Genomic DNA, 55,937 nt, shown 5'->3' on the forward strand with positions numbered 1-55,937 from the left:
GCCCGCCTGCCTGCAGCGCCTACGCGAGCGCCTAAAGTCGCTGCCCAATGTGAAACGACCCGGTCGATGTGAAACGACCCGGTCGCTCATGCGACCGGGTCGTCAAGTCCCGCCCTTCACGCTATGCCGTTCGCTTCCTCAATAGGGACCTTAACTGAACGGCATTAACCCTTCGAGGTGCTTTTTTCGTTGCCGTGACGGCTCTGGCTGGCGTTCAGGCGAAGAACTTGCCCAGGCGCGCCATGGCCTCCTCGATGTTTTCCATCGAGGTTGCGTAGGAGATCCGTATGTAGTCGCTCGCCGTGTATGGGCCGAAGTCCTGGCCCGGCACCAGCACCACGCCGGCATCGTGCAGCATGGCCTGGGTCAGGGCGTCGGCATCTCCGGCGGACGGGTGGTTGACGCCACGGCAGTCCGCATACACATAGAAGGCGCCATCCGGCTTGACCGGCACCCGCAAGCCCAGCGACTCCAGCGCCGGCACGATGGCATCGCGGCGGCGGTGGAACTCCGCCTTGCGCGCGTCGTAGATCGCCAGCGCCTCGGGGGAGAAGCAGGCCAGCGCGGCGTGCTGGGCGACGGCTGACGCGCAGATGAACAGGTTCTGCGCCACTTTCTCGAAGGCGCCTACCAGTTCATCCGGGACCACCAGCCAGCCCAGGCGCCAGCCAGTCATATTGAAGTACTTGGAGAAGCTGTTGACGGTGATGACGTCGTCGTCCAGGCTCAGCGCCGATACCGGCGGTGCATCGTACGACAGCCCCTGATAGATCTCATCGACGATGGCAAAGCCCTGGCGGGCCCGCACGGCCTTCAGGATGCGCGCCAGTTCGTCCGGCAGGATCGAGGTGCCGGTGGGGTTGGAGGGCGACGCCAGCAGCACGCCGCGGGTGTGTTCGCCCCAATGTGTCTCCACCTGCTCAGCCGTGAGCTGGAAGCGCTGGGCGGGGCCGCTCGGGATCATCTTCGCCCGGCCGTCGAAGGCGGCAACAAAATGCCGGTTGCAGGGGTAGCTGGGGTCAGGCATCAGCACCTCCGCGCCAATCTCCACCAGCACCGCGCAGGCCAGCAGCAACGCAGCCGAGGCGCCGGCGGTCACCACCACGCGGCGCGCAGGGATGTCGATCCCGTACATGGTCTTGTAATAGCCGGCGATGGCCTCGCGCAGCGGCGCAATGCCCAGCGCGCCGGTGTACTGGGTGACGCCGCGGCGCATCGCGGCCTCGGCGGCCCGCACCACGGGCTCGGCGGCGGTGAAATCGGGCTCGCCGATCCCCATGTGGATGATGTGGCGCCCGGCACGCTCGAGTTCGGCGGCCTGTTTGGCCAGCTCCATCACGTGGAAGGCATCGATATTGGCAAGACGGGAGGCAGTGGCGAGGCGCTGCAGATCCATGGTGGGATAGGCTTGGTGGGCCTGATAGGCGGGTTGATCGGGGTTGGGCTGCAGTTAAGCCGCGGTTAAGCTGCAGTTAGGCGGGTGTTGGCCGCGGTAGAAGTAAAAACACCCGCCGGAGCGGGTGTCGGTACGGCAAGCATGGCACCGTGAACGGCGCCGGTTGCCGTTGTTCAGCGTCGGGCGGCCAGTTCCGGCGCGCGCACCTTGGCGGCCAGCTTGTCCAGCACGCCATTGACGTACTTGTAGCCTTCGACGCCGCCGAAGGTCTTGGTCAGTTCCACGGCTTCGTTGATGACAACCTTGTACGGGATGTCCACGCAGTGGATCAGCTCGTAGCTGCCGATCAGCAGGGCCGCGCGCTCGACCGGCGACAACTCGCTGACCGGGCGGTCCAGGAACGGCTCGAACGCGCCCGTCAGCCGGGTTTCTTCACGGATCGCGCCATTGAGCAGTGCATCGAAGTGCTCGCGGTCAGCCTTGTTGAAGCCTTGGGCGTCGTGCAGGTGGGCCTGGATCGCATCGGTATCGTTGCGGTTCAGCAGCCACTGGTACAGGCCCTGCAGCGCGAGTTCGCGCGAGCGGCGGCGCGCACTCTTGGGCGCTGCCTTAGGCTCGGCCTTGGCGACGGGCTTCGCGCCGGCGTCGTCCGCCGGCTTGCCGGCGGGGTTGCTGTTCTCGGGCGCATCACTCATCGTCGTCCTCGTCTTCATCCGCTTCCTGGCTGCGCAGCGAATCCAGCGCGGAAACCAGGTTGGCCATTTCCACCGCGGCGCGGGCGCAGTCGCGGCCCTTCTCACGGGTACGGGCATGGGCCTGGGCGTCGGTGTCGACGGTCAGGATGCCGTTGGCGATGGGCACATTGAAGTCCAGGCCGACGCGGCTGATGCCGGCGCCCGATTCATTCGACACCAGCTCGAAGTGATAGGTCTCGCCGCGCACGACCGCGCCCAGCGCGACCAGCGCATCGAACTGGCCGCTTTCAGCCATCTTTTGCAATGCCAGCGGCACTTCGAGCGCACCCGGCACGGTCACCACCAGGGTGTCCTCGCCTTCGATGCCCAGCTTTTCCAGTTCGGCAACGCAGGCTTCGAGCAGTTCGGCGCAAACCGGCTCGTTGAAGCGCGCTTGCACGATGCCGATGCGCAGGCCTTCACCTTCGAGGTTGCTGGGGTAGAAACCGTGATCCATCTTATCTTCTCCTGGGTTCGGGGTGGCGGCCCGCGATAGGCTCGCGGCCGCCGTGTATCCGGTAGTTCAGTTAGCCTGGCCGCCGCTCATGGGCTGGTAGCCAGTCACTTCAAGGTCATAGCCGGTCATGCTCGGCATTTTCAGCGGGGATGCCAGCACGCGCATCTTGCCCACGCCGAGATCCTTGAGGATCTGGGCGCCGGTGCCGTAGGTGCGCAGGTCCGGCTTCACGCGCGGGCGGTTTTGCGGCGCGTCGAGCGCCGAGAACTGCGTGAACAGCTGTTCGGCCGTGTCGCCGCAGTTCAGCAGCACCATCACGCCATGCTCGGACTGCGCAATCGCCTCGAGCGCGGCCGGCACGCTCCAGGAGTGCGTGGTACGCGACACTTCCAGCAGGTCCAGCGTGGAAAGCGGCTCGTGCACGCGCACCAGCGTTTCGCGATCAGCCTGGGGGTTGCCCTTGACCAGCGCCAGGTGGGCGCGGCCGCTCGGCTTGTCACGATAGATGATGCTGTGGAACGTGCCATATGGCGTTTGCATGGTGCGCTCGCCAGCGCGCTCGATGATGCTCTCGGTGCGGCTGCGGTAGTGGATCAGGTCGGCAATGGTGCCGATCTTGATGTGATGCTCTTGTGCGAACTCGATCAGGTCCGGCAGGCGCGCCATGGTGCCGTCGTCCTTCATGATCTCGCAGATCACCGCGGCCGGCGTCAGGCCGGCCAGCGCGCCCAGGTCGCACCCGGCTTCGGTATGGCCGGCGCGGATCAGCACGCCACCGGGCTGGGCCGTCAACGGGAAGATATGGCCGGGCTGGACCAGGTCGGCGGCACGGGCATCCTTGGCCACCGCGGCTTGCACGGTACGGGCACGGTCGGCCGCCGAGATGCCGGTCGTGACGCCTTCGGCTGCCTCGATCGACACCGTGAAATTGGTGCCATGCACCGTGCCATTGCGGCTCACCATGGGTTGCAGCTCGAGCTGGCGGCAGCGTTCGGCGGTCAACGTCAGGCAGATGAGGCCCCGGCCGTACTTGGCCATGAAGTTGATCGCCTCTGGTGTGACGAAATCGGCGGCCAGGACCAGGTCACCCTCGTTCTCGCGGTCTTCCTCGTCAACCAGGATGACCATGCGGCCGGCACGGATTTCGGCAATGATTTCTTCTGTACGGGCGATTGTCATAGCTTGCAGGCTGGGAAGCTGGCTGAGGTTTGGGCTGGAATTCTGGCTGAATTTCGGGCGGGATGGCTTGCTGGCCGGCTGGCGCTTCAGCGGTATACCGGCTGGCCGCGGCAGCGGTCTGGCCCAATATTGTACGTCAACCAGGCGCCGCAGGGCGCGCGGCACCAGCAGGGCCAATGCAGATGGCCCTCCGTGCGGTGGCGGGGGCGGAAAGACGGGTGGCCCTGGCAGGCCGCCCGGGTGCCAAAAAGCCGTGTGTCAGGCGGGCTTTGGCGCGCTCAACATGCGTTCCACGTACCGCGCGATCAGGTCGATCTCCAGGTTTACGCGCGCGCCGGGCTTCAGGTCCTGCAGCGTGGTGACCTCGATCGTGTGGGGGATCAGGTTGATCGAGAACGTGCAGCCGTCTTCGTCGTCGATGACCTTGTTGACCGTCAGCGACACACCGTTGACCACCACCGACCCCTTGTAGGCCAGGTAGCGCCCCAGTTCGCGCGGGGCGCGCACGCGCAGTTCATGCGACTCGCCCACCGGCGCGAAGTGGGTGACTTCGCCAAGCCCGTCGACATGGCCCGAGACCAGGTGGCCGCCGAGGCGGTCGGCCAGGGTCAGCGCCTTCTCCAGGTTGACCCGGCCGGGCTTGTCCAGGCCAGCGGTCTTGTCGAGCGATTCGCGGGAGACATCGACGTCGAAGGCGTCGCCGTCCAGCGCGATGACCGTCATGCAGGCACCCTGGATGGCGATGCTGTCGCCAAGGATGACATCTGACAGGTCCAGCCCGTTGGCACGGATGCGCAGGCGCACACCGGCATCGGCTGCGGCTTCGCCGCTGCCCAGCGGGGATACGGTTTCGATGCGGCCGACGGCCGCGACAATGCCAGTGAACATGATCGATGCTTGATGCAATGGGAAAACACGCATGCTAGCAGGTGCGCAGCGGATTCGTTTTGCGTGCGGCCTGCCGTCAGGCGATCAGACGTGATCGGCGCGGCGCGCGATCAGGCGCAGGTCTTCGCCGATCATGCGTACGTCGTGCCAGCGGAAGGTCGCGGCGTCCTGCAGCCGCGCCAGGGGCGGCAACTGGAACATGCCTTGCGCGTCGCCCAGCAGCTTGGGCGCGAGGTAGATCAGCAACTCGTCTGCGCAGTGCTCGCGGATCAGCGATCCGTTGAGCTTGAAGCCGGCTTCCACGTGCAGCTCGTTGATGCCGCGCCGGCCGAGTTCTTCCAGCATGTGGCGCAATTCCACCTTGCCGTGCGGATTGGGCAGCACGACCACTTCCGCGCCGCGGGCTTCCAGGGCGCGCCGGCGCGCTGTATCGTCAAAGGCGCAGAACACCAGCACGGGCTTGGCAAAGTCACCGGTGTCCGGCGTCAGCAGGCGCGCGTCCAGGGGAATCTCCAGCCGGGAGTCCACCACCACGCGCTGAGGCTGGCGCGGCGTGTCCACGGCACGCACATTGAGCTGCGGGTTGTCGTCGCGCACGGTGCCGATGCCGGTCAGGATAGCGCTGGCGCGCGCACGCCAGGCGTGGCCGTCGTCGCGTGCCGCCTGGCCGGTAATCCACTGGCTGCTGCCGTCGTGCAGCGCGGTGCCGCCGTCGAGCGAGGCGGCCACCTTGACACGCACCCAGGGCAGGCCGCGCGTCATCCGGTTGACAAAGCCGATGTTGAGTTCGCGAGCTTCTTTTTCGAGCAGGCCGCAGCGTACGTCCACGCCGGCTTCGCGCAGCCGCTGCAAGCCACGGCCCGAAACCGTCGGGTTCGGGTCCTCCATGGCGGCCACCACGCGCGCGATGCCGGCGCGTACCAGCGCGTCCGCGCAGGGCGGCGTCCGGCCAAAATGGCTGCAGGGCTCGAGCGTGACAAAGGCCGTGGCACCCTTGGGATCGTTCCCGCGCGCCGCGGCATCCTTGAGCGCCTGGATCTCGGCGTGATCCTGCCCGGCGGGTTGGGTGAAGCCCTGGCCGATGATCTTGCCGTCCTTGGACAAAACGCAGCCAACGCGCGGGTTGGGCGTGGTGGTGTACATGCCACGCTCGGCGAGCGCGAGAGCCTGTGCCATGGCTGCGTGGTCGGTATCGGAGAACATGTGGCCTGGTGCTTCCTGCCGCGCGGGCGGTGAGTTGGATAGGGTTACAGTCATCAGGTATCAGGGCGGCTCGGACTGTGCGAGGCCGTCGCAATCGGCATCCTGCCCCGGCGTGCACAAGCGGACGCGGCCGTGGGCACCGAGCCTTAGCTGCCGCTGTTCGCCCCGGCAGGTCACGGTGAAGGTGGCGGCGAGAAACCCGCCTTGCTCTGAGCGAGAGTATCCCACAGCTGTCATGCGCAGCGTATTGCTGCCTTGCGCGGTCGAGCGCAGGACGATGCGCAGGCAGGCGTCGCGCAGTTCGACGACAGCAAGCAAGCCGGCGTTGTCCTGGTCCGGCTCGTCCCCTGGCTCCAGTGCTAGCCGCCAGCCGTGGTCCAGCGACGAAGCACCCGGCAAGGGCGTCAGCACCACGTCGGATCGCCGGGCTATGGCGGCCGAGCGCGCCGCCGCCAGCGAGCCGGCCAGGCGGTCTGCCGCCAGCATCACCTGCTGGCGCGCCTGCAAGCGCTGCCACGACGGGAAAGCCAGTGCCGCCAGGATGGCGAGCACAGCCACGCAGGTCAGCAGTTCGGCAAGCGTTGCGCCGCGACGACGCGAATGCCGGTGCCAATGCCGGTGCCAGATCCAGCGCACGGCCGCCTCAGCACGCCTGGGGCAGCGGCACCGGCTCCGCGGCAAAAGCGGGCTGGGCAAGCCACTCGCCGGTGCTGCGCAGTATCAGCGTGCCGCATGACGCGTCCGGCGTCTGCGGCACGGCGCGCAGCTCCACGCAATGCGCCAGCCCGCTGCCCGGGCAGGCACTGGCATTGATCCAATGACGCGGGTGCGCCGCTTGGGCGGGCACCGACTGCGGCCACTTGCCGGCCACCGTCGCGCCGCCAGGCTGGGCGGCGAAGCTCGTGCTGGCGAGCGCGTGGCGCTCCAGGTCCAGCATCAAGCCAATCAGTGCGCTGCGCGCCTCGGCGCGCCTGCCGCGTTCCATATGCTGGTGCCAGGCAGGCATCACCATTGCCATCAGGATGGCGGAGACGGTCAGCGTGATCAGCAACTCGAGCAGGGTGAAGCCGGTTGGGCGATGGCGGGGTGTCATGCATGGGTCTCCGGGATGCGGTGGCGCGGTTGGCGGTGGATGGGTCTGGAAGGCGCATCCGAGTCTCACGGCGACCCGGAGCGGATCAGCTCGCGCCAGCTGAGGCGGCCGGTGCGGCGGCTGGCGACGGTGCGGTTGAGTAGCACGGCGCTTCCTTGCTCCAGGGACCAGAGCGTGAGGGTCACGTCCTCATGCGACGTGACGCCCGGTAGCGGCGCAAGTGTTGGCGGTAGTGCCACGCGTTCGAGAACGACGGTCGCCTTGGCGCTGGCGCCGAACCCGGTTGCTACGTGAGTGAGAGGCCCGCCAGCCTGCGCGCTGACAGTGGATTCGCCGCTCAGCGCGTGGATCAGGTACGCGCGCTGGCGCGCGTCGGGCGTCCGGGTGACAAAGCCGAGGTAGCCCGGGGCGGCCGGGAGAAGCCGTTCCAGATGCTCGCCGGGATTGGGAAGAGGCAAGTGCCAGCCCGCGGTGGATGCTGGTCGGCCTTGAATATCCGGCGTGTGAGCCTGCCGGCGCAGCACCACGCCGCCTCCTTGGGGCAGGGCCACAATGCGCGCGCCGCCGCGACTTGGGCTGCCTGTGTCCGCGAGGGCAGTGCTGTCGAACACCGCGCTGACATGGGTGCCGTTTCCGTACACCACCAGGTGGCCGCCGGCGGCGCTGATCAGGGCAGGGGGCACGATCGCGCGCGACGATGGCGCTGGGTTGTCCATCCGGTAAATGCAGTCGACGCGCCGGCCGCTATCGTGCCATGGCATCGCGCCACGCAAATCGAAACGCCAGAGCCCGCCGGCGGCGTCCACCGCATACGCCGCCAGGGCCACGCCGGAAATATCTGGCAGGATGCTCGCGGCAAGCAGTGCGGGGTTGGGTCCGGCGCTCCCGCAACCGCCGGTCGGCAGGAGCAGCCGCCGTATCGCGTGGCGTCCTTGCCACGGCGCGTGCGTGGGTTTGTCCAGGGGCAGCATGGCGATGCCGGCTTGCTGCCCGGGCGGATCGCGATGCGGCCCGCCTCGGTGGGCTTGGCGACCGTGCGAGGCGCCCAGCGTCACCATGGCGTACCAGCGCGGGCCTTCATGCGTGGAGAGAGCCAATGCACGGACGGGGCCCGACGGGRCCAGCGGCAGCGTGTGGGAAGCCCTGGCCTCCCAGATCGGCGCTACTGGTGGCTGCGCCGTTGCATTCGTGATGTCGAGGGCGAAAACGCTTGCCTGTGGATCAGCCGCGTTCGCCGGAAGGCCACACAGCAGCACGGTGCGCCAGCGGCCGGGTTCGAGCGAGACGTCGGCAGCCTCGGGGTGGGGGCAGGGCGTGGCGCCCTGTTTTCGCATTGGGCGCGGCTGGTAAGCGAGTACTTCGTCGCCGGATGTCGCATTGAACGCGCGCAGGCTGCCATCGCGCATGCCCAGCCAGGCCAGCACAGCGCGCGAGCTGTGCTGACCGACGAATTCCGCGTGGCCCGGCCAGCCAGGTATCCACTTGGGGGGCGGTACCAGGACAGGCGGCGTGCTCCCCGCGCCTTGTGCCGTGCCAGCAAACAGCAGCGCGGCGGCGAGCGCAATCAGCGAGTTGTGGTACCGGGCGGAGTGGGTCATGGCTGGAACTCGCTCTGCAGCAAGCTGCGTACCGCCGGGTCGCGCCCCAACCCTAGCGCAGTAATGCGAAAACGCAGCCGTTGCCCCGTGCCTGGCGCGTAGTCGGATCCCAGCCATTCGCCTGGAGGACGCTCGTGCATCAACTCGGCAACGTACCGCGGCATGGCGCCCGCCCCAGCGGCTCCGGGTGGCAAGACCGGCAGGGTAACGCCGCTGAAGGTGCCCATCGCGATGCCGGCGGTCTCATCCGACCGGCGCGAATCGAGCCAATTTAGCCATGGCGGCGGCATGCCTGGGGCGGGCCGGCAGAGTCCCCGCTGCGCGCCGGCGCCGCATTGGCCCGGCGGCGGCCACGCAGCAAGGCGGCTATCCACGCCGGACGCGCCGTTGCTGAGCGCCGCCATCAACTCCGCTTCCGCGTCGAGCAACGCCGTTTCCGCCGCGCGAAAGGCGATCTCCTGTTCGAGCAGGTAAGTGGTCACTTGCCTGCTGGCGAGCAGGAATTGAAGGCCAGCCAGGGTTGTGGCGGCCACAAGCAGAAGCATCGTGGCCGTCAGCAGGAGCGTGGTGCTCCCTTTGGCCTGGTTACCGCGCCGCAGGCAAGGCGCAACCTCGGCGCTCAGCATAGTGTCTCTGTGCAGGGCCAGGCATTGCGCAGCCGCACGGATGCCGAGTACACCCGGCGCATCAAGGCAGGCCGGTCACGCGGCGTGAAAACGAGGTCGTCGGCATGGGGGCCGGCGCCGCCATGCGCGCCCGGGGCGCCTGGTGGGAACAAGGTGAGCTCGGGCGGCGCCGCTGCCAGCGCCAGCGGGCGCTCACCACGCAGCACCAGTGCCACCTGCACCACTAATACCTCGCGCCAGACCGCGTCGCCCCTGGCGCGCAGTTCCTCGGCGCGCAGGAACGCGTCGGCCTTGCCATCGCCATCGGTATCGATGCCGTATCTCAACTGCATGGCCTCCACGCCACGCACCAGGGCGCCCGAAGTCCACCTTCCCCCCAGCACCCGCCCGTCGCGCCGGCTGGCATAGCGGCACAACAGCTGCGGCTCGCCATCCGCGCCGGTGGCGATATAGAGCAAGCTCTCTCCCGCATAAGCGCGGGCTGCGTCACCAGCCGATCCGCCAACGCTTACCGCCGGCAACGCATACCCGCTGCAATCGATCATGGTCTGGTCCGGCAACGTCGGATCCTGCGCGCGCCCGCTGCCGCTGAATCGCACCAGCAGTGCATCGCTCCCATTGACGCCACGGCGAGGGCAGGTGGGCAGCGCGGCAATGCCCGGCTGGCCGCAATCGTCGCGCCCTGACAGCGCCGGTGGCGCGTTGGCCGGCAAGGCCGCGCCGACCGGCTGCCAACCGCTATGCCGGACCAGGTGGGTGAGGATCGCAAGCGCCCGCTGGCCGCGTTCTTCCAGCAGCACGAGATCGACGGCGGTGCGGTAAGCGACCTGGACGGCATGGAACGCCGACACAGCCAGCGCGCTGACCAGCAGGCCGAGAGCCAGGCCAACCATCAGTTCGATCAGCGAAAATCCTTGTGCGCGACGAGCCCTCATGGCCGGATCCAGAGGGCAACGACGCGCAGCGCGGCCGCGCCCCGCACGCCGCCGGCAGGTCTCGACGAAGCCAAGGACAGCGGCCCGACGACCGCCAGCCTTGATCCCGGCGAGCACCCGCCATCCTCCGCCGAAGCAAGCGACTGGCACAACTGGAGATCATTCGGGCCAATGCCGCGGGCCTGAAGGGGCGACAGCGCAAGGTCCGGATCCTCCAACTCCGCTAGTTCCGCGGCTGCACGTGTAGCTTGGCCGAGGGCCTCATAGCCGCGCAGCGCGCCTAGAGCGAACGGCGCCAGCGCAGCAAGCGGGAGCAGCCCGACGCCGAGCACGGCGAGGGCGGTGAGGGATTCGATGAGGATGAAGCCGCGAGGCGGGTAGGGGAGACCCCGCTTTGCGGATGACGGGTAAGGAGGTCGTCCGGTTCCTGGCGGCATGGCAATCTCGCATCAAAGACGGGATGCTAGAAGATAACCAGGATGGTGCGCCGCAAGTGTTCCGAATTGTAGAGTTTGACTGAGGAGAATTCTCAAAAGGGCCAGGGGGCAAATTTCTTGACCTTCACTTCGACCTCGAAACCGCTAACCTTCTTCCTGCGTGATCTGGTGATTCACCAGCACTGTGACTGTGTTCCCGTGCCGCTGGCCGTCTTGGTGTTTTGGTAGTCGACGGACAAGACCCCACATAGCGCGTCCTGTCCGACCGGCGTCGCGTTGACGGTATAGCTCACCGCGATGCCGTTGACGCCAGGGACAACCGCAATGGTATAGGCGCTACCCGCGGCGTTATCCCCGGAGAAAGCACTCGCGCCGAGGGCAGTGAGATCCTGCGTGTAGGTATTGTTCACCGTGTAGTAGCGCTCGAGCGCGCCCTGCGTCTTCAGCAGGGCGGCCTTGCCTTCGGTTCGCTTCGCACGCAGCACGTACTGCGTGTAGTTCGGGATGGCGATTGCCGTCAGGATCCCGACGATGGCCACAACGGCCATCACCTCCATCAGCGTAAAGCCCCGTGCGGGTGTTCGCGCCAAACGTACTGCTTTCATGGCGATATTCCTCATGATCTTGATGCTACATGGCGAGGTCAATGCAGGATCTCCCGCCAAGACAGCCGCCCCGTCTGGCTCGATGCGCTCTCTCCAACGGTCTCCTGGTTGCCAGTGGTGCCGGTCATGAACTTGCATTCCTTGCTCGTCCCGCACTTTGTGACCGTGGGCGCCGGTGTAATGCCGACAGTGGATTTCCGTCCGCCAACCGGGACGCTGCCATTGGCGCCGTCGTTGAGGAAATCGGCTGAAGAGAAGGTGCGATCATTATTCACGTCGAATGGCGTGACCGTCAGGCGCCCGCCGGATAGCGATGCGAGTTCCATCAACCAGCTGGTCCCTCCGCTGTCACAGGAGTTCGCTGAAGGGATCAGTGTCGTGAAGATGATGCGGTCTCCGCGCGCCAGTGGGCTGTAGACCACCCGCTCGCCCTGGATGCCGGAAGCGGGCGACACCAGCTCGAGATACCAGCCTTGCTTGCCGTTGGCGGCATAGAGGACCTGGTTCTGGCTCACCATACGATAGGTGTAGCCATTGGCATCGACTTCCCGGTTGATGGTCTGCGCTACCAGTGAACTGCGGACAACCGTGCTCAATGTGGGTGAATTCTGATCCCAGATACCGTAGAAAGTCTGCGTCGATAGATTCGAGGGGTCAGTCGTGTCTACATAGCGGCCCGTGCCGAATAGCACGACGTAGCCGCCCGCGGGGTTGCGCGTGACATCCACGGACGATGTGATCGGCTGCCGGGTGCCGCTGGCATCGGTAGCGATGAACAGCGGCGTGTTCGCGGTTTGCAGGCCCCAGGCAGAAGCCGTGGTGCTCATCATGTTGAACTTCCATAAGTTGCCAAGCAGGTCGCCGGCGTAGATGAAGTCGGTAGTGCCATCGCCGTCGACGTCAGCGGGGAACGGTTGCGAAAGCCCGTTCGGCGTGGAGACCGAGCCGGCACCCGTGGCCAGCTTCAGATAGTCGGTGCCCAGGACCCAGCTTTTCGAGCCTGCGGGCCTGTCAAGAAACACGACGTACAAGTACGCTTTGCCTGCGGCACTGTTGTAGCCATTGCCGAAGATTGCTGCCCACTTGCCATTCGCCATCTTGATGATCGAGGGCTGCCCGAAGGTATAGCCCAGGTCCGCATCGACGTTGTTGGTGAACTCCCAGAGGACGGTCGAGGCGGCCGTGCCCTCGCTGATGCTCTCCGGGTTGGTCACGTCCAATGCGTAGATGCCCGCGCCGCCACCGCCAAGCCCGCCCACCAGCACAGTCTTCCAGTTGCCATTGACCTTGGCATCCGTCACCGCGGGCGTGCCGTCGACATAGTAAGCGTGCGTGTAGGCAAGGTCGCTGAGCCCGGGCAGATTGGCGTATAGCGCGGAAGGCACGTAGGCAAACAACTCCGTACCGGCGTCGCTGCCGCTCGTGATCGGGTTCGCGGAGAACGCATGCAGCATGCCGTCGTTGGCGCCGACATAGAGCATGGGCTTGCGGTTTTTCTTGCCCAGGACGAAGGTGGCATAGTCGGCGTCCGCGTAGCCCGCATTGGGGCGGCTAACATACTGGGGGCTGGAATTGACGATGTCGCCAAGGACCGAGTTGGGCCGGACGCGGAATTTTCCGGTTGCAGTCCCTTCATTGCTCTGGTCGCCGCGAATCCAGTTAAGGCGTGCACTTCCTAGCGTGTCGCTGCGGTTAAGCGTGCTCTGATAGCTTGCCGGCAGGTTGCCCCAGCGGAACGGAATCCCGGCTTTTGCCGATGACGTGCCATCGTAAGTGAGGATGTTGCGGGCGGTTGCGTTGACCGTCTTCATTTTTGCGCCCGCATCCCACAGGGCAGGGTTCCTGACGACGCCGTTGGTGTCGACAGCGTATGCGAGCAATTGACCGGACCAGTCAGTGCCATTGAAGCGAGCCTGGTAGATCGTCGATCCGGTCGTGAGTGACGAGGAGCTGGTCGCCACCGATGCCGCCGAGGAAGTCTGCAGGATCGACAGGAACGCGCGCTCCAGTGCGCTGCTGAGCGCGCCTGGGTTGGTGGCGTAGAAATAGTTGTCCGGCAAGCCGTCGGAACCGCCGCTGCCATCGGACAAGCGTACATCCCATTCGGAGACCTGGTCGGGAGTGCCCGAGCCGTTCAGGTCCTTGAAGCCGCCCCATTTTGCTGCGTAGTAAAGCGGATCCATGAACTGGGAAGCCACCGTCCCGCTGGCCGTGTAGCTGACGGTGGTCTGGGGATCGCCGAAGTTACACAGATTGCAGCCGCCTGATGTGTTGATGGGCGCGCTCGAAGGCGTGACGGTGACAGGTGCCGGGTCGGTGTACTTGAAGTTGTAGATGCCCGAATGGAAGTGTGGGCCGTCCTTAGTTGTGCCGGAGATGACATAGCCGAAGCCCTGGCCGTTCGCCGACGAGCCGGAGACCACTTGGGTCGATACCTGGACTGTATTGCCCGTCACCGTATAGCTGAGGATGCCCCAGACATCCTGGTCATAATCGCCGCCGGCGACAGAGTCTTCCCAGTTGACGTAGAACTTGCCGCTCGTGGCCGTCTGCGAAATGACCTTGAAGTCCACTAGTGTTCCGGTGCTGGCGTCCGCAGTTACCGAGTTGGGCGACTGCGGGTGCAACTGGTACGCAGGCATGATGGTGACGGTTTTGCCGCCTACATTCACGTTGATTTTGGGCGTGTTGGTGGCCAGCTGGACAGCGTAGGTCGTGACCTTGAGGGAGGTGGTGTCGGCCGTTGGCACGCCCAGCGTTGCCGCCTGGCTGGTGGAGCGAATCCGGTTCATGTGCGCGTAGAGCGCAGCACCTGCGATCTGGAACGTCCCCTTCTGTGAAGGACCTTCGGGGCAAATGCCAAGTACGTCGCTCAGCTTGGAGATTGTCTTGCCGGAACACAGGTTGTCGATCAGGCCACCGTTGACCCCACCCATGAACCAACTACCGCCATTGATGCTCTCTCCGGCGCCGACTTTATCGGTCCACGTGCCGTTGGTATCGGCTGTGTTCAGATCCGAGAAGCCAGCAAGTTGATCGTTGTCGTATGAAGAGACGCTTGAGTTGAACACCAGCGTGTTCAACGGCGTGCAGTAGGGCGCCTTGTTCGCGTTGGTGGAGGGCAAGTCCATTGGATTCGCCCATGTGGGCGTGGTCAGACTCAGCGCCGCATCCTTGCTGTTGCTGCTTTTCGGTGCAAAACTGGAATTCGCGGTCTTTCCGGCGAAATAGCGCAAGGACTCCAGGTAGATCTCGGAGATCGGATTGCCCCAGGTGGAGCAGTTGCCTTCGTTAGCTGGCTGGTTTTGCGATGTGGAACCGCCGCTGGTTACGATGGAGGTCTGCTGATAGTTGCAACTGTCAGCATTGACGTAGCTCCCGTCGCTGTAGCTGTAGCCATACGGCCGCAGCTTATTGACATTCCAGACGATACCTTTCACAGGAGAGCTCGCCGCGTAGGTGAAGGTGCCGTTCGACGGATCGACTTCCTGGGAGAAATTCACTACGTTCTGGCGCAACACGCCACCCGAGATGTTCTTGTCATAAGTGCCGGTCATCAGCCCGAACAACATCTGGCCACTTTCACCATATTTCTGGAGCAAGCCGAAGGGCTTGTAGGAGGACGAGCCGTACTGCTTGCAGTTCTCGGTGCCGAGCAGGCCCGGCACGCAGACCTGCACGCGCGCATTGAAGGTGCCGCTGCTTTCGCCGGTGCCGAGGGCGCGGGCCGCTTTCGCTGGATTCTCTGCCGAGGCATTGATGCCGGAAAGGGCTGCCCGGTTGCCGTTGGATGAGCCGGTTACGCTCGTGCCGTTGATTTTGGTCAGGAAGGAGCTTTGCGTATTATTTTGCTCCTCCGACCAGTTGCATTGCCATTTTTCGCTGGCGCCCCAAGTGGCGTAATTGCCGGAGACAACCCGCAGTTGCGGCGCCTGGGTATTGCTCTGGGAGTTGACGTTGCTTGAATCCTTAGGGGTCACGTTGCAGATAGTGAGTCCGCCTCGGGTCAGGTTGGTCACCGCCCAACTGTTGTAGCTGTTTGCGGAGCCGCTAGGCTTGGAAACCCCGTCTGGATAGACCGCAAGGCTGATGGTCTTGTTGCTGCTGGTATCCACGCTCATGACCCAGCCCGTCAGGGTCGTGTTGGCCGGTGCGGGTGAGTTGGCGGTCATGACAATCTGGTCGCCGATGCTGATGTTCGCGACCGAGCTGAGTTTGATCCCGGTGATGACATTGGCCGCGACGGTGACCGTGGTGCTCGACGTCAATATGGGGCCGGCCGCTTCCACCGTCAGCGGAACCAGTTTGCTGACATCGGATCCGTTGTAGAACTTGGCCCATGCGTGCGCGTCCATCGGCAGGAAGGCACGTTCCAGCACGGTGGTGGTCGCGGTATCTGTGGAGCGGAAGCCGCCGTACAAGATCTTGCGCACTTCGTCGATGCGGCTCATGCTCGCCCAGTTCAGGAAGTTGCCGCTCCAGGCGGAGCCGTTGCAGTACTTGTCGGTAGTGACGGCTGACGGCACGAAGGCATGCTGGGTGCTGCCATCGTAGATGTAGCACTTGTACGAATCGAAGTAGCCGGCGTAGTCGATGCTGTTGGTATAGGTCGTGTCGAGCACGCCGTCACCATTCAGGTCGGTGTAGTCGTTGTAGGCCTTCTGGTGCAGTGTATGGTCCTTGGACAGGTCGATCATCACCATGGGCGGCACATTGCCGCCCGCATAGAGGGGGCGCTTTGCCAAGTTCAGCTGCGTGGCGCATGCCGATGCGACGGCCAGGATGGCGGACGCGATGGCGAGCAACAACTGGAGGCCGGTGACGGGGCGGAAACGGGCTTGCTGGGTCATGGTGCGCTCGACGGATGTTTAGGATGGTTGCGCAGAACGGCTCAGAACCGGACGACTTCCTGCACCATGACTTTGGTGTTCGGATTGGCTCCGTAACCAATGGCGGTTACGCGGAAGACATAGCGGGTGGAGCCGGCGCGCAGGCTGCCGTCGGCGATGTCCGGAAGGGATTCGATGATGTAGCGCGGTTGCTTCGACACGTTCCCGGCGGTCAGCGCTGCCTGCTGGGTCATTTCGCCGAGCGTGACGGAGCGCGCGCCATCTTCGATGTAGCGTTCCCATACCGGTTGTCCCGAGGTGGCCGGTATGCAGAAGCCCTTGAAGCTGGCGACATCGCAGGTGTCCGACGCGCCGGTGCGGCCGCTCAGGGCGCGTGTCATGCTGATATCGGTGCGCGCATCCCGCAAAGCCGCTTCCGCCGCCTGCAGGGCGATGTTCTGGTCGCGGGAGTTTCGCGCCATGCGTTCGCCGGAAATGCTGGTCAGGCTGGCAGACAATCCCAGCATCGTCAGGATCACGAGAAACAGGAGCACCACGATCAGTGACATGCCGCGTTGCGTGCGCACTGGGGCGCCGCGGCAGGTCATGGGACGGTCGGGTCGGTTGTTCATCTCTGGCCTAGTTCAAGCGGTTGCGGACTGCGATATAGAACGTGAAATGCTTGCGCAGGCGCCCGTCCACAGGTAGTTGCACGACGCTGCCTGCATCGCTGGCGGGTGCCACGTTGGCGGGCGCATAGGCTGTGCCGAAGTGATTCAATGTGGTTGAGAGCGGCGCGGGGTTGGTCCGGCTGTCACCGACCAGCACCACGGAAACCATCATCGCCCGGACATTGGCCATGACGGCGACACCCGGCGGCACATAACGATTGATCGCCTGGTCGCCATCGGTATCCTCGCCAAGCAGCACCTGAAAGCGCTCCACGCCCGGGAATAGGGGGGTGGTGGTGCCATTCGCGGTGCACTGCAGCCACGGCATGCCAGATGCATCGTTGGCGATCGAGAAGGTTTCCGCCTGCAGCACGATATTGCTGACACCTTTGCCGGTGCAGTCGACGATGGTGCCGTCAGGGTTGGGAGTAGGCGTGGCCGCAGGCGCTGCCAGCATGTCTGAACCAAAATACCGGAACGTTAGCGTGTCACTGGTGTTGGTGCCGGTGTCGTTGGTCGCATCGATGGTGTTGGCGTTGGCAAAGGTGGTGTCTGCCGGGAAGTCGTTGTAGCCGGCCTGGCGCACGTCGCGCTGGAGCAATTGAGCAATCGCGCGCGCGTTCTCCTGGATGCCGGCCAGGTCCGTCTGCGTGCCGTAGGACGCCCGCTGCGACAGGTAGAAGGACGAGATCACGATCAGCAGTAGCATGCTGATGACCAAGCCGACCATCAACTCGACGAGCGTAAAGCCGCGCGCGCGGCGCGTCAGTTTGCGGCCTGCCTTTCTCATGGTACGAACGCCGTGACAAAACGTTGATAGACCGGATCCCGGTTAGTCGGCACCTTATCTTCCTGCCACCAGATCTTGATCGCGTAGGGGGCACCGCTTGCGTTGTCGCACTGCGGATTGGCCGGCGTGCCATCGTCCGGCGTGCTGTCGATGCAGACGGTGCCGAGCCCGCTGGGCAACGCGGCCGCCGTGTCGTCGAGCCAGGCCTTGTAGCTGCTTGCGGCCATCTGCGCTGGCGTGCACCCTGCGGTGGTGAAGCAGACGACCGTGGTCAGGCCGACGGGCTGGTTGTAGGCACCCGCAGTCATCGCGGCTTCGTTGCTGCGTATCTGGTCAGCAAGGTTGTAGGCCAGCACGGTCGCGACGTTGCGCATGGCGGCCGTACGGCCATCAACCAGTGTGCGCAACTGCAGGGTGGCTAGCGCTAGCACGCCGAATGACAGCACCACGATCGTCACCAGGGCCTCGATGAGCGTGAAGCCGGCAGCGGGGTGACGCCGGCTGGGCATGCGTTCTGGACGCGTTATCTTCATGGCATCAAGGGCAAGCGACTTGCTGGGAGGTGGGTTTGCCGCTGCCCGTGAGCGAGACGCGTTGGCCGGCGCTGGTCGATGACTTCTCGCAGAACTGCCAGGAGCCAAGCGAATCTGGCGCGCCCCAGGAGCGCAAACGGATGCTGGTGGCGCCGGTGCTCAAGCTACTGGCCACGATGGCCATGGAACTGGCAGGCGGATCGCTTTTGCGGATCACCTCTTCACCGTTGCCAATAATGTTGTCGCCATTGCTGTCGACAAAGACCACGCGGCGCTGGGCCCAGTCACTGGTGCAGTTGGTGCCGTCGGCGGTGGGGCAGACGGTGATTGTTGTATTGCGACGTGCTGCTTCGCTACGGGCGATCTCCACATCGCTGACCAGATTGGATGATTCCGTCGTCATCCTGCTGCGATGGATGAAGGCGCTGAAGTTCGGAACTGCGGCTGCCGCCAGGATGGCGAGAACCGAAAGCGCCACCATCAGCTCGATGAGAGTGAAGCCGGCTTGCCGCGTGGTGCGTAGCGCAGAAGGGAGGGGGGGGCGGTTGGCAGGGTGCCGGAGGGCGTAGGGGCGTGAATCGGCCAGCGCTGCCCATGCACTGCGCAGCGCTTTCCCCGGTGCCCACGATAGCCTGGTGCGCACAAGTGCAACCAAGCCCGCTGCCGCAAGGCAGGAAGGCTGACCCATGTTCGACTCCCGTCCGAAACCTTTTTTTTCTTGTTGGCGTATTTCGCCTCTCCGGGCGAGTCCACCGTACCTTCTGTTGTTATATAAGAAGGCAGTGCAGATTAAACCGCTTTCCTTGGAGGCTCGCTACCCCTTCCGTGGGGTGGACGCCGAAAATTCGTCCAGCATGTCGCGGAATTCCGACACGTCCTCAAAGCTCCGATACACCGAAGCAAAGCGGATATAAGCAATTTTGTCCAACCGGCGCAGCTCGCGCATGACCAGTTCTCCGACCTGGCTGCTGGGGATTTCCTTCTCGCCGAGGGCGAGCAGTTTCTCTTCGATGCGGGTGATGGAGGCGTCGATGGCTTCAGCCGAGACCGGGCGCTTGCGCAGCGCGAGGCGCATCGAGTCTTTCAGCTTGTCGCGGGTATAGTCCGCGCGGGAGCCGTTTTTCTTGACGATGGCGGGGAAGAACAGCTCGATCCGCTCATAGGTGGTGAAGCGGCGGTCGCAGGATTCACAGCGGCGGCGGCGGCGCACCGTATCGCCTTCTTCCGACATGCGCGTGTCCAGGACCTGGGTGTTGGAATGGGCGCAAAAAGGGCATTTCATGCCTGACCACCTCGAAGTTTGAGCCGGGGCGCGTGCCGCGCAGGCAGCGTTTTGTCATTCTGTGTCGCGCCGGGCTGGGTTGGCAAGGCCCGCCGCAGGCGCGGCGGGGCTGCCGGCCACCCGCGCGTGGCGGGTGGCGCTGGGCTTTAGCCGTAGACCGGGAAACGCTTGGTCAGGGCTGCCACTTGCTCGCGCACGCGCGCGATGTTGGCCAGGTCGTGCGGGTTTTCCAGCACGTCGGCGACGAGGTTGGCCACCAGGCGGGCTTCTTCTTCCTTGAAGCCGCGGGTGGTCATGGCCGGCGAGCCCAGGCGGATGCCCGAGGTGACGAACGGCTTTTCCGGGTCGTTGGGGATAGCGTTCTTGTTGACGGTGATGTGTGCCTCGCCCAGGACCTTTTCGGCTTCCTTGCCCGTGATCTGCATGGCGCGCAGGTCGACCAGCATGACGTGGCTTTCGGTGCGGCCGGAGACGATGCGCAGGCCGCGCTCGATCAGCGTTTCGGCCAGCACGCGGGCGTTCTTGACCACTTGCTGCTGGTAGGTCTTGAACTCGGGCGACAGGGCTTCCTTGAACGCCACTGCCTTGCCGGCGATCACGTGCATCAGGGGGCCGCCCTGGATGCCGGGGAAGATGGCCGAGTTGATGGCCTTCTCGTGCTCGGCCTTCATCAGGATCACGCCACCGCGCGGGCCGCGCAGGCTCTTGTGGGTGGTGGTGGTGACAAAGTCGGCGTGCGGCACCGGGTTGGGGTACACGCCGGCGGCGATCAGGCCGGCGTAGTGGGCCATGTCGACCATGAACAGGGCGCCGATGGACTTGGCTACTTTGGAGATGCGTTCGAAGTCGATGCGCAGGGCGAAGGCCGAGGCGCCGGCGATGATCAGCTTGGGCTTCTTTTCCTGCGCCAGCTTTTCCAGCGCGTCGTAGTCGATGTCTTCGTTGGCGTCCAGGCCGTAGCTGACCACGTTGAACCATTTGCCGCTCATGTTGAGCGCCATGCCGTGGGTCAGGTGGCCGCCTTCGGCCAGGCTCATGCCCATGATGGTGTCACCCGGCTTCAGGGCGGCGAAGAACACGCCCTGGTTGGCCTGCGAGCCGGAGTTGGGCTGCACGTTGGCGGCTTCGGCGCCGAACAGTTGCTTGACGCGGTCGATGGCCAGTTGCTCCACGACGTCGACGTACTCGCAGCCACCGTAGTAGCGCTTGCCGGGATAGCCTTCGGCGTACTTGTTGGTCAGTTGCGAGCCTTGCGCAGCCATCACGGCCGGCGAGGTGTAGTTTTCCGAGGCGATCAGCTCGATGTGCTCTTCCTGGCGCTGGTCTTCCTTCTGGATGGCGGCAAAAAGCTCGGGGTCGATCTGGTCGATCGTATAGCGGCTGCGTTCGAACATGGCGAAAACTCGTCTGAAAAAAGGGGAATTCCGAATGGCTTCGGGGTAGGGCGCGCGGGGAAGGCACAGGCGACCGGCGCCGGTCGCGTTAGCTATCCGGCGCAGGGCGCACCCTGCTTCCCATTCGCTGCCCAGGCGAGCGGCAGGCGCTTGAAACATCGCGCCAGAGAACTTTGCGCTTCCTCGTGGTAGTACCCACTGACTTCGCCAGTCGCGCAAGATGGAATGGTTGGCGGCAGTTTAACGCGAGGCGCTGGCTCGYTGCAAGACGGTGCTGTGCGGGGCCTGAGACCGAAAGTCAATGCCTTGTCTGTCAGGCCATGTAATTGTTGTAATGTCAGGCAAGGGTTTACACCGGGTCGGGCCGGCTGCCGTTACAATCGCGGCCATGAGCAACAATGTGTGGGCCTTGCGGGTGTACTGGGAAGACACCGACGCGGGCGGCGTAGTGTTCTACGCCAATTACCTCAAGTTCTTCGAGCGCGCCCGTACCGAGTGGCTGCGCTCGCTTGGCATCGAACAGCAAGCGCTGGCCGATGAGACCGGCGTCGTCTTCATCGTCAGAAGCACGGCGGTGGACTACAATGCCCCCGCCCGTCTGGACGACTTGCTTGAGATCCGGACACAGATTGAACGGGTTGGCCCGGCGTCGGTCCAATTCGCCCAAGAAGCGTGGCGTGGTGAGCAATTGCTGGCTACTGGCGCCATCCGGGTTGGGTGTGTTGATCGTAGCACATTTCGCCCGACTCCCATTCCCGCTCCCGTCCTTGCAACCATCAAGACCGCTCGATGAATCCCGTGACCGTCACGCAAGACCTGTCGATCATTTCGCTGGTGCTGCACGCCAGTGTGCTGGCACAGGCCGTCATGGCCCTGCTGCTGGTGATGTCCCTGTTCTCGTGGACATATATCTTCCGCAAGCATTTCTCCCTGCGCGCCGCGCGGACCCAGACCGAGGGGTTCGAGCGCGACTTCTGGGCCGGCGGCGACCTGCAGGCCCTATATCAGAGCGCAGCCAACAATCGTCACAACACCGGCGCGCTGGAACGGATCTTTGAATCCGGCATGGGCGAGTACCTGAAGGCGCGCGAGCGCAACAATGACGCCGGCGCGCTGCTCGATGCCGCGCGGCGTGCGATGCGCGCGGCCTACCAGCGCGAGATGGATGTGATGGAATCGCATCTTCCATTCCTGGCGTCGGTAGGTTCGGTCAGTCCGTACATCGGCTTGTTCGGCACCGTATGGGGGATCATGAACGCCTTCCGTGGCTTGTCCAACGTGCAACAGGCAACGCTTGCCGCCGTGGCGCCCGGCATCGCGGAGGCGCTGGTTGCCACCGCCATCGGCCTGTTCGCGGCGATTCCGGCGGTCATTGCCTACAACCGCTACGCCACCGAAGTAGATCGCCTGGCCATCCGCTTCGAGAGCTTCATGGAAGAGTTCCTGAACATCCTGCAACGGCAGACCCGCTAAAGCGCCGAAACCACCAACGTCTTCGGTCAAGGAGAACCAGCAATGGCAGCGATACAGCGCCGTGGCGGCTCGCGCCGCCGGGCCAGTGCCGACATCAACGTCGTGCCTTACATTGACGTGATGCTGGTGCTGCTCGTCATTTTCATGGTGGCGGCACCGATCGTGAATCCCGCCGTGGTTGACCTGCCCAGTGTGGCCAACGCCACTCAGCAGCAAAAGGCGCCCCCCATCGTCGTGACCGTGCATGAGGACGGCACACTGACTGCGCGCGGCAAGGATAACGCCGGCAACAGCTTCGAGCGCAAGCTCGACAAACAGGGCCTGATCGACTTCGTGCATCAGCGCCAGAACGAGAATCCCGATCAGCCGGTGGTGATCGCCGCCGACCGCTCGGTCAAGTACGAAGCCGTGCTGGACGTCATGTCAGTGCTCAAGGCTGACGGCGTGAAGCGCGTCGGCCTGATGGTCAAGCCCAAGTAAGCACCGCCCCACGCGATGAAAACCGCCGCCTATCCTTATCAGCCGGCCCCGGAGCGGGGAACCCTGCGTTCCTTCCTGCTCGCGGTTTTCATGCACCTGCTGCTGGGCATCGTGCTGTATTTCGGCGTGCACTGGCAGAGCAGCACCCCGGTGGGCGCCGAAGCCGAGCTCTGGGATGAGATCCCGGCCACTACCGCACCGCCGCCGCCTCCCGCACCCCTGCCCATCGTACAGGCCCGTCCGGCGCCTCCTGCGCCAGCGGTGAGGTCTCGTGCCGAAGAAGACGCCGAGATCGCCCTCCAGCAGCAAAAGCGCCGCCAGGCCGAGGCCGCCGCCCGCGAAGAGGCGCGCCAGCAGGCCGACCTGCGCGCGCGCCAGGAAGCCGAGCGGCAGGAAGCGGCCCGCAAGGAGGCGGCCCGCAAGGATGCCCAGCACAAGGACGACCTGCGCCGCGAAGAACAGAAGAAGGACGAGCTGAAGAAGGAAGCCCAGCGCAAGGAAGACGCGCGCAGGCAGGCCGTGCTGCAGGAGCAGCGCAAAGAGCAGCGCAAGGAGCAGGCTGAGCGCGAGCACAAGGAAGCTGAGGCCAAGAGCCGTGCCGAGGCGGATGCCAAGGCGCGCGCCGAGGCTGACGCCAAGGCAAAGGCAGCCGCTGAAGCCAAGGCCAAGGCTAACGCCGAAGCCAAGGCCGCGGCCAACGCGAAAGCCAAGGCTGATGCGGATGCCAAGGCCAAGCGCGACGCCGCCGCCAATGCCCAGCGCCACAGTGAATTGGCGCGGCTGCAGGCCATGGCCGGCGGCGGGGCGGCAGTTGGCGGCGCCGGCGGTGTCGGCAGCAGCGCTGGCAGCGGTGCGGGGTCGGGCGGCAAGGCCTCGCCTGGCTACCCGGATCGCGTGCGTCGCCGCGTCAAGCCGAATATCGTATTTACTGAAGACGTGCCTGGCAATCCGGCCGCGGTGGTGTCTGTTCAACTGGCGCCGGACGGCTCCTTGATGTCCGCGCGGCTGTCCAAGTCCAGCGGCAATTCGGGCTGGGACAACGCTGTGCTGCGCGCCGTGGAGCGCTCGGATCCGCTCCCCCGCGACGAAAACGGCAAGGCGCCAGCCAGCTTCACGATCACCTTCAAGCCTAAGGATTAAGAGGGACGGCGATGTCCACGGCACGGGAACACTCGAATTGCAACATATTGCAACCTACGTCGATGCACCGCAGTCCCAACGCTACGATGACAGGTTGCCTGACGCAGCCGGCAAATGTGCCCGGGGCACGCGATACGGGCATGCGACAAGCCTTCAGCATGCTTGCCCGTTCCACGGCTCCCGTTTGCCGGCCGCGCTCGATGAATATTGATCTCGATTGAGGAGCAGCATGCGAAAGCTTTGGGCCCCCCTTTGGCTGGCCGCGCAGCGGCACGGCACCCGCGCGCACGCCCTGTTTGCCGGGCTGGCCGTGGTGCTGGCTTGTTCGGCCGGCAGCGCGCAGGCGCAATTGAACGTTGAAATTACCGGCGTTGGCGCCAGCCAGCTCCCCATCGCCACGGCCAATTTCCAGGGCGAAGCTCAGGCCCCGCAAAATCTCACCGCCATCATCCGCAGCGACCTGCAGCGCAGCGGCCGCTTCCGCAATGTCGACCCGGGCGGCGCCACGGTGGCGGAGTCCGCCAATGCCGACCTTGGCAGCTGGAAGGCGCGCGGCGCCGATGCCTTCGTGGCCGGCAGCGTCACACCCACCGGCAACGGCCAGTACGACGTGCGCTTTCGCCTCTACGACACCGTCAAGGGCACCAGCCTGGGTGGCCTGGCCTTCACTGTCAGCGGCAACCAGCTGCGCGTGACCGGCCACAAGATCGCCGACTACATCTACGAGAAGCTGCTGGGCGAGCGCGGCGTGTTTGCCACGCGGCTGTCCTATGTCTCGCGGGTCGGCGGGCGTTTCCAGCTGCTGATCTCGGACTCCGACGGCCAGAACTCTCAGGTGGCGCTGACCAGCAACGAGCCGATCATCTCGCCTTCGTGGTCGCCGGATGGCAGCAAGGTCGCTTACGTGTCCTTTGAAGCCAAGAAGCCCGTGGTCTACGTGCACGACCTGGCGACCGGCAAGCGCACGCTGGTGTCGAACCAAAAGGGCAACAACAGCGCGCCTTCGTGGTCGCCTGATGGCCAACGCCTGGCGGTGGCGCTGTCGCGCGACGGCAATACCCAGATCTACCAGGTTGGCGCCGATGGCTCCGGGCTCAAGCGCCTCACCCGCAGCAGCGCCATCGATACCGAGCCGCAATATGCGCCTGACGGCCGCAGCATTTACTTCACCAGCGATCGCGGCGGTGCGCCGCAGATCTACCGCATGCCGGCCGGCGGCGAAGAAGGCGGCGCAGCCCAGCGCGTGACCTTCAAGGGCAGCTACAACGTGAGCCCGCGCATTTCCCCGGATGGCAAGCAGCTGGCCTACATCACCCGCAGCGGCGGCTTCAAGCTGCAGCTGATGGATCTCGGCAACGGCGATGTGACCTCGCTGACCGACACCGCCAACGACGAGGCCCCGAGCTTCGCCGCCAACGGCAAGTACATTCTTTATGCCACCCGGGTGGGAGGTCGCTCGGTGCTGGCGGCAGTGTCCACTGACGGGCGTACCCGGCAGGTTTTGTCGCTCCAGTCCGGCGAGGTTCGCGAGCCGTCCTGGGGACCATTCATGCAATAAACGAGGAGTTCCTAGCCATGACCAATATGATGACCAAAACCCTTGCCGTCGCCGCTCTGCTGGCCCTCGGCGCTTGCAGCTCCGGTGTCAAGCTGGACGACACCGCTAACGCCGGTGCCGGCAACAAGGGTACGCCTTCGACCGACGCCCGCGCCGTGGCGCCGGTGGACGTGTCGCGTGATCCGCTGAACGATCCGAACAGCCCGCTGGCCAAGCGCAGCGTGTACTTCGACTTCGACAGCTACAGCGTCAAGTCCGACTACCAGGGCATGCTCTCGGAGCACGCCAAGTACCTGGCCACCAACAAGGGCCGCCGCATCCTGATTCAGGGCAACACCGACGATCGCGGCACCAGCGAATACAACCTGGCACTGGGCCAGAAGCGCGCCGAAGCCGTGCGCCGCTCGCTGTCCTCGCTGGGCGTGCCGGAAACCCAGATGGAAGCCGTCAGCCTGGGCAAGGAAAAGCCCAAGGCAACCGGCCACGACGAAGCCGCCTGGGCGGAAAACCGCCGCGCGGACATCACGTACTAATCCGCGGACAGCCATCTCATGAAAGCACGCGTCTCCAAGTTGGTATTGCTTACTGCGATGTCCTGCGCCAGCCTGCTGCCGTTGGCACAGGCGAGGGCTGGCGTGTTCGACGATGACGAGGCGCGCAAAGCCATCGTCAACATGCGGGACCAGTTCAACGGTTTCCAGGCGACGGCATCGCAGCGCATCGACCAGAACAGCCGCGCGCAGCTCGACATGCAGAACCAGCTCGAAGGCCTGCGCCAGGAAGTGGCGCGGCTGCGCGGCCAGAACGAGATGCTGCAGAACGAGGTGACGACGCTGCAAAAGCAGCAGAAGGACTACTACGCGGACCTGGACGCGCGCCTGAAGAAATTCGAGCCGCAGCAGGTCACAGTGGATGGCCGCGAAGGGTTGTCGCAACCGGGCGAGAAGACCGAGTACGATGCCGCGCTCAAGCAGTTCCAGACCGGGGACTTCAAGGGTGCCGGCAACGTGTTCGCGGGCTTCATCAAGAAGTACCCGCAGAGCCCGTACGTGCCACTGGCGCAATTCTGGCTCGGCAACTCGCTGTACGCGCAGCGGGACTACCGCGGCTCGACCTCGGTGCTGCAGAACATGGTACAGGCCTATCCGGATCACCCCAAGGTGCCGGATGCGCTGATCGCCATCGCCAACAACCAGATCGAATCGGGCCAGAAGCCCGCGGCCCGCAAGACCCTGGAGCAGGTGGTAGCCAAATACCCCGGCACCGAGGGCGCGCAGGCGGCGAGCAACCGCCTCAAGACGCTGAAGTAAGCGCCCGGGAGGTTGGGGCGCCGGTGCGCGACCCAGGTGGCAGACAGAAGACAAAGGGCCCGCTTTTCGCGGGCCCTTTGTCTTGGTCGCGCTAAAATACGCGATTCGCCCCGATTTTTGCGTGGTGCCTCCGGGCGCCGCGCCCTGCCATCATGAAAAAACGCGCAATCGTCCTGCTTTCCGGCGGCCTGGACTCCGCCACCGTCCTTGCCATGGCCAATGCGCAGGGCTTCGAGACCTATGCGTTGTCGATGCGCTACGGTCAGCGCCACTCCTCGGAACTGGAGGCCGCAAAGCGCGTGGCCGCCGCCCTGGGCGCGGTGCGCCACGAGATCATCGACCTGGACCTGCGCCGCTTCGGCGGCTCCGCGCTGACCGACGATAGCCTTGAGGTGCCTACGGACGGTGCCGTCGTCGGCATTCCGGTGACCTACGTGCCCGCCCGCAACACCATCATGCTGTCGCTGGCCCTGGGCTGGGCCGAGGCCGTCGGCGGCCGTGACCTGTTCTTCGGTGCCAACGCGGTCGACTACTCCGGCTATCCGGATTGCCGGCCCGAGTACGTGTCCGCCTACGAGGCGCTTGCCAACCTGGCCACCAAGGCTGGCGTCGAAGGCGAGCGCATCCGCGTGCACGCGCCCATCATCGACATGACCAAGGGCGAGATCATCCGCGCCGGCCTCAAGCTCGGGGTGGACTACGGCATGACGGTGTCGTGCTATAAGGCCGACGACGACGGCCGGGCCTGTGGCGTGTGCGACTCTTGCCGCATCCGCCGCGCGGGCTTCGAGGCCGCTGGCGTGCCCGATCCCACCCGCTACCAGGGCGCGGCCTGACAGTTGCCGTTGCCACCAGCGCGCTTGCGCGCACCCACGCGTTCCGCTTCCCCCGCCGGACACCCATGCCCGAAATCGATATTGCCGCGCTCAGCCGTACCATACTGGCTAGCACCTTCATCCTGACCTTCCTGTTTGGGGCCGTGCTTCAGCGCACGCACTTCTGCACCATGGGCGCGGTCTCCGACATCGTCAATATGGGCGACTGGACCCGCATGCGCATGTGGGGGCTGGCCATCGGCGTGGCCATGATCGGCACCGCCGCGCTGGCCGCGGGCGGCTACATCGATCCCACCAAGACCATCTATGCCGCCAGCAAGCTCAGCTGGCTCTCCGCCCTGGTGGGCGGGCTGATGTTCGGCTTCGGCATGGTGCTGGCCTCGGGCTGCGGCAGCAAGACGCTGGTGCGTATCGGCGCGGGGAACCTGAAGTCGCTGGTGGTCTTCGTCTTCCTGGGGCTGTCGGCCTATATGACGCTGCGCGGCTTGTTTGGCGTGATTCGCGTGAACACCGTCGATGCCGTGGCGCTCACGCTGCCCACCACGCAGGATCTGCCCTCCGTGCTGGCGCACGCCAGCGGCATGGCGCGCGCCACCCTGCAAGTCGGCATCGCGCTGGTGGTGGGCGGGGTGCTGGTGATCTGGGCGCTGGCTGGACGCGGCTTCCGTACCTTCGATAACCTGCTTGGTGGCCTGGCCGTGGGCCTGATCATCGTGGCCATGTGGTACGTGTCCGGGCATCTCGGCTACGTCGCTGAGGATCCCAATACGCTCGAGGAGCTGTTCGTTGCCAGCAACAGCGGCCGTATGGAGAGCCTGAGTTTTGTCGCTCCCTACGCCTACACGCTTGACTGGCTGATGATGTTCAGCGACAAGAGCAAGGTGCTGACCATCGGCATCGTCAGCGTGTTCGGCGTGGTGGCCGGCGCCGCTGCGTACGCACTGGTGACCCGCACCTTTCGCTGGGAAGGCTTTGGCAACGCCGAGGACGTCGGCAATCATCTGGTCGGTGGCATCCTGATGGGCGTGGGTGGCGTGACCGCGCTGGGCTGCACCATCGGCCAGGGGCTGTCAGGCGTATCCACGCTGGCGATTGGCTCGTTTATCGCGCTGGCCGGCATCCTGCTTGGCTCGGTGCTGGGCTTCCGCTACCAGATATGGCGCCTTGAGCGCATGATCTAGCACGAGTAGTTCGTGAGTAGTTCGTGTTAAAAGGTTGACTTTAGGGCCAAGATATTCCTATAATCGCGGCTTCAGTTTTTCCGGGTCGTTAGCTCAGTCGGTAGAGCAGCGGACTTTTAATCCGTTGGTCGCGTGTTCGAGTCACGCACGACCCACCAGCATTGCGAAAAGGCGTAGCGGGCAACCGCTACGCCTTTTTTGTTTCATGCTCCGCGCCCGAACATCAGGCGCGGAGCCGTCGCAAATCAGCCTTCCTTGGCCAGGTGCCTGGCGAGAAACGCTTCCATGGCTTCGTAGAAGTCGAAGGTGTTTTCCTCGTTGTGGAAGCCGTGGCCCTCGTTTTCCTTTAGCAGGTATTCCACATCCACGCCGCGCGAGCGCAGCGCCTGGACGATCTGGTCGCTCTCCGCTTGCTTGACGCGCGGATCGTTGGCGCCTTGCGCCACCAGCAGCGGCGTGCGGATCTTGTCCGCGAAGAACACCGGCGAGGCATCGTGCAGGGCTTGGCGCTCGGTTTCCACGTTGGGGTTGCCGACCATCTCGTACAGCATGTCGAGCATCGGTTTCCAGTACGCGGGAATGGTCTCCAGCAGCGTGAACAGGTTCGATACGCCGACATAGTCGATGGCCGCGGCGTAGCGCTCCGGCGTGAAGGCAACGCCCGCCAGCGTTGCATAGCCGCCATAGCTGGCGCCGTAGATCGCGATGCGCTTAGGGTCCACGATGCCTTGCGCGGCGAGCCAGTCGACGCCGTCGTCGATATCGTGCTGCATCGTCTTGCCCCACTGCTTGAAGCTCGCCTCCCAGAATGCGCGACCGTAGCCAGTGGAGCCGCGGAAGTTGATCTGCAGCACGGCATAGCCGCGATTGGCCAGCAGCTGCACCTCGGGGTTGAAGCCCCATACGTCGCGCGTCCACGGGCCGCCGTGCGGGTTGACCACCAGCGGCAGGCCTTGCGGCACAGGTTCTCCCGCGCTGGCCACCGGCAGCGTCAGGTAGCCGTGGATCTGCAGGCCGTCGCGTGAGGTGAAGCGGATTGGCTGCATGCCGGCCATGTCGGCTTCATCCAGCCAGGGCTGCACCTTGCCTAGCGTGACCAGCTTTTGCGTGCCGCTGTCGTACAGGAAGCGCGTGCCGGTGGTCTTGTCGCTCGACGCGGAGACGATCATGCGGGTCTCGTCGCGCGTGATGCTGGTGACGTGGTGCTCGTAGCCCGGCAGTTGCCGCTCCAGGTCGGCATGGATCTGCTCGGCGTGGGCGTCGAAGAAATGGCGGTGTGTCTTCCAGTCGGTGTACCAGGCGGCGGTCAGCACGCGGCGATGCCGCGAGTAGGACAGGCCGCCGACATCTACCTCGTCGTGCTCGAAGACCAGGCGGCCTTCCTTGGCGGTCCGGGGATCGAATTCGAATATCGCCATCTTGTCGCGGCCGCGATTCGACTGCACATACAGCTGCTTGTCGTCGAAGGTGAAGAACAGCGGCGAGACCGTCTCGCGGAAGTCGGTGGTCAGGATCGGGCGGAAAGGCTCGTCCTCGGTATCGCGGTAGAGCAGGGTGGTGTTCACGCCGTCGCTGGCGGTCGCTACCCGCAGGCGGCCTGCGTGGTCGGTGCCCCAGCTCATCACGTTGCCCGGGTTTTCCGCGATCTGCACCGACTCGCCCGTGACGACATCGACGCGCAGCACGTCGAATACTTCCGGGTCGCGCTTGTTGTGCGACAGCAGGATATGGCGGTCGTCGTCCTCGAGATCGTCGATGATCTCCGCGCGCACGCCCGGGTAAGGGGTCAGGTCGACCGGTTCGCCGCCGTCGATCGGCACCGACAGCACGTGGAAGTTCTCGTCGCCGCCAAAGTCCTTCGCGTACAGGATATGCGCGTTGCCTTTCCAGGTGTGGAAGGGCAGGTCGCGCTCGCTCTCGCCGGTCAGCGGCCGGGCTTCGCCCAGCAGGTTGCCATCTGCGTCGATGGCTTGCACGAAGACGTTCTGGCGGCCCTGGTGCCGGGCGAGGAAAGACAGGTGGCGGCCATCCGGCGAGATCGAGAACTGGGAGCGGTCCGGCTTGCGGAACAGTTCACGTACGCTGTAGTGCTTCACCTTTGCCGGCGCCTGTGCACCGGCTGATGGGTTGTCCTGACGCAATGCTCACTCCTTGGTGTGTTTGGGGCCGGCAAACGGCGGCAGGGCTCAATCCGTACGCGCGGCTTGCCCGGTAGTGCCTTCGGACGGTGCGGGCGGCGTCGGGTCCTTGTCGTGCGCGGCGTCCCGGCGCTCGATTTCTTCCCGCGTGGATGTGGACAGGTCCCAGCTGGCGATAAACAGCGCGGCGATCAGCGGGCCGATGACGAAGCCGCTCAGCCCGAACAGTGCCATGCCACCCAGCGTGGAGATCAGCACCACCCAGTCGGGCATGCGGGTGTCCTTGCCGACCAGGATGGGGCGCAGCACGTTGTCCACCGCGCCGATCACCACCGCGCAGAAGCCGATCAGGATGGAGCCCTTGCCCACGTCGCCGGTCAGCAGGAAGTAGATCCCCACCGGTCCCCAGATCAGTGCGGCGCCTACCGCAGGCAGCAGCGACAGGAAGCCCATCAGCACACCCCACAGCAGCGAGCCCTGGATGCCGAGGAACCAGAAGGCCAGGCCGCCCAGCGCGCCTTGCACCGCGGCCACGGCGATGTTGCCCTTGACGGTGGCGCGGGCCACGGTGGTGAACTTGCGCAGCAGGTGCTGCTTGTGCGGCTCGCTCAGCGGGATCGCCCGCATGATGATCTTGGAAAGCTGCGGGCCATCGCGCAGCAGGAAGAACAGCAGGTACAGCATCACGCCAAAGCTGACCACGAACTGAAATGTGTTCTGCCCGATGCTGAGCGCCTGCGCGGCGATGATCTGGCTGGCCTGGGCGGCCCCCGCAGTGAGCTTTTGCTGCAGGTCGCTGATATCGGTCAGGCCGAAGCGGCCGAGCACCCTTGTCACCGACGGCGGCAGGGCGTGCAAGGCTTGCTGGAAGTAGGCGCCGAAATTGAGCTGGCCGGATTTGATCTGCTGGTAGACGGTGCTGCCTTCCTGGATCAGGGCGCCGGTGACAAAGATCAGCGGCAGCACGACGATCAGCAGGCACAGTGTCAGTGTGGCCAGTGATGCCAGGTTGCGCCGGCCGCCCATGCGCCGGGTCAGCCAGTTGTTGGGCGGCGTGAAGATGATGGCCAGAATGGCGCCCCAGAACACGGCGCCGAAGAAGGGCTGCAGGACGAAGCAGAAGGCGATCGACACTACTGCCAGCAGCAGGTAGAACGCCTTTTGCTGCATTTCCACTCGTTGGGTCATTGCGCTGTCACCTTGCGTCGAAAAAGCGTTGGAGCGCGCGCCGCTATGGTGGCGTACGGCGGCTCGCCGCGGCGCGTGGCGCTCATTGCCTTCATTGCCGTATGGCAGGCCCTCGGCAGGCAAGGCCGGCGCAGGTGGCGGCCTTGCATGGCGTATCGCGGTGCTAACGCACCAGCGGGTCGCGGAAGCCTGTGTCGACGGTGTCGGACGGGGTCTTGCGGGCATCCTGGACGGAGCTTTTCTGAAAAGTCTCGTAGGCCCAGTAGCCGGCTGCGGCGAGCGCGCCGAGCTTGGACAGCTTCCAGCCCCAGCGCAGCACCGGGGTCTTGCGCAGCAGCGGCAGCGCCAGGGACACGGCTGAGCTGAGCAGCGGGTAGTCCTTGGCGAGTCCGAGCAGCTTGAGCCAGGAGGCGGGCCGGGTCATGCGCGGCAGCCAGGTGCTGAAACGGCCGAGGCGGGTCGCGCTGCCACGGACGTGATGGAGCGCCTGGGCGCAGTCGTAGCGTTCAAGCGCGGCGCGCGTGATCAGCAGCTCCTTGCGAATGGCAAGGGGCAGCCGCACCTCCCGCGCGAAACGCACGGGGCGTTGGTGCGAGCGAGGCGCTTTGGCGGTGGATGCGGAGCCGGCCGCGTTGTCGGCCGGCTCGCCTGGGGTGTGTGGTGTGCTCATCGGCGCAGGATCTCCCGGTCTTTATCGATCTCGGCCAGCGTCGCTTCGAACAGGGGCGGGGCATTGCGCACCAGATGGCGGGCAACCGCGAGGCAGATCGCGCAGGCGGCCAGGTATAACGCAACCAGCACGCCCAGGGCCTGCCAGCGGTAGGTGTCCCAGAACACGATGGCGATCAATACGGTCAGCGTCACCATGGCCAGGCCAAAGAACACCAGGCCGAAACAGGCCAGCAAGGCCATCTTCATCAGCCGGGAGCGTTCTTCCGCGAGTTCGACACTGGCAAGTTCAAGGCGAGTCTGCACCATTGCCACCAGTGATCCTGCCAGGCTGCGCAGGGCATCCATAAACTTGGGGGAAGAGGTGGGGTCGCTCATTCAATTCCGGCGAAGGCGTGCAGCGGCGAAGCGCTGCACCTGCTGCAGACGGGGAACCCCGCCAGCGGTGCGGGACCGCTGGCGGGGCGTTGCCCGGCACTGGGCCGCGACATGCCGCGGCCCAGGTGCAAGGCGTTCGGGTTCATGCGCGAGGCCTGCGGCCTGGCGAATTACTTGCGGTTCAGCAAAAGGCCGATCAGCAGGCCGACGCCGGCGGCAACGCCGACTGCGCGCCACGGATGGTCATGGACGTAGTCGTCGGTGGCACGTGCAGCCGCCTTGCTCTTGGTGACCACGGCGTCCTGGAGGTCTTGGGCCTTTTCTTTGGCTTGTTTCAGCAGGCCCATGCCGCGCTCACGCAGCTCGGCAGCTTTCTCGCCTGTGGTCGAGGCCGCTTGCTTAAGCAGTTCTTCGGCATCGGACAAAACGGTCTTGACATCGCTCATCAGTTTCTCCTGTTTGCGGGCGGTGGTTTCAGATTGTGACATTTTGCCTTCCTCGCACGTTGTCGGGCAGCTTCTCGCCCTCTTTACTAGCATATGCGGGGAACCGCCGTGGTTTCAACACCACGAGTCCGACACAGCGTGTAGGACTGTGACGCAGGACAAAGGTCTTAACAAAGGTCTTAATACAAAAAGGTGATTTTGTAGTGACTTTATATTCGTTTGGGTTGGATCGCAATCGCACTAGACTGGTTCAACCCTATTTTGCCTCTTGAGGAGACCCGCATGGCTCTACGTCTCGGTGATATCGCGCCGGATTTCGAACAGGATTCCAGTGAAGGCCCGATCCGCTTTCATGAATGGCTGGGCGACAGCTGGGGCGTGCTTTTCTCGCACCCGGCCGATTTCACACCGGTCTGCACGACCGAACTCGGCCTGACGGCGAAGCTGAAGGGTGATTTTGCCAAGCGCAATGTCAAAGTCATCGCACTGTCGGTCGATCCTGTCGAGTCCCATCGCGCGTGGATCAAGGATATCAACGAGACCCAGGGTACCACGGTCAATTTCCCCATCATCGCCGATGGCGAGCGCAAGGTTTCAGAGTTGTACGACATGATTCACCCCAATGCGAACGAGACCTTGACGGTGCGCTCGCTGTTTGTGGTCGATCCGAAGAAGAAGGTGCGGCTGACCATCACCTACCCGGCCAGCACCGGGCGCAACTTCAATGAGATCCTGCGCGTGATCGATTCTCTGCAGCTCACCGACAACCATAGCGTCGCCACGCCTGGCAACTGGCAGGACGGCGAGGATGTCGTGATTGTGCCCTCGCTGAAGGACGAGGACGTGATAAAGCAGAAATTTCCGAAGGGATACAAGGCCATTCGGCCTTACCTGCGGCTGACGCCGCAACCCAACAAGTAAGCAAGCGGCCGGCCGGGGCGCGTAGCGCCGGGCCGGCTGACCGGTGTTGTACAACGATGGGCTCGCCCGTCGTCTCTCCTTGGTAGTGTGCTTGGCCCGGCTTTGCAGCCGGGCCATTTTTATTTCTGGCGAGAGAGCGGGCGGGCCCGGGCGGCGTGTCTTAGAAGAACGCCTGGATGCCGGTCTGGGCGCGGCCCAGGATCAGCGCGTGGATGTCATGGGTGCCCTCGTAAGTGTTGACCACTTCGAGGTTGACCACGTGACGGATCACGCCGAACTCGTCCGAGATGCCGTTGCCGCCGAGCATATCGCGCGCCACGCGGGCGATGTCCAGCGACTTGCCGCAGGAATTGCGCTTCATGATCGAGGTGATTTCCACCGCGGCGGTGCCTTCGTCCTTCATGCGGCCCAGGCGCAGGCAGCCTTGCAGGCCCAGCGTGATCTCGGTCTGCATGTCGGCCAGCTTCTTTTGCACCAGCTGGTTGGCGGCCAGCGGGCGGCCGAACTGCTTGCGGTCCAGCGTGTACTGGCGCGCGGTATGCCAGCAGAACTCGGCAGCGCCCAGGGCGCCCCAGGCGATGCCGTAGCGGGCCGAGTTCAGGCAGGTGAACGGACCCTTCAGGCCGGACACGCCGGGCATCAGGTTCTCTTCCGGCACGAACACCTGGTCCATGACGATTTCGCCGGTGATCGAGGTGCGCAGGCCAACCTTGCCATGGATGGCAGGTGCAGACAGGCCCTTCCAGCCCTTTTCGAGGATAAAGCCGCGGATCGCTTCCTTGCCGTCGTCGCCGACCAGCTTGCCCCACACCACGAAYACGTCGGCGATGGGCGAGTTGCTGATCCACATCTTGGCGCCGGACAGCTCATAGCCGCCTGCAACCTTCTTGGCGCGCGTGATCATGGAGCCCGGGTCGGAGCCGTGGTTCGGCTCGGTCAGGCCGAAGCAGCCGATCCACTCGCCGGTAGCGAGCTTAGGCAGGTATTTCTGCTTTTGCGCTTCGCTGCCGAATTCGTGGATGGGCACCATCACCAGCGACGACTGCACGCTCATCATCGAGCGATAGCCCGAATCCACCCGCTCCACTTCGCGCGCGATCAGGCCGTAGGCCACGTAGTTCAGGCCGGGGCCGCCGTATTCCTCGGGAATGGTGGGGCCGAGCAGGCCGAGTTCGCCCATCTCGCGGAAGATCTCGATGTCGGTCTTCTCATTGCGGAACGATTGCAGTACGCGCGGGGCGAGCTTGTCCTGGCAATAGGCCAGGGCGGCATCGCGCACCATGCGCTCGTCGGCGCTCAGCTGGTCGTCCAGCAAGAGGGGGTCGGCCCAGTGGAATTCGGCGTTGGCAGCCATGTAGGTCTCCTTCGGTAGTGCAGGTCTAGTGCGGATCGGGATGGGCGGCCTCGCGAGCCAGCCCTGAATTCAGGAAGTATCGGCGTATTCCGCGGTCCGCCGAGGTGCTTTTGCGGTTCCGCATTGCGGAACTTTGTTCCGATGATGTAGTATATCGCAATGCGCGATCCATGCAATAGGGCGTGCTGCCTCCATCCAATCCGCGGAGATCACTTTTGGCTACTGAATCGCAAGCCACGCCTGCGGCGGATGCCGCCAACGCCACACCGCGCGAAAGCGATCCCAATTTCGTTGCCGCGCTGGCGCGCGGCCTTGAGTTGCTGCGTTGCTTTCGCACTGGCGAGTCGATGCTGGGCAACCAGGATTTCGTGCGCCGTACGGGCTTTCCCAAAGCCACCGTGAGCCGGCTGGCCGGCACGCTGGTGCAGCTGGGCTACCTGCGCTACGACGATAGCCTGGGCAAGTACGCACTCGATGCCGGTGTGCTGGCGCTAGGCTATTCCTACCTGTCCGCGTCCAATGTGGTGACGCTGGCGCGTCCGCACATGCTGGCGTTCGCCCAGGCTTATGGGGTGTCGGTCTCGCTGGGCAAGCGCGAGCGCATGGAGGTGATCTATCTTGAATCGATCCGCAACGATGCGGGCGTGATGCTGGGGCTGGGAGTGGGGTCGCGGCTCTCGCTGGTGTCGAGTTCCATGGGCCGCGCTTACCTGGCGGCCTTGCCGGCAGCCAAGCGCGAGCGGGTGCTGGCGGAGTTTGCCCTGGCCTATCCCGAACAGTGGAAAACCCAGGAGGCGGCCATGCGTGCCACGGTGGAGCAGGCGTCTACCCTGGGCTATGCGGCGTCGTTCCGCGACTGGCACCCGGCCATCCACGCATGCGCGGTGGCATTTCGTCCAGTGGGGGAGAAGGAGCTGCACATGCTGAGTTGCAGTGCGTCCTATGGCTCGGTCGAGGAAGCGGTGTTCCACGACAAGCTGGCGCCGGCCTTGCGCGCGCTGGCGGCGCGGCTGTCGGACCCGGTGCTCTGAAGCAACGCGACACCCGCCTTGGCCGGTGTCGCGTTGCCAATACGGCCCGCTTCTGTCCGCTTCTGCCTGCTTACAGATCCGTGCGCAGCTTCCACAACTCCGGGAACAGCACCACGTCAAGCATCTTGCGCAGGTAGCTGACGCCTTCGGTGCCGCCGGTGCCGCGCTTGAAGCCGATCACGCGTTCGACGGTGGTGACATGGCGAAAGCGCCACTGCCGGAACGCATCTTCCAGGTCAACGAACTTCTCGCCCAGTTCATACAGTTCCCAGTGCGCCTCTGGCCGGCGATAGACCTCCAGCCATGCCGCTTCCACCGAGGCGTTCTCGCCGGCCGGCTTGGTCCAGTCCCGCTCGATGCAGGCCGCATCGATGGCAAAGCCGCGCCGCGCCATCAGGAGGATCGCTTCGTCATACAGCGACGGCGTGCGCAGGGCTTCTTCCACCAGCGCCAGGTGTTGCGGCTGGTGCGCATGCGGACGCAGCATGGCCGCGTTCTTGTTGCCGAGGATGAATTCGATCTCGCGGTACTGGAACGATTGGAAACCAGACGACATCCCGAGGTAAGGACGCATCGCCGAGTACTCCGGCGGCGTCATCGTCGCCAGCACGCTCCACTCCTGCACCAGTTGCTCCATGATGCGCGAGACGCGCGTGAGCATCTTGAAGGCAGGCGGCAACTGGTCCTGGCGCACGCATTCGCGCGCGGCGCGCAGCTCGTGCAGCGCGAGCTTCATCCACAGCTCGCTGGTCTGGTGCTGCACGATGAACAGCATCTCGTTGTGCTCGGGCGAGAGCGGGTGCTGGGCGTTGAGAATCTGGTCCAGCGCCAGGTAATCGCCATAGCTCATGTCCTTGGCGAAATCCATCTGGGCGTCGTGCCAGCTGGCATCGCCGGTCTCGGTGGCGCCTGCGCCCGACATCGGGCATCCCTTGTGGTTGCTCATGGCGCTCTCCTGCTCAGGTCACCAGGCCGCGCGTCTGGTGACGCTCGGCCTTGTAGGTACCGCTGTCGAGTACGTCGCGCAGGATTTCCACTGCGTCCCAGACATCGGTGAAGCTGGTGTACAGCGGCGTGAAGCCAAAGCGCGCGATGCGTGGCTCGCGGTAGTCGCCGATCACGCCGCGCTCGATCAGGGCCTGCACCACGGCAAAGCCGTCCGGATGGGCAAAGCTCACATGGCTGCCGCGGCGCGCATGGGTGCGAGGGGTCACTAGTTCGAGCGGGTGCGCAGCGCAGCGTGCTTCCACCAGTGCGATAAAGAGGTCGGTCAGCATCAGCGACTTGGCGCGTAGCGCTGCCATGTCGGTCTGGGCGTAGATATCAAGCCCGCATTCGACCAAGGCCAGCGAGGCAATGGGCTGGGTGCCGCACAGGAAGCGCGCTACGCCTTCGCGCGGGCGGTAGCCGGGTTCCATCGCGAACGGCGCGGCATGGCCCCACCAGCCTGACAGCGGTTGCCAGAAGGCATCGCGCAGCGAGGGCGCGACCCACAGGAAGGCGGGCGAGCCGGGGCCGCCGTTGAGGTACTTGTAAGTGCAGCCGACCGCGTAGTCCGCACCCGATGCCTTGAGCGCCACGGGCACGGCGCCGGCCGAGTGGGCCAGGTCCCACACCGTGAGCGCGCCGCGGGCATGCGCCATCTCGGTCATGCTGGCCATGTCGAGCATTTCGCCGGTCTTGTAGTTGACATGGGTCAGCATCAACACGGCGGTGTCGGCGTCCACCGCCGCATCGATCTCCTCGGGCGCATTCACCAGGCGCAGCGAATAGCCTTGCTGCAGCAGGTCGGCCAGCCCCTGTGCGATGTAGAGGTCGGTGGGGAAGTTGCTGGCTTCCGATACGATCACCTTGCGTTTCGGGTCGCGGGTTTGCTGCACGCGCAGCGCGGCCGCCAGCACCTTGAACAGGTTGGAGGAGGTGGTGTCGGTCACCACGACTTCGTCCTCGCCGGCGCCGACCAGCGGTGCCAGCATATTGCCCAGGCGCTGGGGCAGTTCGAACCAGCCGGCCGTGTTCCAGCTGCGGATCAGTCCCGTGCCCCATTCTTCGCTCACCACTTGGGCGGCGCGTGCCGCGGCGCTGCGCGGGCGCGCGCCCAGCGAGTTGCCATCGAGGTAGATCACGCCCGCCGGGAGCGCGAACTGGTCGCGCAGGTGGCGCAGCGCATCTTCTTGGTCGAGGGCGAGGCATTGCTCGCGAGTCAGTGCGGTCATGTGTGAGAGGTTTCCTGGGGGGAGGTTGGGTTCGGGTCGTTCAGTGCGATCGTTCAGGCCAGGCTGCGCAGCACGGCACGCACCGGGCTTGCATCGAGTCCGGCGAAGCGCAGCGGCAAGGCAATCAGTTCGTAGTCGGCCTCGGCCACGGCGTCGAGCACCAGGCCTTCGAGGATGGCCAGGCGATGCCGGCGCACCATGTTGTGCGCGGCCATGGTCTTGGATTCCTGCGGGTCCAGCGAGGGCGTATCGATGCCGACCAGCATCACGCCGTGCTCTGCGAGCAACGCGATGGTTTCCGGCGCGACCGCGCAGAAGTCCGGGTCCCACGTTGCCAGCGGTGCTTGCTGGTAAGTGCGCAGCAGCACACGCGACGGTACGCCTGCCAGCGCATGTTCAATGTGGCGGGGCTCGACCAGCGGGGCCGCGCCGATGCAATGGATCACCCGGCACGGGCCGAGGTAGGGCGCCAGGTCCACCGCGCCGATGGGCGCGCCGTCGGCGGCGTAGTGCAGCGGCGCATCGGCATGGGCGCCGGTGTGGGGCGACAAGGTGATGCGCCCGACATTGACGGGGCAGTGGGCGTCGATCTGCCAGTTGCGCTCGAGCTGGAACGGCGTGTCGCCCGGCCACACTGGCGTGTCGGGCGAGAGCGCGGGGCTGATGTCCCAGAGCTGGCGCGGCCTATCGTAGGTATCGGGGGTGGGGCGGGTCGTCATCGGGGGCTGACGCCTGGGAGCGGCGTTCCAAGGCTCATCGCGGAGCGGATGACGGCATGATAGTCAATATTACGGGCAAGAGGCTTGCGAATTGGCCCGTGGATTCCGTTGGTTTTCGCATAGAATTTCATCTGCGAAGAGAATTATGGAAGAATCTGCGAAATGAACCTGGATCCCATCGATTTGCGCATCCTGACCTGCCTCCAGGAGAACGGACGCATCAGCAACCAGGACCTGGCCGACCGCGTGGCGCTGTCGCCTTCGGCCTGCCTGCGGCGCGTGCGTTTGCTGGAGGAGGACGGTGTGATCGGCGGCTACCGGGCGTGGTTCGACGCCGAGCGGCTCGGCCTGGAACTGGAGGCGATCGTGCAGGTGTCGATGCGCCCCGAAACCGAAGGCTGGCACGATACCTTCAACGCGGCGGTGCAATCCTGGCCTGAAGTGGTGTCGGCCTACATCATCACCGGCGACAGCAATTACATCCTGACCGTGCAGGCGCGCAACCTCAAGCACTACTCGGATTTCATCGTGAACCGGCTCTACCGCACGCCGGGCGTGATGGATATCCGCTCGAACATCGTGCTGCAAAGGATCAAGACCGATGGCTCGCCGCTAGCGGTCGTCAAGAGCGAGCCGCGGCCCTGAACGCTGCCGGCACTCAGCGCAGCGCGTGCAGCGCGATCAGGCGGCGCAAGGTGTCCTTGAGCTGATTGCCCTGCGCGACGCCAAAGTCATCCAGCACTTGTTGCTCGTGGGCGGCGGCCTGGTCTAGCAAGGCGCGGGCGCGGCTGCGGCCGCGCGCGGTGATCGATACCAGCGCATGGCGGCGGTCCAGGGCGCCGTTGCGCCGCGTGACGAGTCCGTCGGCGGCCATGCGGTCGATCAGCTTGGTCAGGGTGGGTTGCTTGGTGAGCGTGATATCGGCCAGCGCGCCGATGGTGCAGTCTGGCCGGTCGGCCAGCGTGGCCAGCACGCGCCATTCGGGCACGGAGAACCCGGCTGCCTCGACCTGCCGGTGGAACTCGCCCGACACAAGGTGGCTGGCCCGCGCCAGCAGATAGGGCAGGTAGCCATCTACAAAGGCGTCTGGGGCCGCCGGGGCCGGCTTGGGCGAATCCTTCATGTGCTGTGCCCGGACTTCAGTCCGTCAGCGGATCGGTGGTGGCAAAGCGGCCGTCGTGGAACACCAGCGGGTTGCCCGCGTTGTCGTGCACGCCGCAGCGCTCCACCTCGCCCACGAAGATGACGTGGTCGCCCTCGTCGTAGCGGCTGCGGTTGTGGCATTCGAACCAGGCCAGCGCGTTGGCCAGGATCGGCAGGCCGTTCTCGGACAGGCGGTAGTCGACGCCAGCGAAGCGGTCGCCTTTGAGCGTGGCGAAGCGCTGGCACAGGTCCAGCTGCGAGGCCGACAGCACATTGATGATGTAGTGCGAGCCGTCGCGGAACATCGGCAGGCTGTTGGCGCGCGTAGCCATGCTCCACAGCACCAGCGGCGGATCGAGCGAGACCGAGTTGAACGAACTGGCGGTAATGCCCACGAACGGCGCGCCCGGCGGCGAGCCAGGGCCCGCGCGGGTGGTGATCACCGTCACGCCAGTGGCGAACTGTGACAGCGTGCGCCGGAAGTGCAGCGTATCGAAATCGGGAGAAGCGGCCTTGCCGATGATGCTTGGCGTGGCCTCAGGCATGCCCATAGCGCGGGCTCCACTGGGATCCATGAAATTTCATATATTATTTGCGCCAGCGACAAGAATCACAAGCACAAAGCTAATGCGTCCGGCAGGAGGCATCGGTGGGCTGGCGCACCAAAGCCATTCCCCCGGGACCCTGCCAGGACCGCAGCAGATCGCACCAGGAGGAGACCTATGCTCATCGAGCAAATCGAGCACCGCTGGCTGGCGGCTTTTCGGCGCACCCTTGAACTGTGCGCCCTGTCCGCCCAGGAAGTGGTTGGGATTGTAACGGAGTCCCAATCCCGACGCGTCAATGTGGAGTTGGCTGAACTGGCGGTGCAATCGCTGGGCGCCACGCCCGTACGCATCCGGGTGCCGTCCCCGGCGCTTGCCGCCCCCGCGCCCGTGCGTTCCACCGGCGCCAGCGATGCCTTGCAGCAACTCGCCCCGGTGGTGGCCGCCTTGCAGCGCTGCCACCTGGTGATCGATTGCACCGTGGAGGGCTTGCTGCATGCGCCCGAACTCCCGCTGATCCTCAAAGGCGCCGACGGCATCGTGCCGCGCCTGCTGATGGTCAGCAACGAACATCCCGAGATCCTGGAGCGCTGCCTGCCCGATCCAGCGCTGGAGAGCAGCGTGCGCGCGGCCATGAAACGGTTGCGCGGCGCAGGCGAGATGCGCGTGCATTCGGCCGCCGGCACCGAGCTGCGCGTCGGGCTCGCAAGCGCGCGCGTAGGCGGCGTCTGGGGCTACTGCAACAAGCCGGGCCAGGTTGCGCACTGGCCGGGCGGCCTGTGCCTGGCCTTCCCCGCCGGCGGGCAGGTCAACGGCACGCTGGTGCTCGCGCCGGGCGACGTCAACCTGACCTTCAAGACCTACCTGCGCGACACCATCGTCTGCCATATCGAGGATGACTACATGGTCGGCATCGAAGGGCAGGGCATGGATGCCGACATGATGCGCGGCTACTACGCGGCGTGGGCCGACCGCGAAGGCACGCGCGACGCCTACGCGGTTTCGCACGTGGGCTGGGGTTTGAACCCGCAGGCCCGCTGGGATGCGATGACGTTCTACGACAAGCGCGACTGCAACGGCACGGAGCTGCGCGCCTTTGCCGGCAACTTCCTCTACTCCACCGGCGCCAACGAGGTCGCCGGCCGCCACACGCTGGGCCACTTCGACCTGCCGCTGCGCAACTGCACGATCACGCTCGACGGCGTGGGCGAGGTGGATGAGGGCCGGCTCGCCGGCCCGGCCACGCCCGAGGCGGCCCAAACAAACAACAAGGCAAGCGCATGACCGAGAACGTGAATCCTGGCACGACCCAGACCCAGACCCATGCCAATGGCATGTCCACCATCGCGCAGGGCACCGGCCCCGTGGCCGTCGTCATGTTGCATGGCATCGGCGGCGGCAAGGCCGCGTGGCCTTCGCAGATCGCCGCGCTGGTGCAAGCGGGCTATCGCGCGGTGGCCTGGGACATGCCTGGCTACGGCGACAGTGCCATGATCGATCCCTGTGATTTCGCCGGGCTGGCGCGAGCCTTGCAGCCGGTGCTGCAGGCCGAGCGCGATGCGGGCCGGCGCGTGGTGCTGCTAGGCCACAGCATGGGCGGCATGGTCGCGCAGGAAGCTTACGCAGCCATGCCTGGACTGATCGACGGCATGGTGTTGTCCGGTACGTCGCCCGCATTCGGCAAGGCCGATGGCCAGTGGCAACGCGATTTCGTGGCCGCGCGCACGGCGCCGCTCGATGCCGGCAAGACCATGGCGGAGATGGCCAACGGGCTGGTGCGTGCCATGGTCGCGCCGCAGGCCGAGCCTCGCGCGGTGGCGTTCGCCGCCAGCGTGATGGCGGCCGTGCCGCCCGACACCTATCGCGCCGCCCTGCAGGCACTGGTGCGCTTTGACCGGCGCGAAGTGCTGGCGCGCATCACCGTGCCGGTGCTGGTGCTGGCCGGCGAGCACGACGCCAACGCCGCGCCCGCCGTGATGGAGCGCATGGCGCAGAAGATCGCTGGCGCCGAGTACCTGTGCCTGCCCGCTGTGGGCCACCTGGCTTGCATGGAGCGCCCGGCGGATTTCAATGCCGCCGTGCTCGGCTTCCTGGGGCGGCGCTTCCCGCTGCACTTCCCGCTGCAATCCCCGCTGCACTGAATCCACAAGAACATCGAGGCATCGCCACGTGCGTGGCCGATGCCCGGGAGACACGATCATGCCACTGGACTTCATCCCCRCCGTCGGCAGCGCCGATTTCACCGAGGCGCAGGAGCGCCTGCTGACGCTCGCCAACCGGCTCGGCCGCGAGCGCTTCGCCCCGCGCGCGGCGCGGTGGGACCGCGAGGCCAGCTTTCCCTTTGCCAACTATGATGATTTGCGCGAGGCCGGCCTGCTGGCCTTGTGCGTGCCGCGCGAGTTCGGCGGAGAGGGCGCGGACTTCGCCACGTATTGCATGGTGGGCGCGGAGATTGGCCGCTTCTGTGGCGCCACCGCGCTGACCTACAACATGCATATCTGTTCCACGATGTGGACCGGCATGCTGGCCGACGGCATCGCCATGACGCCCGAGCAGCGCGCCGAGCACGAGGCCCGGCGCGAGCTGCACTTTGCGCGCGTGGTGAAGCACGGCGCGATCTACGCTCAGCCCTTCTCGGAGGGCTCGGCCGCCGCGGCCGGGCGCGCGCCCTTCGGCACCAGCGCGCGCAAGGTGGACGGCGGCTGGGTGCTCAATGGCCGCAAGATCTTTGCATCGCTGTCGGGCGCGGCGGACTACTACGGGATCCTCTGCACGGAGGCGTGCGCGGACCATTCGGCCGATATGCGCGACACGCTCTACATCGCGGTGCCAGGCAAGGCCGAAGGCCTTACCGTGACCGGCCAGTGGGATCCGATGGGCATGCGCGGCACGGTGTCGCGCACGCTGTTGCTCAAGGATGTGTTCGTCGCCGACCAGGAGCAGCTGATGCCGCGCGGCGTCTATTACAAAGCGGCGCAGACCTGGCCAGCCATGTTCTTCACGCTCTCGCCGACCTATCTCGGCGTGGCGCAGGCCGCCTACGATTTCACCGTGCAGTACCTGCGCGGCGAAGTGCCGGGCCAGCCGCAGGTGAAGCGCCGCATGTATCCCACCAAGCAGATCGCCGTAGCGCAGATGCGCATCCAGCTGGAGAACATGCGCTCGATCTTCTGGCGCGTGATTCATGAAGCCTGCGCCAGCCCGGGGAAGGATGCGCGCATGCGGCTGTACGCTGCGCACTACAGCGTGATGGAAGGCGCCAACGACATCGCCCGGCTGGCGATCCGCACCTGCGGCGGCCAGTCCATGCTCAAGGACCTGCCACTGGAGCGGCTCTATCGCGATTCGCGCTGCGGCGCGCTGATGCTGCCCTGGACCGCCGAGCTGATCCTGGACCGCATGGGTCGCGAGACCCTGTACGAGTCGGGCGAGCGCGACGAATGAGCGAGCGCGCCAACCGGCTGTTCGCCGGCACGCCGGAGCCGGGCGCGCTGCTGCGCACGCTGCATGCGCATGTCAGCGCCGCACCCCTGCGCCCGGCGCTGCATAGCCTCGGCTACACCATCGACTACGGCAAGCTGTGGTGCCGCGTGGAACGCGTCTGCGCGCACCTGGCCGGCACCTGGGGCGTGCAGCCGGGCGATCGCGTGGGCACGCTGTGCCTGAACCACGATCTGCAGCTCGCCATCCTGTTCGCGTGCGCAAGGCTCGGGGCCATCTTCGTGCCGCTGAACTTCCGGCTGGCCGTGCCGGAGCTGAGCGCCATCGCCGCGCATGCGGGCATTCGCGTGCTGTTCCACGATGTGCCGCACGCGCAGGCTGCGGCGGCGGTGGCAGCTACCCTGCCGGAGCCAGCCGCGCGGGCGCCGATCGATAGCCTGATCGACCGGCCGGCGCCGCTGGACACCCCCCTGCCGAGGCCATCGCAGCCGCCCGGCGAGGCGCCGCTGCTGCTGGTCTACACCTCGGGCTCCACTGGCCATCCCAAGGGTGCGCTGCACACGCAGGCCGGGTTGCTGGCCAACGCGCGCGCGAGCTGGTGGGCGCACGGCATGACGCGGGACGACCATGTCTTGTCCGTGCTGCCGCTGTTTCATGTAGGTGGCCTGTGCATCCAGACGCTGCCGGCATTGCTGGCCGGGGCGCAGGTGACGTTGCACCAGCGTTTCGCGCCGGATGCCTGGCTCGATGCGTGCGCGCGGACCCAGCCCACGCTGTCGCTGATGGTGCCAGCCACGCTGCGCGCCGTGCTGGAGCATCCCGGCTGGCCAGGCGCGGATCTCTCATCTCTGCGCGGCGTGATGGCAGGCTCCTCGCCTATTCCCCGCGCGTACATCGATGCTTTCCATGCGCGCGGCGTCGCGCTCGGGCAGGTCTACGGCGCTACCGAGACCGGCCCCGTATCGGTCGTGCTGCGCCTGGACCAGGCCAGGGCCCGGCCCGGCTACGCCGGCTGGCCCCAGCCTGAGGTGCGGGTACGGCTAGCCGATGCGCAAGGCAATGCGGTCGCCGACGGCGAAGTGGGCGAGCTCTGGCTCGCGGGCGCCAACCTGATGCAGGGTTACTGGCGGCAGCCTGACCATCCGGATTTCCGCGATGGCTGGTTCCGCTCGGGTGACCTTGCGCATCGCCATGCCGATGGTTGCATCGAGGTGGTCGGCCGCAGCAAGGACATGATCATTTCGGGCGGGGAGAACATCTATCCGGCCGAGATCGAGAACGCGCTGCTGGGCCTGCCCGGCGTGCTGGATTGCGCGGTGGTGGGGCTGCCGGACGCGCGCTGGGGCGAGGTGCCGGTTGCCGTCGTGGTGGCCGCCGCCGGCGCGGATCGCGCCGCGCTGGTGCCAGAGGCGCTGCGTGAAACGCTGGCGCTGTCGATTGCGCGGTTCAAGCTACCGCAGCGGGTGGTGCTGGTGGATAGCCTGCCCAAGAGCGCGCTTGGCAAGGTCCTTAAGCCCGAGTTGCGGGCGATGGTGGCGGCGTCGTTGCGCTAGCGTCCGGCTGGCCTTGCAGAGCCTCGGCCAGGAACGCCACGAACGCGCCCACCTTCCGTTGCAGGTGCCGGTGGCTGGCATAGAGTGCATAGATGCTCCGGCCGGCCAGCGCATGCTCCGGCAGCACCCTGACCAGCTCGCCGCGGGCCAGCAAAGGTAGCGCGATGAACGAGGGCAGCGCGCCAATGCCAAGCCCGGCCAGCAGCATATCGCTGAGCAGCAGGCTGTTGTTGGCCGAGAAGCGCGCGGGCACTTCGATGCTGGTGGTGCCTTGCGGCCCTTCCAGGTGCCAGCTGCCGGGATAGTCGGCCAGCTGGTAGGCCAGGCAGTCGTGGCTGCGCAGGTCCTCGACGGTGCGCGGCGTGCCGCGCGCTGCCAGGTAGGCGGGGGCGGCGCAGATGGTTTGCTCTACCTCGCCCAGCCGTCGCGCGATGAGGGTCGAGTCCGTCAATGCAGAGCGGATGCGCAGCGAGACGTCGAAGCCCTCCGACACCACGTCCAGCAAGCGGTCGTCCAGGGTCAGCTCGACCTGTACCTGCGGATAGCGCGCCATGAACGTCACCAGCAGGGGCGAGAGCACCTTGAGCCCGAACGATAACGGCGCGTTCACGCGCAGGCGGCCGCTGATCTCATCCGTGCCAGCGGCCGTGGCCCGTTCCAGCGCATCGAGCTCGTCGAGCAGGCGGCAGCATTCGGCAAAGTAGGTGCGGCCGGTTTCCGACAGGCGCATGCGGCGCGTGGTGCGCTGGATCAGCAGCGCGCCCAGGCGCGCCTCCAGCTGGCGCACTTGCTTGCTGACCGCGGCGGTCGACTGGCCGAGATCGGCGGCGGCCTGGCTGAAGCTATCGCGTTCCACCACGCGCCGGAAGGTGCGCATCGCCGCGAGCAGATCCATATATTTTCTTTCCGGTTGAATATGTTTGTCTGAATTCGCTGATTATCTACCATCGGATGCCTAATAGGATGGCGACATGCCTTCCACGTTGCTGTGGAAACCGCCAATCCAGTCAGGAGTCCCCTATGTCCTCTCGTCTTACCCCTGCCGCCAGCGCGACGCGCCGCTTGGCCGCTTTTTCCCTGCCGCTGCTGTTCGCACTACTGAGCGGTGCCGCCGGCGCGGCGCCCCAGGTGGGCGTCAGCCCCTGGGGCCCCAAGGATGAGATCGGCCGCCTCAACCTGATCACCCCGGCCTCGCGCGCCGCCATCATGGCGCGGGTTTCCGGCACGCAGGCCTACGACCTGGCGGTGGATTACTTCATCGGCATGCCGAGCTGGCAGGCCGCCGGCGATCCGCCCTACCAGATGTGGATGACCCATACCCCGCACGGCAACCTGGTGGCCGATTCCATGCAGGTGGGCGAGGCGATGAACCGGAATGTCAGCTACAGCGGCTCGGCGGTTTCCATGTATGCCCACATGGGTACGCATATCGATGCGCTGAACCACTTCGGCCTGAACGGCAAAATCTGGAATGGCTATTCCGCTGCCGAGCACCTGGGCGATCGCGGCTGGAAAGTGACAGGCGCGGAGAAGCTGCCGCCGATCGTCGCCCGTGGCGTGCTGATCGACGTGGCCGCGGCCAAGGGGCTGGACATGCTGCCCGACAACTACCGCGTGACGCGCAAGGACCTGCGCGAAGCGCTGGACAAGCAAGGCGTGGCGCTGGAGCAGGGCGATGTGGTGCTGATCCGCACCGGGCGCATGCAGCACTATGAAAACGCCCAGGCCTATATGGCCAACCCGCCTGGCCTGGGACTGGATGCAGCCAGGTTCCTGGTCGAAGAAGGGGGGGCGATGGTTGTGGGGGCAGATAACCTGAGCTTTGAGACGTTCCGGGCGGAGGTGCCCGACAACTACATCCCGGTCCATACCTATTTGCTGGCCCAGCAGGGAGCACCGATCATCGAGCTGGTGAATCTGGAGGCCTTGTCGCGCGAGCGCGTCTACCAGTTCGCTTTTATCGGCGCCTCATTGAAGTTCCGTGGGGCCGACGCCGCGCCGATCCGGCCGGTCGCTTTGCCGATCCGCTAGGCGCAGCGTCCATTGCAGTCTCCGGCGGCGTGACGGATGGCGAACGAGTATGCTACCAATAGTCACGAGTCACGAGTCACGAGCCGGAGAGATCAAGATGGACAACGAGCATGAGATTGCCACGCTGGGCGGTGGTTGCTTCTGGTGCCTGGAAGCGGTGTACCAGCAAGTCAAGGGCGTACGGGCCGTGGAGTCGGGCTATACCGGCGGCCACGTAAGCCATCCAACCTACGAGCAGGTGTGCGGCGGCGACACCGGGCACGCCGAAGTGGTGCGCGTGACCTTCGATCCCACGGTGATCAAGTTCCGCGAGATCCTGGAGATCTTCTTTGCCATCCACGATCCCACCACCCTCAACCGGCAGGGCAACGATGTTGGCACGCAGTACCGCTCGGTGATCTTCACCAACACGGAGCCGCAGCGTGCGGTGGCCGAGTATGTGATGCGGGAGGTGGCGGAGCACAAGCTCTACGATGCGCCGCTGGTGACGCAGATCGAGCCCACGCAACCGTACTGGCGCGCGGAAGAAGGCCATCAGAATTACTTCCAGAACCACCCGAACCAGGGCTATTGCTCGTTTGTGATTTCACCCAAGCTGGCCAAGTTCCGGCAGAAGTTCGCGCATCATCTGAATCGCTGATGCGCCTGGCCTGCGCTCAGCTTGCTTCCAGCCGCTCGGCAATGGCCTCGGCCAGCCTCGCACAAGTCAACGGCGCCGAGCCTTCCGCCTTGTTGCTGACAATGACATAGGCGGGCTGGCCCGCGCGCAGCGTGCGCACCACCTGCTCGGCGATCACCGCGCGGGTATGCGGGTCTTCGTCGATCAGCCGGTCAAACGGCGCGTAGCGGGATTCGGCTTGCTCGTAGGCAAAGCCCGCATGCAGCATCCACCGCAGCACCAGCGGTCCTGGTGCGCCCTCGTCCATGAGTGCTTGTGCCGGCAGTTGCCGTTCGGCCGGCGGCATGCGCTCGCGCGCGGACAGGCAGAAGCGCACGCCGCGTGCGCGCAGCAGCTTGATGAAGCGCGGCGTGAGCAAGGCGGCATCGCGCAACTCCACGGCGTAGCAGGCGTGCGGTGTCGTGGCGGCGTCGAGCGCGGGCAGGGCGCCGAGGAAGGCGTCGAGCCGCGACAGGAAGCCGGCGCTGTCGGCGGCCATCGCGCCTAGCGGGGAGAGCTGGAACAGCAGCGGCCCGCACTTGGCGCCGAGGCCCGCGGTGGCCGGCGCGATGAAATCGCGTGCGGCGATCTCGGCATCGAGGAAACTGGCGTTGGCCAGCCGGCCGGCGCCTTCGGACGTGCGCAGCCACGGATCGCAAACGCTGGCAGGTGCCTTGACCAGGAAGCGGAAGTGCGCGGGCACCTGGGCGGCGTAGGCAACGTAGTCGGCAAGCGGGATCGGCGCGTAGAACCCGCGATCGATGCCGGCGGCACGCAGCAAGGGATGCTGCGAGTAGGCGGCCAGGCCTTTGCGCGAGAGCAGGCTGTCCGTGTACTCGCCTTGATAGACCAATCCGTTCCAGCCGCTATAAGACCATGACGACGTGCCGAGATGCAGCCCGGCCGGCAGGCGTTGCGCCAGTGCCAGCAGGGCGGGGTCCGGGGGCGGCGCCAGCACGCTCTTGCCGCGGGATGGCTTGGTGCCGGCGGCACCGGCCGGGGTGGCTGTGGCAAGCGGTGCGGCATTGCCGGCAGCGGCCACCCCTGGCGGCTCCAGCAGGCCGCCGAACAGGTCTTCAGTCAAGCCGATTTTCAGTCAAGCGAATTGTCGTAGATATAGCGGCGCGACCAGGGCAAGCTCTGCGACGAGAGGCCGGCCTTGTGGCAAACCACCTGGTAGATCGACATCTGGTCGGTATCGAAGGCATGGCCGCAGCCTGCCAGGTAGACGCGCCAGATGCGGTATTTCTTCTCGCCCACCATGGCGCGGATGGTATCACCCTGCGCTTCGAAGTTGTCCGCCCAATGTTGCAGCGTGCGCCGGTAGTGGCCGCGCATCAACTCCACATCGGTGGCCTCCAGGCCGCCGCGCTGCAGGGTGTTGAGCACCATGCCGATGTGCGGCAGCTCGCCCTGCGGGAACACGTAGCGGTCCATGAACTCGGAGCCGTCCATGGGCGTGGCGCCGCTGTCGGGGTCGGGCGAGGTGATGCCGTGGTTCATGGCGAAGCCATCATCGGCGAGCAACTCGCGCATGCGGCCGAAATAGGCGGGCAGGTTGTTCTTGCCAACGTGCTCGAACATGCCGACGCTGGTGATGCGGTCGAAGGTGCCGGCAGTGTCGCGGTAATCCTGCAAACGGATCTCGATGCGATCGGACAGGCCTGCCTGCCTGACGCGTTCGGTCGCCAGGTCGAACTGGTTCTGCGACAGCGTGATGCCCACGCAGCGCGCGCCGAACTTCTGCGCCGCGCGGATGACCAGCGCGCCCCAGCCGCAGCCGATGTCGAGCAAGGTCTGTCCGGGCTGCAGCCGGATCTTGGTCAGGATGTGGTCGATCTTCTTGCGCTGCGCGGTGGCGAGGTCTTCATTGCCATGCTCGAAGTAGGCGCAGGAGTACACCATGCCCGGGTCCAGCCAGAGCCGGTAGAACTCGTTCGATACGTCGTAGTGATACTGGATCGAGGCCTTGTCCGCGGCCTTGGTGTGGGCGAAATGCTGGGCCACCCGTGCCAGTGCGCCACCGGCCTGCGCGCTGGCGGCAGCCGAGAAGCGGTAAGCCACGGCGATGATGTCGCTGAGCGTGCCGTCGAGGTCGATCTTTTCCTGGACATAGGCTTCGCCGAGGTTGTCCAGGCTGGGCGTGAGCAGCAGGGGCAGGGCACCCGCCTCGCGTATGGTCAGGGTCACCGCGGGATGTTCGAAGCGGCCGAGCGGATACTCGTTGCCGTTCCATAGCCGCAGCCTCACAGGGAGGTTGGCCCGATCGCGCAGATCGGCGATCCAGTGGTCCAGTTGCTTGTCCAGTGCTTGCTTGAAAAACATGCGGCCTCCCTCCTGATGGTTGCGGCACACTCCTCGAACTACAGCACAGGGCAGGCGGGGCCTGCTCCTGGTGGCCGCCTCCTCACAAAACCGGAAAGCGACCCTGACTCACTTTACGACAATTCCTAATTTTGTGCAGTGCGCGGCCTTGCCGGCCGGCGGCACCGCGCTCAGGGCGCTCAGGGCGACAGACGCACGATTTGCCAGCTGCCGTCCGGCGCCAGGCGGTAGGCGATCCGGTCGTGCAGGCGCGACGGGCGTCCCTGCCAGTACTCGATGCGGGTCGGCACCAGGCGGTACCCGCCCCAGTGCGCCGGCCGCGGCGGGTTATCGCCGAACTTGGCGCGGAAATCCGCTTCGCGCTGCTCCAGCACCGTGCGGTCCGCCACCTCGCGGCTCTGCTCCGAGGCCCATGCCCCGAGGCGCGAGCCGAGCGGACGCGTCGCGTAGTAGGCATCGCTCTCGCTCTCGGTAACTTTTTCAACGCGTCCTTCCACGCGCACCTGGCGCTCCAGTTGCACCCAGTGGAACAGCAGCGCTGCGCGCGGGTTGGCGGCAAGGTCCAGGCCCTTGCGGCTTTCGTAGTTGGTGAAGAACGTAAAGCCCTGGGTGTCCATGGCCTTGAGCAGCACAATGCGTGCCGAGGGCTGGCCGTCGGCGTCGACGGTGGCCAGCGTCATGGCATTGGGTTCCGGGAGCTTGGCGTGGATGGCTTCATCGAACCAGCGCTGGAACTGGCTGATGGGATCGGGCGCCACGTCGGATTCGGACAGCGATCCGAGTACGTAGGTGCGGCGGAGGTCGGCGAGTTGGGTCATGTCAGATCAGGTATCGAGTCAGCAGGCCGCGCGCGAGGCAAGCATGCACGGCGCCGGCGGCCTGTCTGATTTGAGTATAGCGAAAGCGCAGCGGACCGCATTTGCGCCTACGCAACTCATGCGCGATGCCGTGGGCGCCTCAGGCCGGCGGCTGGGGCAGCTTGCGGGCCTGGCCGCGCGAGTAATAGCCGGCCACGCCCATCGCCCCTGCCATCGACAGGAAAATCGGCAGCATGCCAAGCGCCGTGCCGACCACGCCGAAGGTCAGCGGCCACACCACCTGGCTGGTATTGAGCACGGCCGAGCGCAATCCCAGGGCCTCGCCGGCGCGCCCGGTGGGCGAGGCCGTGTGCAGGATGTTCATGACGTTGGGCTGGGCGCTGCCGAGCGCCAGGCCCAGCAGGAAGGCCAGGCAGCACATCAGCCAGAACTCGGCCGCGAAGGGGTAGAGCAGGTAGGCCACCGCCCCGACCAGCAGTGCGACCCGAATCACCTTCCACTCCGAGAGCCGGCGCGATACCAGCGGCATTGCCACACGGATGGCGAAGGTGGCAATGGCGAAGGCGCCCAGCACCCAGCCGACCGACGACGGCGAGAGGCCAACCCGGGTGCCCTGGATGGGAATGAGGAAGGCGTGCAGGTCCCAGGCTGCCGACAGGACCGCGCTGGCGATAAAGACCGCGCGCAACTCCGGGTGGGCAAGCAAGCCCAGTGTGGAGTTGCGGGTGCCGTCCACGATGGCGCCGCGCGCGGCGCGCCCACCGCGTGCCGGCAGCCGCCCGCGCATGAAGTACAGGCCGACCAGCCCTGCGGCCGCTACCGCCACCAGCACAAAGAAAGCCGGGCGGTAGCCAGCGTGCTCGATCACATAGCCCATCATCACCGGGCCCAGCGTGCCGGAGAACGAGAATCCCAGCGCTTGGAGCGTGTAGTTGCGCAGCCGCGTGCCATCGGTGGAAATCTGCCCGATCAGCAACTGCATGGCGACCTGCACCAGCATGAAGCCGACGCCGATCAGCGCGCAGGAAAGGTAGAGCGCCGCGATGCCCGGCCACACCGCCGGCAGCAGCGTGCCCGCGACTACCATCACGGAGCCTGCGGTCATCGGCTTGCGCGGCCCGATCTCGTCGATGCGCTTGCCGGCATGGATCGCCAGCAGCATCGGCAGCAGCGCATAGAGCGACATCAGGATGCCGAGCGTGACGGTCGACGCTTTGAGCGAGAGGGCAAACAGGGAAACCACCACGCGGCTGGCATTGAAGGCTACGTGGTTGCACACCGTTAGTGCGATCAGGCAGCTGATCGGCGGGACGGTGGCATGTAGCGGCGTCATGCAGGGGCGGGGGCTGGAAGGGAATCGGGAAAAACAAGTGCGGCCGAAACCGCACCCTGAGAAGGACGCCAGCCTCGAAATGCATCGGAGCCAGACATCCGCTTCATGCCACGTATTGAGAACTTCGTTGTAAATGGCCGTTTAATTATGCGGTCGAATGTGGGCGATGCACAACGATGCCTTGCGTTGCAATGCACCAAAGTGTTGCGTAATTGCGTCGGTGGCAGAAGGGGGGCGCACGGTGTCGCAAACAGGCAACGTCCGGCTTGAAACCGGGCGCGGAACCGCCGGTTAGCCGCCCTGATAGAGCGAATTGCCTGGCGCTGGCCGGTCGGATGCGGCGGGGCGCGACGGCGCCGCACGCTTGACGGGTGCCGAAGCGGCAGGCGCGGCCTGCGCGTCCGGCGAAGGGGCAGGGCCGGCCGCCTGGCTGGTCTTGCCGGCCTTCGGGTCGCGGTAGGCCTGCCCAGGCGGCGGCGCGGTCGGGCGCGTGCGAATCTCCGCCAGCAGTTTGCCGCACTGGCTGTCGGGTGCAGCCGATAGATCGATCAGGGGCAGGACTGCCGTGGCCACCGGCGCTACCAGCGCCAGTGCCACCACGCCGCCGGCGCGCAAGGCCAGCACGCCGATGTCCGGGCTGACCGAAGGCTTCTTCAGCGTGCCGCCCACGTAGAGCGGCGAGCGCAGCGAGAAGATGCGCAGGCCCTTGGAATCCGGCCGCACGGTGAGCGCTAGCCGCTCGCTGCCAAGGTCGATGGCGCCGCTGGTGTCGATCACGGCGTCCTGGGTGTCGATGACGAAGACACGCGAGCGCGCCACGCCGTTGGTGAAGCTGAAATCGCTGACGCCGCAATGGATCTGCACCGGCTTGTCGCCGAACAGCTTGGAGATCACCACGCTGCCCACGTTCAGGCCCATCGCCTCGAGCAGGAACTTGCTGACCGTGCCGTTTTCCACCAGCAGCTTGGCCTCGCCATTGGACGAGCCCAACAAGGCCGCCACTGAGTTGCCGGTGGCGCTCAGCTTGGCGCTGCCGTTGACCTCACCCACGCTGGCGCGCATCGACTCGAACTTCGGGAACAATTGCTTGAGCTGGAGGTGACGCGCTTTCATGTCGATGGTGGCAGCGAGCGGCTCGCGCTTGCCGTTGAGCTGCAGCGATGACATCAGGTTGCCGCCGGCCACGCCAAAGTTCAGCGGGTCCAGCGTCAGCACGCCATCGTCGAGCTTGAGGTGGGTGACGAGGTCGGTGATCGGCAGGTCGGCGGTGCGGATGATGCGCTGGCCGGTGAACTTCACGTCGGCGTCGATGCTGTCCCAGCGCTCGGTGCGGAACGGCGCCACCGGCAGCGCTTTGTCGGCGGGCTGGCGCACCGTGCTGTCGGATGCTGCCTGCCCGGGCTTGGCATCCGCACCGATCAGCGGAGCCAGGTCCTCGAAGCGCAGTTGCTTCGATTCCAGTTCGCCCGACAGCAGGGCGCGTGGCTGGCGCTGCGTATAGGTGAGCGAGCCGTTCAGGTCGCTGCCGCCGACGCGCCCGGAAAACTTGTCGTACCGGTACACGGAAGCACCTCTGCGCAAGGTGGCAACCAGCCGGCCGCTGGTCTCGTAGGGCGGGGTGCTCGGCAGCACGATGCCGGTCAGCGCGTACAGCTTGGCCATGTTGTCGCCGGACAACTGCAGGTGCATGTCGAGCGCGCCCAGGTGGGCGGGGTTGGTCAGCGTGCCCTCCACGACCGCACGGGTGTTGCCCACCCGCATATCGGCCTGGAGCGGGAAGGGATCCTGCGTGTCGCGCAGGCTAAGCACGGTGCCGGCCTTGCCGGTGGCATTGATGGTGGCCTGGTTGTAGCGGCCCGTGGCCTTCCAGCGCAGGCCATAGCGCAGGCTGGCGTTGCCGACGGCGCTGGCCGTGCTGGATGCCGGGGGCGCGATCAGGGCGCCGTCGCGGGTCTTGTCGTAGAGGGCGGCGTCGCCGATGGTGTCCAGGCGCGCCTGCAGCTCAATCTTCATTGCCTGGTCGTTCAGCGCCAGGTCGCCGCGCGCCAGCGAGATCTCGCCGATGTCGAGCCGCCATGGCAATGGCGCCTTGCCAGCGGGCGTGACGAAGGTCCAGTTGTTGCGCTGGTCGGCCAGCCGCTCCAGCCAGACCGCGGGGCTGTCGACGGTAATGCTGGGGATCGAGATCTGGTGCGATACCAGGGGCAGCGGGCGTAACACGAAGATCAGCTCGCGCACGGTGGCAAAGTTGGCCTCGTGTGCCCATTCCGGGTTGCCGACGGTGATATCCCGCGCAGACAGGCGTGGCCAGGGGACCCAGGTGTGCCAGCCGGTCTCGCCCTCGGCGCTGCGCCAGGTCAGGGTGAGGTCGCCATTGACGGCAAAGGGCCGGCCGATGGCCT

General features: G+C 65.6%; 54 protein-coding genes, 1 tRNA gene and 1 riboswitch (1 of these 56 running past the window's edge). Of the genes, 19 read left to right on the top strand and 36 right to left on the bottom strand.

Annotated features, from left to right (window positions below):
• Window positions 1-214 precede the first annotated feature (214 nt).
• The 19 genes from AB4061_RS12915 to glyA form a co-directional block, all read right to left on the bottom strand.
• Window positions 215-1,396, bottom strand: coding sequence for a pyridoxal phosphate-dependent aminotransferase (locus AB4061_RS12915; RefSeq protein ID WP_441634281.1), 1,182 nt, complete (start codon window positions 1,394-1,396; stop codon window positions 215-217).
• A gap of 173 nt (window positions 1,397-1,569) precedes the next feature.
• The gene (gene nusB, locus AB4061_RS12920) at window positions 1,570-2,091 is read right to left on the bottom strand and encodes a transcription antitermination factor NusB (protein ID WP_441634283.1); all 522 of its coding nucleotides are present in this window, start codon (window positions 2,089-2,091) and stop codon (window positions 1,570-1,572) included.
• Complete coding sequence (gene ribH / locus AB4061_RS12925) at window positions 2,084-2,587, bottom strand: 6,7-dimethyl-8-ribityllumazine synthase (RefSeq protein ID WP_267604010.1); 504 nt, start codon at window positions 2,585-2,587, stop codon at window positions 2,084-2,086. Before ribH ends, nusB begins: the two co-directional genes overlap by 8 nt.
• Before the next feature lie 66 nt (window positions 2,588-2,653).
• Window positions 2,654-3,766: a bifunctional 3,4-dihydroxy-2-butanone-4-phosphate synthase/GTP cyclohydrolase II gene (ribBA, locus tag AB4061_RS12930; RefSeq protein WP_267604009.1), complete on the bottom strand. Its 1,113-nt coding sequence runs from the start codon at window positions 3,764-3,766 to the stop codon at window positions 2,654-2,656.
• A gap of 258 nt (window positions 3,767-4,024) precedes the next feature.
• The gene (locus tag AB4061_RS12935; RefSeq protein WP_441634285.1) at window positions 4,025-4,654 is read right to left on the bottom strand and encodes a riboflavin synthase; all 630 of its coding nucleotides are present in this window, start codon (window positions 4,652-4,654) and stop codon (window positions 4,025-4,027) included.
• Between the two features lie 84 nt (window positions 4,655-4,738).
• Entirely contained in the window at window positions 4,739-5,857 is a 1,119-nt protein-coding gene (gene ribD / locus AB4061_RS12940; protein ID WP_441634521.1) for a bifunctional diaminohydroxyphosphoribosylaminopyrimidine deaminase/5-amino-6-(5-phosphoribosylamino)uracil reductase RibD, read from the bottom strand.
• A gap of 60 nt (window positions 5,858-5,917) precedes the next feature.
• On the bottom strand, window positions 5,918-6,493 hold the full coding sequence (locus AB4061_RS12945) for a GspH/FimT family pseudopilin (RefSeq protein ID WP_441634287.1): 576 nt from the start codon (window positions 6,491-6,493) through the stop codon (window positions 5,918-5,920).
• Window positions 6,494-6,500: 7 nt separating this feature from the next.
• Entirely contained in the window at window positions 6,501-6,950 is a 450-nt protein-coding gene (locus tag AB4061_RS12950) for a type IV pilin protein (protein ID WP_441634289.1), read from the bottom strand.
• 65 nt (window positions 6,951-7,015) lie between these two features.
• Window positions 7,016-8,548, bottom strand: coding sequence for a pilus assembly protein PilY (locus AB4061_RS12955; protein ID WP_441634291.1), 1,533 nt, complete (start codon window positions 8,546-8,548; stop codon window positions 7,016-7,018).
• A complete protein-coding gene (locus AB4061_RS12960; protein WP_441634293.1) occupies window positions 8,545-9,174 on the bottom strand; it encodes a pilus assembly protein in 630 nt (209 codons plus the stop codon). Before AB4061_RS12960 ends, AB4061_RS12955 begins: the two co-directional genes overlap by 4 nt.
• The gene (locus AB4061_RS12965) at window positions 9,168-10,109 is read right to left on the bottom strand and encodes a PilW family protein (RefSeq protein ID WP_441634295.1); all 942 of its coding nucleotides are present in this window, start codon (window positions 10,107-10,109) and stop codon (window positions 9,168-9,170) included. Before AB4061_RS12965 ends, AB4061_RS12960 begins: the two co-directional genes overlap by 7 nt.
• Before the next feature lie 610 nt (window positions 10,110-10,719).
• Window positions 10,720-11,151 carry a type IV pilin protein gene (locus tag AB4061_RS12970; RefSeq protein ID WP_441634297.1) on the bottom strand — a complete coding sequence of 144 codons (432 nt, stop codon included), beginning with the start codon at window positions 11,149-11,151 and terminating at the stop codon, window positions 10,720-10,722.
• A gap of 38 nt (window positions 11,152-11,189) precedes the next feature.
• A complete protein-coding gene (locus AB4061_RS12975) occupies window positions 11,190-16,001 on the bottom strand; it encodes a pilus assembly protein (protein ID WP_441634299.1) in 4,812 nt (1,603 codons plus the stop codon).
• 41 nt (window positions 16,002-16,042) lie between these two features.
• Window positions 16,043-16,549, bottom strand: a complete 507-nt coding sequence (locus AB4061_RS12980; RefSeq protein ID WP_441634300.1) for a pilus assembly PilX family protein — start codon at window positions 16,547-16,549, stop codon at window positions 16,043-16,045.
• Window positions 16,550-16,619: 70 nt separating this feature from the next.
• Complete coding sequence (locus AB4061_RS12985) at window positions 16,620-17,441, bottom strand: PilW family protein (protein ID WP_441634302.1); 822 nt, start codon at window positions 17,439-17,441, stop codon at window positions 16,620-16,622.
• Entirely contained in the window at window positions 17,438-17,950 is a 513-nt protein-coding gene (gene pilV, locus AB4061_RS12990; RefSeq protein ID WP_441634304.1) for a type IV pilus modification protein PilV, read from the bottom strand. The genes AB4061_RS12985 and pilV overlap by 4 nt, the downstream gene beginning before the upstream one ends.
• A gap of 28 nt (window positions 17,951-17,978) precedes the next feature.
• Complete coding sequence (locus tag AB4061_RS12995; protein WP_441634306.1) at window positions 17,979-18,662, bottom strand: GspH/FimT family pseudopilin; 684 nt, start codon at window positions 18,660-18,662, stop codon at window positions 17,979-17,981.
• 126 nt (window positions 18,663-18,788) lie between these two features.
• Window positions 18,789-19,256, bottom strand: a complete 468-nt coding sequence (gene nrdR / locus AB4061_RS13000) for a transcriptional regulator NrdR (protein ID WP_441634308.1) — start codon at window positions 19,254-19,256, stop codon at window positions 18,789-18,791.
• A 146-nt stretch (window positions 19,257-19,402) separates the two neighbouring features.
• Window positions 19,403-20,650: a serine hydroxymethyltransferase gene (gene glyA / locus AB4061_RS13005; protein ID WP_441634310.1), complete on the bottom strand. Its 1,248-nt coding sequence runs from the start codon at window positions 20,648-20,650 to the stop codon at window positions 19,403-19,405.
• Between the two features lie 122 nt (window positions 20,651-20,772).
• A riboswitch (ZMP/ZTP riboswitch) is annotated at window positions 20,773-20,875 on the bottom strand.
• Between the two features lie 163 nt (window positions 20,876-21,038).
• Here glyA and ybgC point away from each other — a divergent pair.
• The 10 genes from ybgC (at window position 21,039) to AB4061_RS13055 (ending at window position 28,786) form a co-directional block, all read left to right on the top strand.
• Window positions 21,039-21,443 carry a tol-pal system-associated acyl-CoA thioesterase gene (gene ybgC, locus AB4061_RS13010; RefSeq protein WP_253928679.1) on the top strand — a complete coding sequence of 135 codons (405 nt, stop codon included), beginning with the start codon at window positions 21,039-21,041 and terminating at the stop codon, window positions 21,441-21,443.
• Window positions 21,440-22,123 (top strand): protein TolQ, encoded by a 684-nt coding sequence (tolQ, locus tag AB4061_RS13015; RefSeq protein ID WP_043348531.1) that lies wholly within the window; start codon window positions 21,440-21,442, stop codon window positions 22,121-22,123. The genes ybgC and tolQ overlap by 4 nt, the downstream gene beginning before the upstream one ends.
• 42 nt (window positions 22,124-22,165) lie before the next feature.
• Window positions 22,166-22,603 (top strand): protein TolR, encoded by a 438-nt coding sequence (gene tolR / locus AB4061_RS13020; RefSeq protein WP_441634312.1) that lies wholly within the window; start codon window positions 22,166-22,168, stop codon window positions 22,601-22,603.
• A gap of 15 nt (window positions 22,604-22,618) precedes the next feature.
• A complete protein-coding gene (tolA, locus tag AB4061_RS13025) occupies window positions 22,619-23,743 on the top strand; it encodes a cell envelope integrity protein TolA (protein ID WP_441634314.1) in 1,125 nt (374 codons plus the stop codon).
• A gap of 229 nt (window positions 23,744-23,972) precedes the next feature.
• Window positions 23,973-25,301 (top strand): Tol-Pal system beta propeller repeat protein TolB, encoded by a 1,329-nt coding sequence (gene tolB, locus AB4061_RS13030; RefSeq protein WP_441634316.1) that lies wholly within the window; start codon window positions 23,973-23,975, stop codon window positions 25,299-25,301.
• Between the two features lie 17 nt (window positions 25,302-25,318).
• On the top strand, window positions 25,319-25,834 hold the full coding sequence (gene pal / locus AB4061_RS13035; RefSeq protein WP_441634318.1) for a peptidoglycan-associated lipoprotein Pal: 516 nt from the start codon (window positions 25,319-25,321) through the stop codon (window positions 25,832-25,834).
• 18 nt (window positions 25,835-25,852) lie between these two features.
• Window positions 25,853-26,611, top strand: coding sequence for a tol-pal system protein YbgF (gene ybgF / locus AB4061_RS13040; protein ID WP_183036209.1), 759 nt, complete (start codon window positions 25,853-25,855; stop codon window positions 26,609-26,611).
• A 152-nt stretch (window positions 26,612-26,763) separates the two neighbouring features.
• On the top strand, window positions 26,764-27,447 hold the full coding sequence (gene queC / locus AB4061_RS13045) for a 7-cyano-7-deazaguanine synthase QueC (RefSeq protein WP_441634320.1): 684 nt from the start codon (window positions 26,764-26,766) through the stop codon (window positions 27,445-27,447).
• 65 nt (window positions 27,448-27,512) lie between these two features.
• Window positions 27,513-28,628, top strand: a complete 1,116-nt coding sequence (locus AB4061_RS13050) for a YeeE/YedE family protein (protein ID WP_441634322.1) — start codon at window positions 27,513-27,515, stop codon at window positions 28,626-28,628.
• 82 nt (window positions 28,629-28,710) lie between these two features.
• Window positions 28,711-28,786, top strand: a tRNA-Lys gene (locus tag AB4061_RS13055).
• Window positions 28,787-28,873: 87 nt separating this feature from the next.
• On the opposite strand, the gene AB4061_RS13060 is transcribed toward AB4061_RS13055, so the two are convergent.
• The 5 genes from AB4061_RS13060 to AB4061_RS13080 all read right to left on the bottom strand — a co-directional run bounded on the left by AB4061_RS13060 (window position 28,874) and on the right by AB4061_RS13080 (window position 33,489).
• Window positions 28,874-30,724 carry a S9 family peptidase gene (locus AB4061_RS13060; protein ID WP_441634324.1) on the bottom strand — a complete coding sequence of 617 codons (1,851 nt, stop codon included), beginning with the start codon at window positions 30,722-30,724 and terminating at the stop codon, window positions 28,874-28,876.
• A gap of 90 nt (window positions 30,725-30,814) precedes the next feature.
• Window positions 30,815-31,954 (bottom strand): AI-2E family transporter, encoded by a 1,140-nt coding sequence (locus AB4061_RS13065; RefSeq protein ID WP_441634326.1) that lies wholly within the window; start codon window positions 31,952-31,954, stop codon window positions 30,815-30,817.
• A 163-nt stretch (window positions 31,955-32,117) separates the two neighbouring features.
• The gene (locus AB4061_RS13070; RefSeq protein ID WP_441634328.1) at window positions 32,118-32,624 is read right to left on the bottom strand and encodes a DUF3318 domain-containing protein; all 507 of its coding nucleotides are present in this window, start codon (window positions 32,622-32,624) and stop codon (window positions 32,118-32,120) included.
• Window positions 32,621-33,001: a phage holin family protein gene (locus tag AB4061_RS13075; protein WP_150984121.1), complete on the bottom strand. Its 381-nt coding sequence runs from the start codon at window positions 32,999-33,001 to the stop codon at window positions 32,621-32,623. Before AB4061_RS13075 ends, AB4061_RS13070 begins: the two co-directional genes overlap by 4 nt.
• Window positions 33,002-33,171: 170 nt before the next feature.
• Window positions 33,172-33,489, bottom strand: coding sequence for a DUF883 family protein (locus tag AB4061_RS13080; RefSeq protein ID WP_324291756.1), 318 nt, complete (start codon window positions 33,487-33,489; stop codon window positions 33,172-33,174).
• Between the two features lie 240 nt (window positions 33,490-33,729).
• Here AB4061_RS13080 and AB4061_RS13085 point away from each other — a divergent pair, with 240 nt between their 5' ends.
• Entirely contained in the window at window positions 33,730-34,368 is a 639-nt protein-coding gene (locus tag AB4061_RS13085) for a peroxiredoxin (RefSeq protein WP_441634331.1), read from the top strand.
• A gap of 160 nt (window positions 34,369-34,528) precedes the next feature.
• Here AB4061_RS13085 and AB4061_RS13090 read toward each other — a convergent pair whose 3' ends face one another.
• Window positions 34,529-35,722: an acyl-CoA dehydrogenase gene (locus AB4061_RS13090; protein ID WP_441634333.1), complete on the bottom strand. Its 1,194-nt coding sequence runs from the start codon at window positions 35,720-35,722 to the stop codon at window positions 34,529-34,531.
• Between the two features lie 215 nt (window positions 35,723-35,937).
• Here AB4061_RS13090 and AB4061_RS13095 point away from each other — a divergent pair, with 215 nt between their 5' ends.
• Entirely contained in the window at window positions 35,938-36,753 is an 816-nt protein-coding gene (locus tag AB4061_RS13095) for an IclR family transcriptional regulator (protein ID WP_441634335.1), read from the top strand.
• Window positions 36,754-36,823: 70 nt separating this feature from the next.
• Here the strand turns inward: AB4061_RS13095 and kynA are convergent, their stop codons facing one another.
• From kynA to kynB, 3 genes are read right to left on the bottom strand one after another with little or no spacing between them, the layout of a single operon-like run.
• Window positions 36,824-37,699, bottom strand: coding sequence for a tryptophan 2,3-dioxygenase (kynA, locus tag AB4061_RS13100; RefSeq protein WP_441634337.1), 876 nt, complete (start codon window positions 37,697-37,699; stop codon window positions 36,824-36,826).
• 13 nt (window positions 37,700-37,712) lie between these two features.
• Window positions 37,713-38,969 carry a kynureninase gene (gene kynU / locus AB4061_RS13105; RefSeq protein ID WP_441634339.1) on the bottom strand — a complete coding sequence of 419 codons (1,257 nt, stop codon included), beginning with the start codon at window positions 38,967-38,969 and terminating at the stop codon, window positions 37,713-37,715.
• 53 nt (window positions 38,970-39,022) lie between these two features.
• Window positions 39,023-39,688: an arylformamidase gene (kynB, locus tag AB4061_RS13110; RefSeq protein ID WP_441634341.1), complete on the bottom strand. Its 666-nt coding sequence runs from the start codon at window positions 39,686-39,688 to the stop codon at window positions 39,023-39,025.
• Between the two features lie 162 nt (window positions 39,689-39,850).
• Between kynB and AB4061_RS13115 the strand changes: the two genes are divergently transcribed.
• Window positions 39,851-40,333: an Lrp/AsnC family transcriptional regulator gene (locus tag AB4061_RS13115; RefSeq protein ID WP_441634343.1), complete on the top strand. Its 483-nt coding sequence runs from the start codon at window positions 39,851-39,853 to the stop codon at window positions 40,331-40,333.
• A 13-nt stretch (window positions 40,334-40,346) separates the two neighbouring features.
• Here the strand turns inward: AB4061_RS13115 and AB4061_RS13120 are convergent, their stop codons facing one another.
• Both AB4061_RS13120 and AB4061_RS13125 read right to left on the bottom strand, forming a co-directional pair.
• The gene (locus AB4061_RS13120; RefSeq protein ID WP_441634345.1) at window positions 40,347-40,811 is read right to left on the bottom strand and encodes a MarR family winged helix-turn-helix transcriptional regulator; all 465 of its coding nucleotides are present in this window, start codon (window positions 40,809-40,811) and stop codon (window positions 40,347-40,349) included.
• Window positions 40,812-40,827: 16 nt separating this feature from the next.
• Window positions 40,828-41,382, bottom strand: coding sequence for a flavin reductase family protein (locus AB4061_RS13125; protein ID WP_006162962.1), 555 nt, complete (start codon window positions 41,380-41,382; stop codon window positions 40,828-40,830).
• Between the two features lie 171 nt (window positions 41,383-41,553).
• Here AB4061_RS13125 and AB4061_RS13130 point away from each other — a divergent pair, with 171 nt between their 5' ends.
• Genes AB4061_RS13130 through AB4061_RS13145 form a run of 4 tightly spaced genes read left to right on the top strand, consistent with a single transcriptional unit; the run spans window position 41,554 to window position 46,370 of the window.
• The gene (locus AB4061_RS13130; protein WP_441634347.1) at window positions 41,554-42,660 is read left to right on the top strand and encodes a peptidase M29; all 1,107 of its coding nucleotides are present in this window, start codon (window positions 41,554-41,556) and stop codon (window positions 42,658-42,660) included.
• Window positions 42,657-43,517 (top strand): alpha/beta fold hydrolase, encoded by an 861-nt coding sequence (locus AB4061_RS13135; protein WP_441634349.1) that lies wholly within the window; start codon window positions 42,657-42,659, stop codon window positions 43,515-43,517. The genes AB4061_RS13130 and AB4061_RS13135 overlap by 4 nt, the downstream gene beginning before the upstream one ends.
• A 58-nt stretch (window positions 43,518-43,575) precedes the next feature.
• Complete coding sequence (locus AB4061_RS13140) at window positions 43,576-44,820, top strand: acyl-CoA dehydrogenase family protein (RefSeq protein ID WP_441634351.1); 1,245 nt, start codon at window positions 43,576-43,578, stop codon at window positions 44,818-44,820.
• A complete protein-coding gene (locus tag AB4061_RS13145; protein ID WP_441634353.1) occupies window positions 44,817-46,370 on the top strand; it encodes a class I adenylate-forming enzyme family protein in 1,554 nt (517 codons plus the stop codon). Before AB4061_RS13140 ends, AB4061_RS13145 begins: the two co-directional genes overlap by 4 nt.
• On the opposite strand, the gene AB4061_RS13150 is transcribed toward AB4061_RS13145, so the two are convergent.
• Window positions 46,327-47,265: a LysR family transcriptional regulator gene (locus AB4061_RS13150; RefSeq protein ID WP_441634355.1), complete on the bottom strand. Its 939-nt coding sequence runs from the start codon at window positions 47,263-47,265 to the stop codon at window positions 46,327-46,329. The genes AB4061_RS13145 and AB4061_RS13150 overlap by 44 nt on opposite strands.
• Before the next feature lie 125 nt (window positions 47,266-47,390).
• Between AB4061_RS13150 and AB4061_RS13155 the strand changes: the two genes are divergently transcribed.
• Together AB4061_RS13155 and msrA are read left to right on the top strand one after the other, a co-directional pair.
• A complete protein-coding gene (locus tag AB4061_RS13155) occupies window positions 47,391-48,401 on the top strand; it encodes a cyclase family protein (protein ID WP_441634357.1) in 1,011 nt (336 codons plus the stop codon).
• A gap of 97 nt (window positions 48,402-48,498) precedes the next feature.
• Window positions 48,499-49,041 carry a peptide-methionine (S)-S-oxide reductase MsrA gene (gene msrA, locus AB4061_RS13160; RefSeq protein ID WP_441634359.1) on the top strand — a complete coding sequence of 181 codons (543 nt, stop codon included), beginning with the start codon at window positions 48,499-48,501 and terminating at the stop codon, window positions 49,039-49,041.
• Between the two features lie 16 nt (window positions 49,042-49,057).
• On the opposite strand, the gene AB4061_RS13165 is transcribed toward msrA, so the two are convergent.
• The 5 genes from AB4061_RS13165 to AB4061_RS13185 form a co-directional block, all read right to left on the bottom strand.
• Entirely contained in the window at window positions 49,058-50,143 is a 1,086-nt protein-coding gene (locus AB4061_RS13165) for a DUF72 domain-containing protein (protein WP_441634361.1), read from the bottom strand.
• Window positions 50,144-50,151: 8 nt separating this feature from the next.
• Window positions 50,152-51,384, bottom strand: coding sequence for a class I SAM-dependent methyltransferase (locus AB4061_RS13170; RefSeq protein ID WP_441634363.1), 1,233 nt, complete (start codon window positions 51,382-51,384; stop codon window positions 50,152-50,154).
• A gap of 179 nt (window positions 51,385-51,563) precedes the next feature.
• On the bottom strand, window positions 51,564-52,202 hold the full coding sequence (gene pdxH / locus AB4061_RS13175; RefSeq protein ID WP_441634365.1) for a pyridoxamine 5'-phosphate oxidase: 639 nt from the start codon (window positions 52,200-52,202) through the stop codon (window positions 51,564-51,566).
• Window positions 52,203-52,341: 139 nt separating this feature from the next.
• Complete coding sequence (locus AB4061_RS13180) at window positions 52,342-53,535, bottom strand: MFS transporter (protein ID WP_441634367.1); 1,194 nt, start codon at window positions 53,533-53,535, stop codon at window positions 52,342-52,344.
• A gap of 291 nt (window positions 53,536-53,826) precedes the next feature.
• A protein-coding gene (locus AB4061_RS13185) for an AsmA family protein (protein WP_441634369.1) crosses the window boundary here: on the bottom strand, window positions 53,827-55,937 show its 3' portion. It continues 130 nt past the right edge of the window; only the last 2,111 of its 2,241 coding nucleotides appear in the window; the start codon falls outside the window, past its right edge — the gene reads right to left on this strand; it ends in the stop codon at window positions 53,827-53,829.

Source organism: Cupriavidus sp. YAF13 (genome assembly GCF_052113425.1).
In the GTDB taxonomy this organism is placed as follows: domain Bacteria; phylum Pseudomonadota; class Gammaproteobacteria; order Burkholderiales; family Burkholderiaceae; genus Cupriavidus.

Bases quoted from the DNA above. Each gene is read 5' to 3' on its own strand.
- AB4061_RS12915 (WP_441634281.1), bottom strand. From the start codon at position 1,396: ATGGATCTGCAGCGCCTCGCCACTGCCTCCCGTCTTGCCAATATCGAT.
- nusB (WP_441634283.1), bottom strand. From the start codon at position 2,091: ATGAGTGATGCGCCCGAGAACAGCAACCCCGCCGGCAAGCCGGCGGAC.
- ribH (WP_267604010.1), bottom strand. From the start codon at position 2,587: ATGGATCACGGTTTCTACCCCAGCAACCTCGAAGGTGAAGGCCTGCGC.
- ribBA (WP_267604009.1), bottom strand. From the start codon at position 3,766: ATGACAATCGCCCGTACAGAAGAAATCATTGCCGAAATCCGTGCCGGC.
- AB4061_RS12935 (WP_441634285.1), bottom strand. From the start codon at position 4,654: ATGTTCACTGGCATTGTCGCGGCCGTCGGCCGCATCGAAACCGTATCC.
- ribD (WP_441634521.1), bottom strand. From the start codon at position 5,857: ATGTTCTCCGATACCGACCACGCAGCCATGGCACAGGCTCTCGCGCTC.
- AB4061_RS12950 (WP_441634289.1), bottom strand. From the start codon at position 6,950: ATGACACCCCGCCATCGCCCAACCGGCTTCACCCTGCTCGAGTTGCTG.
- AB4061_RS12960 (WP_441634293.1), bottom strand. From the start codon at position 9,174: ATGCTGAGCGCCGAGGTTGCGCCTTGCCTGCGGCGCGGTAACCAGGCC.
- AB4061_RS12965 (WP_441634295.1), bottom strand. From the start codon at position 10,109: ATGAGGGCTCGTCGCGCACAAGGATTTTCGCTGATCGAACTGATGGTT.
- AB4061_RS12970 (WP_441634297.1), bottom strand. From the start codon at position 11,151: ATGAAAGCAGTACGTTTGGCGCGAACACCCGCACGGGGCTTTACGCTG.
- AB4061_RS12975 (WP_441634299.1), bottom strand. From the start codon at position 16,001: ATGACCCAGCAAGCCCGTTTCCGCCCCGTCACCGGCCTCCAGTTGTTG.
- AB4061_RS12980 (WP_441634300.1), bottom strand. From the start codon at position 16,549: ATGTCACTGATCGTGGTGCTCCTGTTTCTCGTGATCCTGACGATGCTG.
- AB4061_RS12985 (WP_441634302.1), bottom strand. From the start codon at position 17,441: ATGAGAAAGGCAGGCCGCAAACTGACGCGCCGCGCGCGCGGCTTTACG.
- pilV (WP_441634304.1), bottom strand. From the start codon at position 17,950: ATGCCCAGCCGGCGTCACCCCGCTGCCGGCTTCACGCTCATCGAGGCC.
- AB4061_RS12995 (WP_441634306.1), bottom strand. From the start codon at position 18,662: ATGGGTCAGCCTTCCTGCCTTGCGGCAGCGGGCTTGGTTGCACTTGTG.
- nrdR (WP_441634308.1), bottom strand. From the start codon at position 19,256: ATGAAATGCCCTTTTTGCGCCCATTCCAACACCCAGGTCCTGGACACG.
- glyA (WP_441634310.1), bottom strand. From the start codon at position 20,650: ATGTTCGAACGCAGCCGCTATACGATCGACCAGATCGACCCCGAGCTT.
- ybgC (WP_253928679.1), top strand. From the start codon at position 21,039: ATGAGCAACAATGTGTGGGCCTTGCGGGTGTACTGGGAAGACACCGAC.
- tolQ (WP_043348531.1), top strand. From the start codon at position 21,440: ATGAATCCCGTGACCGTCACGCAAGACCTGTCGATCATTTCGCTGGTG.
- tolR (WP_441634312.1), top strand. From the start codon at position 22,166: ATGGCAGCGATACAGCGCCGTGGCGGCTCGCGCCGCCGGGCCAGTGCC.
- tolA (WP_441634314.1), top strand. From the start codon at position 22,619: ATGAAAACCGCCGCCTATCCTTATCAGCCGGCCCCGGAGCGGGGAACC.
- tolB (WP_441634316.1), top strand. From the start codon at position 23,973: ATGCGAAAGCTTTGGGCCCCCCTTTGGCTGGCCGCGCAGCGGCACGGC.
- pal (WP_441634318.1), top strand. From the start codon at position 25,319: ATGACCAATATGATGACCAAAACCCTTGCCGTCGCCGCTCTGCTGGCC.
- ybgF (WP_183036209.1), top strand. From the start codon at position 25,853: ATGAAAGCACGCGTCTCCAAGTTGGTATTGCTTACTGCGATGTCCTGC.
- queC (WP_441634320.1), top strand. From the start codon at position 26,764: ATGAAAAAACGCGCAATCGTCCTGCTTTCCGGCGGCCTGGACTCCGCC.
- AB4061_RS13050 (WP_441634322.1), top strand. From the start codon at position 27,513: ATGCCCGAAATCGATATTGCCGCGCTCAGCCGTACCATACTGGCTAGC.
- AB4061_RS13065 (WP_441634326.1), bottom strand. From the start codon at position 31,954: ATGACCCAACGAGTGGAAATGCAGCAAAAGGCGTTCTACCTGCTGCTG.
- AB4061_RS13070 (WP_441634328.1), bottom strand. From the start codon at position 32,624: ATGAGCACACCACACACCCCAGGCGAGCCGGCCGACAACGCGGCCGGC.
- AB4061_RS13075 (WP_150984121.1), bottom strand. From the start codon at position 33,001: ATGAGCGACCCCACCTCTTCCCCCAAGTTTATGGATGCCCTGCGCAGC.
- AB4061_RS13080 (WP_324291756.1), bottom strand. From the start codon at position 33,489: ATGTCACAATCTGAAACCACCGCCCGCAAACAGGAGAAACTGATGAGC.
- AB4061_RS13085 (WP_441634331.1), top strand. From the start codon at position 33,730: ATGGCTCTACGTCTCGGTGATATCGCGCCGGATTTCGAACAGGATTCC.
- kynA (WP_441634337.1), bottom strand. From the start codon at position 37,699: ATGAGCAACCACAAGGGATGCCCGATGTCGGGCGCAGGCGCCACCGAG.
- kynU (WP_441634339.1), bottom strand. From the start codon at position 38,969: ATGACCGCACTGACTCGCGAGCAATGCCTCGCCCTCGACCAAGAAGAT.
- kynB (WP_441634341.1), bottom strand. From the start codon at position 39,688: ATGACGACCCGCCCCACCCCCGATACCTACGATAGGCCGCGCCAGCTC.
- AB4061_RS13115 (WP_441634343.1), top strand. From the start codon at position 39,851: ATGAACCTGGATCCCATCGATTTGCGCATCCTGACCTGCCTCCAGGAG.
- AB4061_RS13120 (WP_441634345.1), bottom strand. From the start codon at position 40,811: ATGAAGGATTCGCCCAAGCCGGCCCCGGCGGCCCCAGACGCCTTTGTA.
- AB4061_RS13125 (WP_006162962.1), bottom strand. From the start codon at position 41,382: ATGGGCATGCCTGAGGCCACGCCAAGCATCATCGGCAAGGCCGCTTCT.
- AB4061_RS13130 (WP_441634347.1), top strand. From the start codon at position 41,554: ATGCTCATCGAGCAAATCGAGCACCGCTGGCTGGCGGCTTTTCGGCGC.
- AB4061_RS13135 (WP_441634349.1), top strand. From the start codon at position 42,657: ATGACCGAGAACGTGAATCCTGGCACGACCCAGACCCAGACCCATGCC.
- AB4061_RS13145 (WP_441634353.1), top strand. From the start codon at position 44,817: ATGAGCGAGCGCGCCAACCGGCTGTTCGCCGGCACGCCGGAGCCGGGC.
- AB4061_RS13150 (WP_441634355.1), bottom strand. From the start codon at position 47,265: ATGGATCTGCTCGCGGCGATGCGCACCTTCCGGCGCGTGGTGGAACGC.
- AB4061_RS13155 (WP_441634357.1), top strand. From the start codon at position 47,391: ATGTCCTCTCGTCTTACCCCTGCCGCCAGCGCGACGCGCCGCTTGGCC.
- msrA (WP_441634359.1), top strand. From the start codon at position 48,499: ATGGACAACGAGCATGAGATTGCCACGCTGGGCGGTGGTTGCTTCTGG.
- AB4061_RS13170 (WP_441634363.1), bottom strand. From the start codon at position 51,384: ATGTTTTTCAAGCAAGCACTGGACAAGCAACTGGACCACTGGATCGCC.
- pdxH (WP_441634365.1), bottom strand. From the start codon at position 52,202: ATGACCCAACTCGCCGACCTCCGCCGCACCTACGTACTCGGATCGCTG.
- AB4061_RS13180 (WP_441634367.1), bottom strand. From the start codon at position 53,535: ATGACGCCGCTACATGCCACCGTCCCGCCGATCAGCTGCCTGATCGCA.